Source organism: Candidatus Omnitrophota bacterium (assembly GCA_016929445.1).
Taxonomy (GTDB): Bacteria; Omnitrophota; Gorgyraeia; order JAFGIU01; family JAFGIU01; genus JAFGIU01.
Window position 1 is genome coordinate 1 of the sequence record JAFGIU010000005.1, and the last position, 57,351, is coordinate 57,351.

Annotated in this window: 64 protein-coding genes (1 of these 64 only partly in view); 54 read left to right on the plus strand and 10 right to left on the minus strand. The window is 51.9% G+C overall.

Going from position 1 to position 57,351, the window contains the following annotated elements:
* Positions 1–123: 123 nt before the first annotated feature.
* The 5 genes from JW937_00425 to JW937_00445 form a co-directional block, all read right to left on the minus strand.
* Positions 124–609: a DUF4143 domain-containing protein gene (locus JW937_00425; GenBank protein MBN1585875.1), complete on the minus strand. Its 486-nt coding sequence runs from the start codon at positions 607–609 to the stop codon at positions 124–126.
* Positions 610–828: 219 nt separating this feature from the next.
* Complete coding sequence (locus tag JW937_00430; GenBank protein MBN1585876.1) at positions 829–1,239, minus strand: AAA family ATPase; 411 nt, start codon at positions 1,237–1,239, stop codon at positions 829–831.
* A 210-nt stretch (positions 1,240–1,449) separates the two neighbouring features.
* Positions 1,450–2,367 carry a diguanylate cyclase gene (locus JW937_00435; protein MBN1585877.1) on the minus strand — a complete coding sequence of 306 codons (918 nt, stop codon included), beginning with the start codon at positions 2,365–2,367 and terminating at the stop codon, positions 1,450–1,452.
* A gap of 44 nt (positions 2,368–2,411) precedes the next feature.
* Positions 2,412–2,579, minus strand: a complete 168-nt coding sequence (locus tag JW937_00440; protein ID MBN1585878.1) for a lmo0937 family membrane protein — start codon at positions 2,577–2,579, stop codon at positions 2,412–2,414.
* 71 nt (positions 2,580–2,650) lie between these two features.
* A complete protein-coding gene (locus tag JW937_00445) occupies positions 2,651–3,421 on the minus strand; it encodes a BON domain-containing protein (protein MBN1585879.1) in 771 nt (256 codons plus the stop codon).
* A 244-nt stretch (positions 3,422–3,665) separates the two neighbouring features.
* Between JW937_00445 and JW937_00450 the strand changes: the two genes are divergently transcribed.
* The 18 genes from JW937_00450 (at position 3,666) to JW937_00535 (ending at position 18,348) form a co-directional block, all read left to right on the plus strand.
* Positions 3,666–4,517 carry a sensor histidine kinase gene (locus tag JW937_00450; GenBank protein MBN1585880.1) on the plus strand — a complete coding sequence of 284 codons (852 nt, stop codon included), beginning with the start codon at positions 3,666–3,668 and terminating at the stop codon, positions 4,515–4,517.
* Between the two features lie 3 nt (positions 4,518–4,520).
* Positions 4,521–5,198, plus strand: coding sequence for a response regulator transcription factor (locus JW937_00455; protein ID MBN1585881.1), 678 nt, complete (start codon positions 4,521–4,523; stop codon positions 5,196–5,198).
* A gap of 260 nt (positions 5,199–5,458) precedes the next feature.
* Positions 5,459–5,896, plus strand: coding sequence for a hypothetical protein (locus JW937_00460; GenBank protein ID MBN1585882.1), 438 nt, complete (start codon positions 5,459–5,461; stop codon positions 5,894–5,896).
* A complete protein-coding gene (locus JW937_00465; protein ID MBN1585883.1) occupies positions 5,883–8,174 on the plus strand; it encodes a hypothetical protein in 2,292 nt (763 codons plus the stop codon). Before JW937_00460 ends, JW937_00465 begins: the two co-directional genes overlap by 14 nt.
* Positions 8,171–9,457, plus strand: a complete 1,287-nt coding sequence (locus tag JW937_00470; protein ID MBN1585884.1) for a glycosyltransferase — start codon at positions 8,171–8,173, stop codon at positions 9,455–9,457. Before JW937_00465 ends, JW937_00470 begins: the two co-directional genes overlap by 4 nt.
* Before the next feature lie 90 nt (positions 9,458–9,547).
* Positions 9,548–11,782, plus strand: a complete 2,235-nt coding sequence (locus JW937_00475; GenBank protein MBN1585885.1) for an endonuclease/exonuclease/phosphatase family protein — start codon at positions 9,548–9,550, stop codon at positions 11,780–11,782.
* 218 nt (positions 11,783–12,000) lie between these two features.
* Complete coding sequence (locus tag JW937_00480; GenBank protein MBN1585886.1) at positions 12,001–12,678, plus strand: hypothetical protein; 678 nt, start codon at positions 12,001–12,003, stop codon at positions 12,676–12,678.
* Positions 12,618–13,175, plus strand: a complete 558-nt coding sequence (locus tag JW937_00485) for a hypothetical protein (GenBank protein ID MBN1585887.1) — start codon at positions 12,618–12,620, stop codon at positions 13,173–13,175. Before JW937_00480 ends, JW937_00485 begins: the two co-directional genes overlap by 61 nt.
* A gap of 128 nt (positions 13,176–13,303) precedes the next feature.
* Positions 13,304–13,549, plus strand: coding sequence for a GlsB/YeaQ/YmgE family stress response membrane protein (locus JW937_00490; protein ID MBN1585888.1), 246 nt, complete (start codon positions 13,304–13,306; stop codon positions 13,547–13,549).
* An 89-nt stretch (positions 13,550–13,638) separates the two neighbouring features.
* Positions 13,639–14,214, plus strand: coding sequence for a hypothetical protein (locus JW937_00495; GenBank protein ID MBN1585889.1), 576 nt, complete (start codon positions 13,639–13,641; stop codon positions 14,212–14,214).
* A gap of 76 nt (positions 14,215–14,290) precedes the next feature.
* Positions 14,291–14,503 carry a DUF3185 domain-containing protein gene (locus tag JW937_00500; GenBank protein ID MBN1585890.1) on the plus strand — a complete coding sequence of 71 codons (213 nt, stop codon included), beginning with the start codon at positions 14,291–14,293 and terminating at the stop codon, positions 14,501–14,503.
* 61 nt (positions 14,504–14,564) lie between these two features.
* Positions 14,565–14,798: a hypothetical protein gene (locus tag JW937_00505; GenBank protein MBN1585891.1), complete on the plus strand. Its 234-nt coding sequence runs from the start codon at positions 14,565–14,567 to the stop codon at positions 14,796–14,798.
* A gap of 62 nt (positions 14,799–14,860) precedes the next feature.
* Entirely contained in the window at positions 14,861–15,250 is a 390-nt protein-coding gene (locus JW937_00510) for a hypothetical protein (GenBank protein ID MBN1585892.1), read from the plus strand.
* A gap of 147 nt (positions 15,251–15,397) precedes the next feature.
* A complete protein-coding gene (locus tag JW937_00515; GenBank protein ID MBN1585893.1) occupies positions 15,398–15,730 on the plus strand; it encodes a winged helix-turn-helix transcriptional regulator in 333 nt (110 codons plus the stop codon).
* Between the two features lie 59 nt (positions 15,731–15,789).
* Positions 15,790–16,962: a permease gene (locus tag JW937_00520; protein ID MBN1585894.1), complete on the plus strand. Its 1,173-nt coding sequence runs from the start codon at positions 15,790–15,792 to the stop codon at positions 16,960–16,962.
* Positions 16,963–16,979: 17 nt separating this feature from the next.
* Positions 16,980–17,210: a TM0996/MTH895 family glutaredoxin-like protein gene (locus JW937_00525; protein MBN1585895.1), complete on the plus strand. Its 231-nt coding sequence runs from the start codon at positions 16,980–16,982 to the stop codon at positions 17,208–17,210.
* Complete coding sequence (locus JW937_00530; GenBank protein MBN1585896.1) at positions 17,198–17,665, plus strand: hypothetical protein; 468 nt, start codon at positions 17,198–17,200, stop codon at positions 17,663–17,665. The genes JW937_00525 and JW937_00530 overlap by 13 nt, the downstream gene beginning before the upstream one ends.
* Positions 17,662–18,348 carry a sulfite exporter TauE/SafE family protein gene (locus JW937_00535; protein ID MBN1585897.1) on the plus strand — a complete coding sequence of 229 codons (687 nt, stop codon included), beginning with the start codon at positions 17,662–17,664 and terminating at the stop codon, positions 18,346–18,348. Before JW937_00530 ends, JW937_00535 begins: the two co-directional genes overlap by 4 nt.
* On the opposite strand, the gene arsB is transcribed toward JW937_00535, so the two are convergent.
* The 3 genes from arsB to JW937_00550 are packed head-to-tail and all read right to left on the minus strand — an operon-like array spanning position 18,345 to position 20,378.
* On the minus strand, positions 18,345–19,553 hold the full coding sequence (arsB, locus tag JW937_00540) for an ACR3 family arsenite efflux transporter (GenBank protein ID MBN1585898.1): 1,209 nt from the start codon (positions 19,551–19,553) through the stop codon (positions 18,345–18,347). The genes JW937_00535 and arsB overlap by 4 nt on opposite strands.
* Entirely contained in the window at positions 19,550–19,987 is a 438-nt protein-coding gene (locus JW937_00545) for an arsenate reductase ArsC (GenBank protein ID MBN1585899.1), read from the minus strand. Before JW937_00545 ends, arsB begins: the two co-directional genes overlap by 4 nt.
* A 49-nt stretch (positions 19,988–20,036) precedes the next feature.
* Complete coding sequence (locus JW937_00550; GenBank protein MBN1585900.1) at positions 20,037–20,378, minus strand: winged helix-turn-helix transcriptional regulator; 342 nt, start codon at positions 20,376–20,378, stop codon at positions 20,037–20,039.
* A 673-nt stretch (positions 20,379–21,051) separates the two neighbouring features.
* On the opposite strand from JW937_00550, the gene JW937_00555 reads away from it, so the two are divergent.
* From JW937_00555 to JW937_00655, 21 genes are all read left to right on the plus strand, one after another.
* Positions 21,052–21,414, plus strand: coding sequence for a type II toxin-antitoxin system RelE/ParE family toxin (locus JW937_00555; GenBank protein ID MBN1585901.1), 363 nt, complete (start codon positions 21,052–21,054; stop codon positions 21,412–21,414).
* 38 nt (positions 21,415–21,452) lie between these two features.
* Positions 21,453–21,788 carry a helix-turn-helix transcriptional regulator gene (locus JW937_00560; GenBank protein MBN1585902.1) on the plus strand — a complete coding sequence of 112 codons (336 nt, stop codon included), beginning with the start codon at positions 21,453–21,455 and terminating at the stop codon, positions 21,786–21,788.
* Positions 21,789–21,919: 131 nt separating this feature from the next.
* Positions 21,920–22,483, plus strand: a complete 564-nt coding sequence (locus tag JW937_00565; protein ID MBN1585903.1) for a class I SAM-dependent methyltransferase — start codon at positions 21,920–21,922, stop codon at positions 22,481–22,483.
* A 13-nt stretch (positions 22,484–22,496) separates the two neighbouring features.
* Complete coding sequence (locus JW937_00570) at positions 22,497–22,817, plus strand: DsrE family protein (GenBank protein MBN1585904.1); 321 nt, start codon at positions 22,497–22,499, stop codon at positions 22,815–22,817.
* A gap of 17 nt (positions 22,818–22,834) precedes the next feature.
* Complete coding sequence (locus JW937_00575) at positions 22,835–24,148, plus strand: amino acid permease (GenBank protein ID MBN1585905.1); 1,314 nt, start codon at positions 22,835–22,837, stop codon at positions 24,146–24,148.
* 268 nt (positions 24,149–24,416) lie between these two features.
* Entirely contained in the window at positions 24,417–25,457 is a 1,041-nt protein-coding gene (locus JW937_00580) for a glycosyltransferase family 9 protein (protein MBN1585906.1), read from the plus strand.
* A gap of 273 nt (positions 25,458–25,730) precedes the next feature.
* On the plus strand, positions 25,731–26,150 hold the full coding sequence (mscL, locus tag JW937_00585; protein MBN1585907.1) for a large-conductance mechanosensitive channel protein MscL: 420 nt from the start codon (positions 25,731–25,733) through the stop codon (positions 26,148–26,150).
* Between the two features lie 323 nt (positions 26,151–26,473).
* Positions 26,474–28,711: a catalase/peroxidase HPI gene (gene katG / locus JW937_00590; protein MBN1585908.1), complete on the plus strand. Its 2,238-nt coding sequence runs from the start codon at positions 26,474–26,476 to the stop codon at positions 28,709–28,711.
* Positions 28,712–28,858: 147 nt separating this feature from the next.
* Positions 28,859–30,529: an STAS domain-containing protein gene (locus JW937_00595; protein MBN1585909.1), complete on the plus strand. Its 1,671-nt coding sequence runs from the start codon at positions 28,859–28,861 to the stop codon at positions 30,527–30,529.
* Positions 30,530–30,672: 143 nt separating this feature from the next.
* Entirely contained in the window at positions 30,673–32,046 is a 1,374-nt protein-coding gene (locus tag JW937_00600) for an MFS transporter (GenBank protein MBN1585910.1), read from the plus strand.
* A 70-nt stretch (positions 32,047–32,116) separates the two neighbouring features.
* The gene (locus JW937_00605; GenBank protein MBN1585911.1) at positions 32,117–32,668 is read left to right on the plus strand and encodes a tyrosine-protein phosphatase; all 552 of its coding nucleotides are present in this window, start codon (positions 32,117–32,119) and stop codon (positions 32,666–32,668) included.
* Between the two features lie 70 nt (positions 32,669–32,738).
* Positions 32,739–32,993 carry a hypothetical protein gene (locus JW937_00610; GenBank protein ID MBN1585912.1) on the plus strand — a complete coding sequence of 85 codons (255 nt, stop codon included), beginning with the start codon at positions 32,739–32,741 and terminating at the stop codon, positions 32,991–32,993.
* 60 nt (positions 32,994–33,053) lie between these two features.
* Positions 33,054–33,725 carry a response regulator transcription factor gene (locus JW937_00615; GenBank protein MBN1585913.1) on the plus strand — a complete coding sequence of 224 codons (672 nt, stop codon included), beginning with the start codon at positions 33,054–33,056 and terminating at the stop codon, positions 33,723–33,725.
* 65 nt (positions 33,726–33,790) lie between these two features.
* The gene (locus tag JW937_00620; protein MBN1585914.1) at positions 33,791–35,206 is read left to right on the plus strand and encodes a HAMP domain-containing protein; all 1,416 of its coding nucleotides are present in this window, start codon (positions 33,791–33,793) and stop codon (positions 35,204–35,206) included.
* A gap of 118 nt (positions 35,207–35,324) precedes the next feature.
* The gene (locus JW937_00625) at positions 35,325–35,720 is read left to right on the plus strand and encodes a response regulator (GenBank protein MBN1585915.1); all 396 of its coding nucleotides are present in this window, start codon (positions 35,325–35,327) and stop codon (positions 35,718–35,720) included.
* A gap of 161 nt (positions 35,721–35,881) precedes the next feature.
* On the plus strand, positions 35,882–36,391 hold the full coding sequence (locus JW937_00630) for an Hsp20/alpha crystallin family protein (GenBank protein ID MBN1585916.1): 510 nt from the start codon (positions 35,882–35,884) through the stop codon (positions 36,389–36,391).
* A 37-nt stretch (positions 36,392–36,428) separates the two neighbouring features.
* On the plus strand, positions 36,429–36,881 hold the full coding sequence (locus JW937_00635) for an Hsp20/alpha crystallin family protein (GenBank protein ID MBN1585917.1): 453 nt from the start codon (positions 36,429–36,431) through the stop codon (positions 36,879–36,881).
* Positions 36,882–36,922: 41 nt separating this feature from the next.
* Positions 36,923–37,339 (plus strand): Hsp20/alpha crystallin family protein, encoded by a 417-nt coding sequence (locus JW937_00640; protein MBN1585918.1) that lies wholly within the window; start codon positions 36,923–36,925, stop codon positions 37,337–37,339.
* Positions 37,340–37,387: 48 nt separating this feature from the next.
* Positions 37,388–37,870 carry an Hsp20/alpha crystallin family protein gene (locus tag JW937_00645; GenBank protein MBN1585919.1) on the plus strand — a complete coding sequence of 161 codons (483 nt, stop codon included), beginning with the start codon at positions 37,388–37,390 and terminating at the stop codon, positions 37,868–37,870.
* A 47-nt stretch (positions 37,871–37,917) separates the two neighbouring features.
* Entirely contained in the window at positions 37,918–38,592 is a 675-nt protein-coding gene (locus tag JW937_00650) for an inorganic diphosphatase (protein MBN1585920.1), read from the plus strand.
* A 70-nt stretch (positions 38,593–38,662) separates the two neighbouring features.
* Complete coding sequence (locus JW937_00655) at positions 38,663–39,244, plus strand: MarC family protein (protein MBN1585921.1); 582 nt, start codon at positions 38,663–38,665, stop codon at positions 39,242–39,244.
* Between the two features lie 82 nt (positions 39,245–39,326).
* Here JW937_00655 and JW937_00660 read toward each other — a convergent pair whose 3' ends face one another.
* Positions 39,327–39,791 (minus strand): GyrI-like domain-containing protein, encoded by a 465-nt coding sequence (locus JW937_00660; protein MBN1585922.1) that lies wholly within the window; start codon positions 39,789–39,791, stop codon positions 39,327–39,329.
* A gap of 229 nt (positions 39,792–40,020) precedes the next feature.
* Here JW937_00660 and JW937_00665 point away from each other — a divergent pair, with 229 nt between their 5' ends.
* From JW937_00665 to JW937_00705, 9 genes are all read left to right on the plus strand, one after another.
* Entirely contained in the window at positions 40,021–40,461 is a 441-nt protein-coding gene (locus JW937_00665; GenBank protein ID MBN1585923.1) for a glycine zipper 2TM domain-containing protein, read from the plus strand.
* A gap of 36 nt (positions 40,462–40,497) precedes the next feature.
* On the plus strand, positions 40,498–40,917 hold the full coding sequence (locus tag JW937_00670) for a hypothetical protein (protein MBN1585924.1): 420 nt from the start codon (positions 40,498–40,500) through the stop codon (positions 40,915–40,917).
* 98 nt (positions 40,918–41,015) lie between these two features.
* Positions 41,016–41,582: a sigma-70 family RNA polymerase sigma factor gene (locus JW937_00675; GenBank protein ID MBN1585925.1), complete on the plus strand. Its 567-nt coding sequence runs from the start codon at positions 41,016–41,018 to the stop codon at positions 41,580–41,582.
* 84 nt (positions 41,583–41,666) lie between these two features.
* Positions 41,667–42,146 carry a zf-HC2 domain-containing protein gene (locus JW937_00680; protein MBN1585926.1) on the plus strand — a complete coding sequence of 160 codons (480 nt, stop codon included), beginning with the start codon at positions 41,667–41,669 and terminating at the stop codon, positions 42,144–42,146.
* Positions 42,143–42,541 carry a periplasmic heavy metal sensor gene (locus JW937_00685; protein MBN1585927.1) on the plus strand — a complete coding sequence of 133 codons (399 nt, stop codon included), beginning with the start codon at positions 42,143–42,145 and terminating at the stop codon, positions 42,539–42,541. Before JW937_00680 ends, JW937_00685 begins: the two co-directional genes overlap by 4 nt.
* Before the next feature lie 4 nt (positions 42,542–42,545).
* Positions 42,546–45,704 (plus strand): efflux RND transporter permease subunit, encoded by a 3,159-nt coding sequence (locus tag JW937_00690; GenBank protein MBN1585928.1) that lies wholly within the window; start codon positions 42,546–42,548, stop codon positions 45,702–45,704.
* A complete protein-coding gene (locus JW937_00695) occupies positions 45,697–47,121 on the plus strand; it encodes a TolC family protein (GenBank protein ID MBN1585929.1) in 1,425 nt (474 codons plus the stop codon). The genes JW937_00690 and JW937_00695 overlap by 8 nt, the downstream gene beginning before the upstream one ends.
* An 82-nt stretch (positions 47,122–47,203) precedes the next feature.
* On the plus strand, positions 47,204–48,202 hold the full coding sequence (locus JW937_00700; GenBank protein ID MBN1585930.1) for a malate dehydrogenase: 999 nt from the start codon (positions 47,204–47,206) through the stop codon (positions 48,200–48,202).
* Between the two features lie 18 nt (positions 48,203–48,220).
* Positions 48,221–49,654 carry an MATE family efflux transporter gene (locus tag JW937_00705; GenBank protein MBN1585931.1) on the plus strand — a complete coding sequence of 478 codons (1,434 nt, stop codon included), beginning with the start codon at positions 48,221–48,223 and terminating at the stop codon, positions 49,652–49,654.
* Positions 49,655–49,823: 169 nt separating this feature from the next.
* Here the strand turns inward: JW937_00705 and JW937_00710 are convergent, their stop codons facing one another.
* Entirely contained in the window at positions 49,824–50,576 is a 753-nt protein-coding gene (locus tag JW937_00710) for a MipA/OmpV family protein (protein MBN1585932.1), read from the minus strand.
* A 337-nt stretch (positions 50,577–50,913) separates the two neighbouring features.
* Between JW937_00710 and JW937_00715 the strand changes: the two genes are divergently transcribed.
* The 6 genes from JW937_00715 to JW937_00740 all read left to right on the plus strand — a co-directional run.
* The gene (locus JW937_00715; protein MBN1585933.1) at positions 50,914–51,315 is read left to right on the plus strand and encodes a hypothetical protein; all 402 of its coding nucleotides are present in this window, start codon (positions 50,914–50,916) and stop codon (positions 51,313–51,315) included.
* 119 nt (positions 51,316–51,434) lie between these two features.
* On the plus strand, positions 51,435–51,920 hold the full coding sequence (locus JW937_00720) for a DNA starvation/stationary phase protection protein (protein MBN1585934.1): 486 nt from the start codon (positions 51,435–51,437) through the stop codon (positions 51,918–51,920).
* Positions 51,921–52,028: 108 nt separating this feature from the next.
* Positions 52,029–54,788, plus strand: a complete 2,760-nt coding sequence (locus tag JW937_00725) for a phosphoenolpyruvate carboxylase (GenBank protein MBN1585935.1) — start codon at positions 52,029–52,031, stop codon at positions 54,786–54,788.
* Between the two features lie 4 nt (positions 54,789–54,792).
* Positions 54,793–56,163, plus strand: a complete 1,371-nt coding sequence (gene mgtE, locus JW937_00730; GenBank protein ID MBN1585936.1) for a magnesium transporter — start codon at positions 54,793–54,795, stop codon at positions 56,161–56,163.
* Between the two features lie 12 nt (positions 56,164–56,175).
* On the plus strand, positions 56,176–57,096 hold the full coding sequence (locus tag JW937_00735) for an LD-carboxypeptidase (GenBank protein MBN1585937.1): 921 nt from the start codon (positions 56,176–56,178) through the stop codon (positions 57,094–57,096).
* 1 nt (position 57,097) lies between these two features.
* Positions 57,098–57,351: the 5' end (the start) of a hypothetical protein gene (locus tag JW937_00740; protein ID MBN1585938.1), read on the plus strand. Its footprint extends 775 nt past the window's final position; the window shows 254 of its 1,029 coding nt (coding positions 1–254); the start codon lies at positions 57,098–57,100; its stop codon lies off the right edge, out of view.

The following is a 57,351-nucleotide window of genomic DNA, read 5'->3' on the forward strand; positions in this document are numbered from 1 at the left end:
CCAGATCGAGGTTGTCGCCACGGAGGAGCGGATCCCCAAGGGGCGCTATCCAAAGGTTATGGAGAGAGTGGGAGACAGTCCGCCGCAGTACGTTCCTTGGGAAGAATTACAGTCTGAATAACCTTACAAGTTCGCCTTCATCCAGGACCAATAGGACGAGAGTGGTTGAACTTTGGCTTCGCGGGTTAGCTGCAAGTCGTTCTCAGCCAGGCACAGGATTCGACCCTCCCCTACAGGAAGTTTGGGAAACAGTGCCTTGAAACGATGGATAGGGTCCGCCATCTGGGGCTTGGGTGTTTTCGTCATTTTCACTTCGCAAGGGTGAAGTTTTAGGTTCTTGCCTTCTATGAGCAAGTCGACCTCTAGATTGTTGTAGGAACGCAGGTAATACAACTTAGGCTGGTAACCCTGGAAGAGCAGCGTTTTGAGAGTTTCCTGCACGCAAAAGTTTTCAAACAAGGCCCCAGCCATGGGACCTTGAAGTATGTGCTCCGCAGTGCTTATGCCGGTCAGGTAACAAACCAACCCACAATCCAGAAAATAGACTTTAGGCGCTTTGGTGATGCGCTTGCCGAAATTTTGGTAATAAGGTTGCAGCAGATAGACGATTCAGCTGGCCTCCAACACCGAAAGCCATTTCTTGACGGTGTTGACACTGACTCCCAAATCACTCGCAAAGGATGAGAGGTTCAAAACCTGGGCTGTGCGGGTAGCCAAGAGCTGCATGAATCGCTGGAATTCGCGTAAGTCTCTAATGTTGTAGATAGAGCGGATGTCCCTCTCCAGGTAAGTTTGAACGTAGGCTCCGTACCAGGTTCGTATGTCGAGTCACGGTTTCAGGCTTGGCTCCGGATAGGAGCCGGTCAAGCATGCATGAACAAAGGCTTCGGTGGGTTGTGCCATTTTCTTGCTGATCCGTTGGATAAGCCCTTTTTCCTCCATGTGAAATGGCAACAGTTCTAGTAATGCGATGCGGCCTGCCAGCGAATCTCCCAGATCTTTGATTAGCGGAAACTGCTGAGACCCAGTGAAAATGTACCGGCCGGTTTGGTTGCGTTTTGCGTCGATCTCCATCTTGACGTAGGGAAGCAATTGGGGAACATATTGGATTTCGTCCAGGATGATCCGTTCCCCGGCAGTTTCGAGAAAGAGTCTGGGATCGGAAAGGGCCTGTTCACGTATTACCGGATCGTCGAAGGTCACATAACGGTAGCGATCGGCAAAAAGCTCCTTAAGCAAGGTGGATTTGCCCGCTTACCTGGGTCCGCTCACAGCCACAGCAGGAAATTGCCCCAGCACCCGCTTGAGCAACGGTTCTATTTGACGATGGATATAAGTCATGACAAGGAGAAGCGTTGCATGGGTAGCGAAAGAGGTCAAGTATTGTGTACAGTCTAAATGCAAATAGTACTTCTGTTACAATGATAGAACTACGCCGGCCGCTGAAACTCAGGGGAGAAGGCAGAAACACCGTCCTGCAAAGGGGTCGATTTTGCCGCGTATTTTGTCTGAGTACATCCGGCGGTCCGCCTGTGCCACAAGCTCTGTGAGCGAGAAAGGCGAGGCGGGTCTATAATGCGCTGCGCCCACGCTGACGGACAGCCTGTAAGGAGGGGTCGTTTGAGTGCGCCAAGCGCTTAGCTTTTGATGGATACGGTCAGTCAATTTGCGCGTTGTCCCTGGCCTGGATTCTAAGCCAAGGCCGATGAATTCGTCTCCGCCGAAACGCGCAAGAATGTCCGATTGGCGGAAAGTGTTCTTGAGGATAACCGATAAGTTTAGAATTGCGCTGTCTCCTTCGCCATGGCCTAAGCGGTCGTTGATTTGTTTCAGGCCGTTTAGGTCCATGAATAGAAGGAACAGATTCTGTTTCAGGCGTTTGGCCACGTTAAGTTGATGTTGGGCGAGTTCTAAGAATCCACGCCGGTTGTAAAGCCGGGTCAGGACGTCTGTCAGCGACAGTTCGTAACGTTTTTCCGAAGCCTTTGCCAGTTTGTTTTCAATGTCCCTGCGTTCAGTGATATCTTCCATAGCCAACAGGATCAAGGGCTCTTCCCCCGGGATTCTTCGGGCATTGAGCAGCATTGTTCTCAGGCCCAATGTCTCGAAAACATGCCTGACTTCGAAATCATGAAACTCAGACTGTTGCGGCAGGATCTCCTCCAACAGCTTTCGCAAATGGGGAACGTTCCATTGCCCGTTTCCCAAATCGAAAAGTAGTTCGCCTGAAGTATTCGACGGGGAAACCTTGAAAAGTTTGTAGAAAGATCTGTTTGCCATCACGACATGCAAGCCTTCGTCAAGGACCAAAAGGGGATCTTTAACCGCATCCACAATGCTTTCCGCCAGAGTAATTTGTCGGATCAAACTTAAAGGCGAAGCCGGCGAAAGCGTTCCAGTGATGGGGAAGATCATAGTTTGTTGGCCCTCAAAATAGATCGTCGTCCGCGGATGAAGTCAGTAATCACCATGACAATCGCGATAAGCAAGAGTACATGAATAAATCCACCTAAGGTGTAGTGGCTCATCAGACCAACCGCCCACAGAATCAGCATCGCTAAAGCAATTGTGTATAACATATGATCTCCTTAAAATGCCTGGTGGCACTGCCGGCTGAAGAAATATCCTCAGCCGGCAATATCAAGTAGTATTAGGTGTTAGACAGTGCGTAGTTTACCTTCATGTTGTTGATCACGTCCATTACGCCGGGGATATCAGCCGTTACTTTGGTAGCTAAGTCCTTTCCGGCGCTGTTGTCGACATCGCCGCTCAATGTGACTATGCCGTTACTTGTCGAGACTCCGGTTTTGAGACCGCTCGTTGAATGGTGAATCAAGAGCGCAGTCTTGACCTGTGCAGTGATGGAAGCGTCATCGATTCTATCGCCTAAGCTGGCGTGGTCCGCGGGTTGCTTAATAGTCATCTCATTACGAACAGCTGTGACACCGCGGATGTCTTTAGCATATTGCCCCGCCAATGCTTTTTGCGCGCTATTATCGGCTTCTCCCCTCAAAGTCACGATGCCTTCCTCCACGAAGACCTGGGTCTTAAGCCCGCTTACATTCCTGTTGAAAAGAAGTGAAGTCTTTATTTGCATGCTCATCCATCCATCGGAATATTCAGGAGGGGACTCGACATGTAACGTCAGTTGGTTGTCCACGCTCTTGACTCCCGGAAGGCTTGCTACGGTTTCCTGGGCCAGGGATTTATGCGCGTATTGATTGACAGTGCCCGTCAAGGTGGCAATGCCATTTTGCGAGCTGACCTTTACTGCGTCGTCTTTGAGATACGTTTTGAACACATAGGATTCGCGGGCTGAGGACTCAATGCGACTATCGGTTTCTGAAGCATACACAGCTCCGGTTGTGCCCGAAAGAACAACCACAACTGCTGCAAGCGCCGGCAAGAATTTATTATTCATGGAACACACCCCTGTTTTGTTCGTGGATTGCCGCTGGTTGCCGTGGCCGTCGCAAGGGCTCCCTTGAGTAGCTGCGGTCCTGTGGCGTATCGTGCACCTTGTGACGATTTGGGAATTGCTGTCTTCCGGTGCTGTAGGAGTATACTAGGCTTGCGGTCCGGAGCTTACTATGGGGTAAAACCCTAGCGAGCCATGCTCTAGACACGGAGCCGGTGGGTGGGGTTATGACCCCATAGAATGGTGGATGAGACTTTCGGATAATAGGGTGATCATGAAGATTACAGTGAGCCAGATAACACGAAAGTATGAAGCGACGCTGCGGAAACTGGAAATCGAAATCAAACGGCGCAAGACTGCAGAGGCAAAACTGAAAGCATACGAAGGCCACGAAAAGCAGCTGATGGTAAAGGCGCGGCAGATGGAAGAAGAGGTGCGGCTCCTGTCTCGTCAAGTGTTACTTGCGCATGAGGAGGAACGGAAGGAGATTAGTCGCGAGTTGCATGATGACATTGCCCAGACTCTGGCGGGTATCAATGTTTACTTGGCTAGTTTGGAGATTGAGCTTACGGGCAATACCCGGGATCTCAAGAAGAAAATTGCGGCTACAAGGCGCCTGGTGGTAGATTCAGTGGACATTGTGCACCGGTTTGCCCGCAAATTGCGCCCGAGACTTCTGGATGACCTTGGGCTTGTTGCGGCCCTTGAGGCGTTTACAAAGGACTTCACGAAGCAGACAAGAATACCGGTTCGGCTTAAGTCTGTTTCCGGTCTCGATCAGATGAACGGCGAGAAGCGAACGGCTCTTTACCGGGTCGCTACGTCGGCGCTCACCAATGTCGCTAAGCACGCGCGAGCCAGCCTGGTGAGCGTGAGTATCACCAAATTGCCTGATTCCGTTCGCATGGTTATAAGAGATAACGGCAAAGGGTTTGATGTCAAAAGAGATTTTAACCGGTCTAAGCGCAAACGTTTAGGGTTGATTGGCATGCGAGAGCGGATACAGATTGTCGGCGGTACTTTTGTCGTTGACTCGGGTCCGGGTAAAGGCACCACGCTTCGAGCTGAGATTCCCTTCGTTGACGGTGCCAAAGGGTAAATGTTGAATCGAATTACCGTCTTATTGGCAGATGACCACACCATTGTCCGGCAAGGACTGCGCAAGCTGCTTGAAATCGAGTCCGACATTGAAGTGATCGGGGAGGCGAAAAACGGCCGTGAAGCGGTATCTTTGGCCAAGACTCTCAGTCCCGATGTGGTGTTACTGGATATCGCGATGCCGCTACTAAATGGGCTGGAAGCTCTCCGACAGATTCATAAAGCCGTTCCGGCCAGTAAGGTTCTCATTCTCTCCGCGCATCGTGATGATGCGTATATCGATCAGGTGATGGCCCTGGGAGGATCAGGATATCTAATCAAGCAGACTTCGGCACAGATGTTGTCTATGGCAATCCGGAAAGTCAAAGAGGGCCTGACCTTTGTCAGTCCTGAGGTGGAAAAACGCCTCCGAGCCATGAATCAGACGGTAATTAATAAAAAAGGACGGATTAAAAAGAAACAGTGCCGATTGAGCGAACGCGAGGCAGAAGTTCTTCAATTAGTTGCGGAAGGTAAGGCGAATAAACAAATAGCCGCCGAACTCAGTATCAGCATCAAGACAGTTGAAAAACATCGCCAACATCTTATGGAAAAGTTAAATATTCACGACACCGCGGGGCTTACCCGCTACGCTGTTGAGACGGGAGCCATCGAAAGCGGCGCCCGGCCCCCCATCCGGTAACCGCCGGCTTCGAATGGGGTAAACACCCCATCGCGGCGGTCTGCCCTATTTTCTATGATCAATACATCAGTATAAACATCACAATCAGGAGCGCTTTCGCGCCGGTTGAGCCCAAAAATGGCACAAGGTACTTGGTGGAAACCTTCTGGCTAACGCATGGCTGCGTTTTCTATCTAAAAGAAGTTTGTGACAGGGAGTTAAACTCATGCGAATGCTAGCGGGGGTATGGATTGAACATCCGGCATGATGGAAACGGTGTAATGGCACCCCTTCTTATAGCGGGTCTGTCCCTTGTTCCCGGAGCCGGGCATCTGGCCGCCGGCAGGCGATCTAAAGCCGCGGCGCTTTTTGTTATTGATATCGGCATTGTGTGTTCGTTGGTATTTCTAAAATCGACGGCGGCGTATATCCTGGCGGGCTTTGTTTACTTAATGGCCATGGTTCCCGCTGTTGTCGAAACCTATCAGCTTGCGCAAGGGAAAGCGGCCGGGTTCGGCGAATCAAAACTTTATATTTGCGTTTTGTTGCTTTCGACAGGGTTTGCCGCTCTCCCTCTTTTATGGCGGAGTTTACATTTTTCCAAGCAAGATAAAATTGTATGGTCAATCGCGGTCTCTGTCTTGGCTATTCTCTATTTCTCTTTTCTCGGCGTCTATGGGATGAGGTTACTAAATTATGATAACAATGTTCTTCCGTAGAAACTCAGGGCTCTTATCAAATTCGCTGAAAAGCCTTTTGATCCGGCATGTTGCCCGCGTTGAAGGGTTTCTCGATCCTATATTGGTTCTAGCCAACCTCAGGCGGTTTGCCCAACCCTCCGAACTCATGGCCCCCAAAGAACTCCTTCGAGCAGGCGCTATTATGCAGGCTCGCGGGTTAATCAACAGCCAGGCTATTCAGCATAATATGGATTGGGTTTGGCCGTATTGGGTTGAGCGCCAGTTTGATCCGGGTGATGAATCGTTTATGCCGCGTGCATTTAATCTGACTCACCTGAATCTTACCCATAGAAACTGGACGGCAGTGGGAGTCCCCGATCACACGGAACTGGCGATTGTGGATCCCAGAGGTTTAGTCACTCCCTTTTATGACGGATGGTCTATCGACGCTTGGATGATGAACGGACAGGGAGTCCATCTGATCCCTTCGCGGGTTCATTCCGCGCGTCAAGAATGGCGGTTGCACGAAAATCCTCAAGTAATAACTAGGATTGAAAATAAGGATATGCGGCTTTGTTCCAGCGTTGATGCTTATGAACAATCAGGGATAGTGATGTGCCGGATCAAAGTGACGGCTCTTTCAAAGTCAGGCGGGTGGTTGGCAGTCTCGCTTCGTCCTTGCAATCCGGAAGGCATCAGCTTTGTGAATAAGATCTCTTTGCTGGAAAACAACCTTGGGTGGAAAGTGAACGGACACGCATTTGTTCATTTTGACACGGCAGCCGAAAGAACACAGTTTTCTGATTATTGGAAAGGAGATGTGTTCGGGCAGTTTCCTTCTCTGTTATCGTCGGATGCGGAGGGGGTGGTGTGTGCCGTAGGGATGGCTACGGCCGCGGCGCTTTTTAAGCTTGAGCCGGATATCGTCCGCGAAATTACGGTCTCCATCCCGATCGCAAAGAATGCTGTGGTGAAGCCGTCGGGCGAATCGGGTGTGTCCGTTGCCTTGTGGGATGAAAAGGTGAAGGGGTTATGCAAAGCGGATCTGCCCGATAAACACTTTCAATTTCTTTATGACGCGGCGATCCGGTCCCTCATATTGCATTCACCTCAGCAAGACATTTACCCTGGGCCTTATACGTATAAGCGATTTTGGTTCCGGGACGCGGCCTTTATATTGGACGCCATGCTTTGTGTGGGGCTCAGCGAGCGGGTTGAGAATATACTCGACCGCTATCCCGCGCGGCAAACCTCAGCCGGCTATTATTTGTCGCAAGACGGAGAATGGGATTCCAACGGGGAAGCTTTATGGTCCATACGCCGTTTTTGTGAATCAACAGGAAAGAAACCGGATCCGAAATGGAAACAAACCGTTTATCGGGCTGCAAAGTGGATCCAAAATAAAAGGGAATTCAAGAAGGGGGGAAATTCCTATGGTTTGCTCCCTGTGGGATTCAGCGCCGAGCATCTGGGACCTAACGATTATTATTACTGGGATGATTTCTGGGGGGTCGCAGGGCTTCAGGCAAGCGCTTTCCTTGCGGAGCAATTCGGCGACCGTGCGCTCGCCGTCCGGTTTACGCGCCAGGCAGAGGACTTTCTATCGTGCATAGAAACAAGTCTGAAAACGGTCTCCGGCAGAACAAAAGGGGACGCAATGCCTGCGTCTCCCTATCGGAGGATGGATGCGGGAGCCATTGGATCGCTTGTAGCGGGCTATCCTCTTCAATTGTTCCCCGGGCAAGATCCCAGGCTTCTCAACACCGCCGGGTTTCTGCTCCGAAAATGTTTTGTTCAAGGCGGCTTTTATCAAGAGATCAGCCATTCCGGAATTAATGTCTATTTAACGCTGCATATCGCCCAAGTGTACTTGCGTGCCGGTGACCCGCGATACTTTGATTTAATGAATTCCATTGCCACTTTGGCATCTCCCACGGGCCAGTGGCCGGAAGCAGTTCATCCCAGGACCAAAGGCGGATGCATGGGCGATGGCCAGCACATTTGGGCGGCGGCTGAATGGATCCTGATGATCCGGAATTGTTTTGTGCGCGAAGAGGAAGGGAAGGTTATTTTGTGCTCGGGCATTGCAACTTCGTGGAGAACGGAGGGCGCGGAGGCGACATTTGGGCCCACTTTCACCAGCTTTGGCTCCATTATAGTCTCAATAGGGACAAAGGGCGGGGAAACTGAAATTCGCTGGTCAGGAGACTGGCGCAAGGATAACGATCCTGTGATTGAAATCCGGTTGCCGGGCCTTGATCCGGCTCAAGCAAAAGCGGGGCAAACCTCGTTGGTAATTCCGGGAGGAAAACCATGAATATATTAATGATGACCAATACCTATTTGCCACTCGTGGGAGGCCTGGAACGATCGATTGAATCCTTTGTGAAGGAATATCGTAAACGCGGCCATCGGGCCGTGATCGTGGCTCCGGAATTTGAGAACCGCCCAGAGAATGAACTGGACGTAATTCGAGTGCCTGCGCTTCAAAAGGTTAGCGGATCAAAATATTCGGTAAAGCTTCCTATTGAAGGGCATTTATCCGATGTGTTGAGCGGGTTTAAGCCGGATATCATTCATGCGCATCATCCATTTTTAATGGGGGATACAGCGCTCCGGTTGGCCTATGAACACAAAGTGCCCTTGGTTTTTACGCATCATTCGCTTTATGAGAAAAACGTAGGCCATTCGGAAATGGTCCAAAGATTTGTGACTGAGATTGCCACGGGGTACGCGAATTGCTGCTCGCATGTCATTGCGCCGAGTAAAAGCGTAGCGGAATTGATTAAAGCGCGAGGCGTTGAAACGCCGGTCACGGTGATTTCGACAGGTCTTGATCTAAGTCAATATAAAGGGACGGACGGCAACTTTAGAGAACAAGCAAAGCTACCCAAAGAGGCCTTTGTGATTGGCTATGTAGGAAGGCTTGCGCCGGAGAAAAACCTGCTGTTTCTTAACCGCGCGGTTGCTTCGTTTCTAATTAGTGAAAAGAAATCGGTGTTTTTGGTGGTAGGAAGCGGCCCGTCAAAGGAAGACCTCTTAAACTATTTTAAGGAGAGAAAGTTGGAAGGCCGATTATTCCTTGTGGGTGAGCTTAAAGGGAAGCGTTTGATCGAGGCGTTTCAATCGATAGATGTATTCGCGTTTTCATCGCATAGCGAAACTCAGGGCATGGTATTGAACGAAGCGATGGCGGCCGGTGTTCCCGTGGTGGGTCTTGATGCGCCGGGTGTCCGGGATATTGTCAAAGACAAGATTAACGGACGTCTTGTGCCGGACGAATGCGAGCAGGATTTCGCGGACGCTTTGAGCTGGATTTACCGCCAATCCGCCGCCGGAAGAAGAAAATTGAAGGCGGAAGCAAGAACAACTGCGGAACGTTACTCAATGCCGGTGTGTGTGGACAAGGTTCTCCGGCTTTACGAAAGTCTGAGGTCTCCGGACGGCGTCCCGAAAAAATTTGAAGAAAAGAGCATACTGTCATTCATGCAGCGGGGCGAAGCGGAATGGGATCTTCTTTGTAATGTTACGAGAGCGACGATAGATGCATTTACTCCAAAAGGCACAGAGCTTCCGGAAGAGGCTCTGGTAAATAATTAAAGGGAAGAAATGATCTCTAGAATTGGATCCAGGATTAGAAAATTGAGAAATGTATTCAGCCGGTCATATTGGGCGGTCCGGTTGTTTCGTTTGTCCAAATCAGAAGCCGCTTCCACCTCTTCCGGGTTGATATTGATTCAAATTGACGGCCTTTCCATGAAACAATGGCGGAGGGGGCTTCGCGAAAATAACATGCCCTTTGTTCAAACTCTTATTGAAGAGCAAAAGTATAAGGAGTACGTGCATTATTCCGGATTGCCGTCCAATACGCCCGCGGTCCAGGGTGAAATATTTTATGGCGTTAAAGGATGTGTTCCCGCGTTTAATTTTGTGGATAAGCAGAGTGGCGAAACGTATGTGATGTATGATCCAAAATGCGCTCGGGAAATAGAATCCCGCATAAGTAACGGCGCGGAACCTCTTCTAAAAGGGGGGAGCTCTTATTCAAATATATTTAAAGGTGGCGCCGCAGAATCCCACTATTGTGCGTCCGGAGGCGAATGGAGCCAAATCTTTCAGGTATTCAAACCAAGTACGTGGCTGCTCATAGGCATATTTCATCTCAATATATTCATACGAACGGTTGTGTTGCTGCATATTGAATGTTGCGTCGGAGTTTATGATTTTGTACGGGGAATGATTACTGGGAAGAAAATCATCGAAGAGGTCCAGTTTATATTTATGAGGGCCTTAATATGCGTGTTGCTTAGAGAGCTTGTGGTGATCGGCGCAAAAATTGATATCGCGCGCGGGTTGCCGGTCATTCACTTAAACCTTCTTGGATACGACGAACAAGCCCACAGGCGGGGCCCTTCTTCGAAGTTCGCGCATTGGTCATTGAGGGGAGTTGATGATGCCGTATCCCGCGTGTGGAAAGAGGCCAGGCGGGCGGAACGCCGGGATTATGATATTTGGATTTATTCGGATCACGGACAAGAAGATGCAATCCCGTACACTGTGATGAACGGGCGCCCGGTTGAAGAGGCGATCGCGACGATATTTGGGGAGCTTGCGGAAGTGAGAACCGTGAACAATAAAGGTCATTTCTCTCATGCCAAGCATGTTGAACATACAAGCGCAAAAGTTATCGCTGTTGGGATGGGGCCGCTTGTTCATATTTATCCGGCAAAGGAATTGACCGGCGAAGAAAAAGAACGTGTTATTGTCGAGCTGCTGACGGCGGCCCAAGTCCCTGTAGTATTGATTCCGAAAGAGGCCGGGCAAGTGGAGGCGCGGACTCTCAATGGGAAATCCATGCTTCCCCTGGAGGCGAATGAAATTCTGGGAGACGATCATCCATTTCTGAAGGAAGCCGCCAATGACCTTGTGGCTTTGTGCCATCATCCCAGCGCTGGAGACATTATTATTTCAGGCTGGTGTCAAGGCAAGAAACTGGTCAGTTTTGCTTCGGAGAATGGCTGTCACGCGGGCTATGGGCCGGAAGAGACGAGAGCGTTTGCTCTGCTGCCTCCGGATGCGCCTTTGAGCCTAAAGGGACGGGCCTATTTACGTCCGCTTGATATCCGAGAAGCAGCGTTCCGGCACATGCGGTGTGCCCCGATAGAAGCCGAGGCGCCGGGGTTGTTAAACCGAGAAGTACGCATACTAACTTATAACGTTCACGGGTGCGTGGGACTTGACGGAAAAACGTCGCCGGACCGGATCGCGCGGGTCATTGCGCGACAGGGCGTGGATGTCGCCGCTTTGCAGGAAATCGATGTGGGAAGAAATCGATCTGGAAAGATAGACCAAGCACAAATCATCGCGCGTAAGTTAGGAATGCAGGTATATTTTCAGCCCTCGTATTCATTGGAAGAGGGTAAATATGGAAACGCCATCTTAAGCCGGTACCCCTTAAAGATGATTCGAATGGCCGCGCTTCCCAGGCTCAGAGCTCGAAAGATGTTCGAACCGAGAGGCGCGATATGGGTAGAAATCGATGTGAGCGGTTTCAAACTTAATGTAATCACAAGCCATTTAAGTTTATGGCCTGCCGAACGCTTGCTTCAAGCCGAAGCCTTACTTGGACCTGATTGGTCCGGCAGTGTGTCTTGCAGCGGGCCGTCGGTTTTATGCGGGGATTTTAATGCGAACCCGGGCTCGATGACCTACAAACGCATCGGCGGCAAGCTTCGTGACGCGCAGTTGATTGTTGAATCCCATAAACAAAAGAGCACCTGGTTGGCAAGCCATCCCTTCAGCAGGATTGATCATGTTTTTGTTACACCGGACATAAAAGTGATGAAAATCGTGGTTCCCGCTACGGAGTTGGACCGGATTGCTTCCGATCACCTCCCTCTTGCCGTAGACTTGAAAGTCGAATAGCATCGACCGGAATACCCCCCGCAACGTCCCCAGAATTAAGCCTTTAGGGAATCAAAACAACTTAATGTCAACAGGTTAAGGAAAAGGCCGTCCCTGGGGTAAACACCCCATCGTAGTGGTGTGGCTTTCTTCCTATGATGAATTCATGGGAATGGATTTGAGAGCAGGCAAGCTCCGTGAATAACAGATTGTTGCGGGGTAAACAAGGAGAACGAGTGATGTTGGAACGTAAATTGTTTATGGCCGGAGTGCTGGGCATTTGGTTGTGCGGAGCGGTTGTACCCGTTTCGGTTTTAGCTGCGACACCGGCCGTGCCTGGGGTTCAAAAAGCGGATGGCGAAATTGTCTGGTTGGATCTTCAACTCGGCAGGCTTCGATTGGCCGAGGACCGGACGCGAGGCCCGCAAGCCACAGTGGAGTACAGAATCACCGAACACGAGACCCAGGTGACGGACCGGGCGGATAAGCAGTTTCTTTCCATCGCGGATTTAAGAGCCGGGCAAGAGATCTATCTGGAATCCAGAGTCAGCGGAGCGGAACAGCTCGCGACCAAAATTACCGTTGAGCCCATGTCGGCGCCTTTGTTTCAGCAAGCCGAGGGCACGATCAAGTCGGCAAACGCCAATCAGGGCACATTTGTTCTTCTGGAAAACGCAAGCCCCACATCCATGGCTTTGGAGTCCTCGTTTAGTTTTGATGCCGAAGACATCGTCGCCATGGAAAGCCCCAGTCTACAGCCGGTCCGGTTGGAAATAAGGCCGGGTGATCTTGTGAAGGTGGACTACGTCGTAAACAGTGGCCAAAGAATCGCGCGTTCGATGATGCGCTATTCGGCTTGGCCGGCGCCGACAACGACCACCACCACGACGACAAGCACAACAACGACGAGTCAATAATGATGAAGAAAATGACGAAAATGCTGCAGGTTGTGATCTGTTTTTCCTTAATCGTTCAGTTGTCGGGTTGCGGGACGCTCTTGCATCCGGAGCGCAGAGGTCAGAACAGCGGGAGGCTTGACGCGGGTATTGTTGCTTTGGATGGGATTGGGTTGTTGTTTTTTCTTGTTCCGGGCCTTATCGCGTTTGCCGTGGATTTTACTACCGGGGCGATATATTTGCCGGGGACCGGATCCAGATTATCGGACCAAAAAAATCTAAAAGTAGCAAGGTTTGACCCAAAAAACGCAAGTATCGCAAGTATCGAAGAGATCCTCCGCGAGGAAACAGGGCATAGCGTGAAGCTATTCCAGGAGGACACGAGAGTGACCCGGTTAGAATCTCTCAGTGAAATGAAAATGCAATTTGCGGATGTTTTGCCGATTAAAAGCAACAACCCGCATCGCGCTGAATATGCAATTAATGATAGCGGCGGCACTTGGAAGAAGGCGGAATAGTCCTCTGGGAAAAGCATGGGGAGATTAAGGGGCCGCTGTATAAGGCTGCCGGAGAAGAGAAGTGTGCTGGCGCATGGGGATCGTGCGCTCAGCAAGGTCGAAAATGGAAGAGTCAGAAGGAGTCGAAAATGGAAAACTTAGTATGGTTTCTTTTGATTGGATTGCTCGTCGGTTGGCTGGCGGGAGTCATTATGAAGGGGCACGGGTTCGGGCTATTCGGCAATATTGGGGTCGGTGTGGTCGGTGCTTTGTTGGGCGGGTGGCTGGCCGGCGCAACGGGCCTGGTGTCCTATAGCGCGCTTGGAGGTTTTGTGACGGCGCTTATCGGAGCTGTGGTCTTAGTGGGTGTTATCGGGCTTCTCCAACGGGCGTGATTCACAAGGGGGCGCGCGAAAAATCTGCGGGAATGTGGAAACCGGTTGAAGCTGGTAATGCCCGGGACGTCTAAAACAAGGTGTCTTCGATGAACGACAAAAACAGAGAAAACAGCGTCGTCGGTGTAATAGTCTTAACGGCGATAGGTTTAATGTTGATGGGCTGGTGGGCGGCAACAAATACTTGGGCCGGGACATCCGGAGAAATCGACGCAGGTGTGGATGCCGCGCTTGAGCGTTTCTACGCCGAGGTGGGGGAAGGAAACAAGCTTATTCAGGAAGCAAAAGGTGTGCTTGTCTTTCCCAATGTCTACAAGGTTGGGTTCGGGTTTGGTGGTGAATACGGCGAAGGCGCGCTGAGGATCAACGGCGCGACCGTAGATTACTACAGCACCGCTGCGGGGTCTTTTGGGTTCCAAATCGGAGCGCAAAAAAAGACCGTCATACTTGCGTTTATGCAGGAAGAAGTGTTAAGCCGCCTTCGTACGAGCTCCAACTGGAAGGCAGGAGCAGACGCATCTATCGCCGTGGTGAGCATCGGTGCCGGCGGGTCCTTAGATACAGCAAAGCTTAACGAACCCATTCTTGCTTTTGTCATCGGGCGTCAGGGTCTTATGTATAACCTGACACTTGAAGGCACGAAGTTTACGAAATTGAGCAAATGACCAAACTCGAGGCAGACTACAAAGAAGGCAACAATTAGCTGGCACGATAACAAAAAGAACGATCAGGAGGTGTGGGATGAAACCAATGGTTCTTTTAGGAGCAATACTGATTGCAATCGGTATTATCGCCTTCGTTTATGAGGGCATTACGTACACGAAAAGAGGAAAGCCTGTCGATCTCGGCATTATGGAAGTGTCGACTAAAACAAGCAAACGGATTCCTCTATCACCGATCGTTGGAGTGGTTGCGCTGATCGGCGGAATCGCGTTGTTGACTATAAAAACGTGAAACGCCTGACATTGAACAGGCCGGTGAGTGTCGGCAAGGAAAGAACCGTGGAGAATGAATCATGAAGAAATATCGCAAGCAAGATCCGTCACAGTATGTATGGGCGGACATGCAGTCTGAGGATCCTGTCCTGGATCGAGAAGAACTCGAACTGTTTGAAGCGGCCATGAAACATAACTATGAGTTTCGCGAGCTCGGAGGAAAGGGGTTTGGTGACGTGCCCAGCTTCTTTTCAATACAACCCGAAGCATCGGGAAGCGGGAAGTCTGGTTTGTATGGCAACCGAAGAAATTGAGTTCAGAGGCAGTCTCGGAATGACTCAGCAGAGCGGAAAAATACGGGGGAATAATGACAACGGTGAAAAAGGATCTATTAACAATTCTCAATCAGGCGAATGAGTGGGAGCATGCGGCGAGCATGAAATATTTCTCGCGCGCCGAGATAATCACGGAGACGCTCATTGAAATTGAAGGAACGCACGGATTCAAAGGAGGAAAGGACATAGAGAAAGTAGATCTAAGAAATGAAACAGAGGCAATCGCCTTTTATAGAATGATTCGCAACAAAAGCAGGTTATACGGGGCGCAGTTTCATCGCGTGCTTCAGAGGCTTGAGGAGGAAATCAAAAACGTTGTGCAGGACGAACAGGCGCATGCGCAACAACTATTAGAAGTCATCGGACGGTTGGAAGAGAGAGTGGAAATGGAAAGACGGACCACCCGAAGCCCTCGAGCGTCTAATGCGTGACCCTCTGGGGGAGGGAACCCTGGGGCAAAAGGTTGCGGAAAGCGTTAGACGCCATTAGCTGAGAGTCGAGTTGACAGGTATTAGTGAGAAGTCTTAGTATATAGCGAAATAGCTATATAAAGTAGAGGGCTTCCGTTGAATAATACATTGTCCATACTCAAGGCATTGTCAGATCGCAACAGGCTGCGGATATTTAAGCTTCTGGAAAGGCGGAAAATGTGCGTGTGCGAGCTGGCCTTTGTGTTGGGAATCAAACAGCCCAGCGTTTCCCGCCACCTGAAAAAGATGAAAGACGCGGGGATCGTTGACAGTGAACAAGATGGGTTGTGGACCCAATATTTTCTGAGTAAGAAGCGAAATGTCGTTTCTACATCGTTCGTCCGGGACTTAAGTGCATGTCTTGATGGTGAAGCTCTGATCAGAAAAGATGCCAAGATGGCCCATAGGGCTGATCGCCAGGATCTATATACAGCCGGGTAGATCTTTTTTTGTCTTGTTATATAGCTGACTGGCTATGTGTAAAACAAAGGGACATAGAAATGAAAGAACAGCACAAAGTCCTTCTGATGGTGGCGGCATTTTTGGCGTGTTTCTACCTGCCTGTTGAGCTGTTGCCTTTCCGGAACCCTGTGTTCGAGGCGCTGGCCCTGGTGAGATGGTATGCGCGGGAGCATGTGTTATTGTGCCTGGTCCCGGCCTTTTTTATTGCAGGCGCTATTTCTGTTTTTGTGAGCCAGGCTGCGGTAATGAAATACTTCGGTGCCGGGGCGCACAAGGCATTGGCCTACGGAGTCGCGTCCGTTTCCGGCACTATCTTGGCTGTGTGCTCCTGCACGGTTTTGCCCATTTTTAGCGGTATCTACAAACGGGGCGCAGGGCTTGGGCCGGCCACGGCCTTTCTGTACTCGGGTCCTGCCATCAATGTGTTGGCCATCATTCTGACAGCGCGCGTGTTGGGCTGGCAGTTGGGTGTGGCAAGAGCTGTTGGCGCGGTGTTGTTCAGCGTTGTGGTCGGGCTATTGATGCACTTGATATTTCTTCGGGAAGAGCGCCAAAGAAATCAAACCGGGCCGATTCACATAGCCGAAGAGGACACACAAAGACCTCTTTGGAAAAATGCTGTTTATTTTATGGTGATGGTGTGCATTTTGGTTTTTGCCAATTGGGGAAGGCCTCAGGAGGGGGACATTGGTTTATGGGCGTTGATTTACCAGTGGCGTTGGCTCATCACGGGATTTTTGGCTGCGGGACTGGCGCTGATGTTACAAAGGTGGTTTGTTCGGAGCGAACTGCGGGAGTGGACTGGGGCAAGTTGGGGCTTTGCAAAGCAGATTATGCCGCTTCTGTTGATAGGTGTGGCAGTTGCGGGGTTGTTGCTGGGACGGCCCGGTGAGCAGGGCCTCATCCCCCCGGAATTTGTCGAAAAGCTGGTCGGGGGCAATTCACTGTTCGCTAATTTCTTTGCATCGGTTGTTGGGGCGTTCATGTACTTTGCGACTTTAACGGAAATCCCTATTTTGGAAGGACTTCTGGGCGCCGGCATGGGAAAAGGACCTGCGCTGGCGCTCTTGCTGGCCGGGCCAGCCTTGAGCTTGCCGAATATGCTGGTGATCCGCAGTGTGATCGGCACAAAGAAAACGATTGTGTATGTGTGTCTGGTTGTCGTTATGGCGACCGTAACGGGCATTTGGTTCGGCATGATGGTGAGCTAGAAAAGGAGGGTCGAAAGATGAAAATCGAAGTGCTCGGTATGGGCTGCGCGAAGTGTAAACAGCTTTACAACAATGTTCAGCAGGCGGTTGCTGAGGTAGGCGTGCAGGCCGAGGTCGTCAAGGTCGAAGATATGGATAGGATTACCGGGTATGGTGTGCTGGCGACTCCTGCCCTGGTGGTGGATGGTCAGGTAAAGGTTTCAGGGAAGGTCAGTTCGAGCGACGAGATTAAATCATGGCTGGTATAAGTAACCGGCTGTCAATACGAATGATGGTTTGCAGCGTGGCAATTCTTGCAGTTGTTTGCGCGGCGGCATTGTATCTCCCCAAAATTTCCTTCTCCCAGGATGAACACCCTGCAACCGGTCAGGTTATTGTGTACTACTTCTACGGTCAGGCCCGATGTGCTTCCTGCCTCAAGATCGAGAAGTTCACGAAGAATACTCTGGGCTCGCAGTTTGAACGGGAGCTGGATTCTGGACGGGTGGTCTTTGCTCCAATGAATGTGGATGAACCGCAAAACCGGCATTTTGTAGAGGATTACCAGCTTTACACAAAATCGGTTGTGCTTTCGCTTGTGAAGGGTGGTGAGGAAGTGCGCTATGCCAACTTGGAGAAGGTGTGGCAGCTTTTGCGAAGCGAAGAGCGGTTCGGCGCTTACGTGGCTGAGGAACTGAACAAGATGTTGAAGGAGCTTTCTTGATCGAAATGGCCGGGATGATGGCCACGGCGCTGTGGTTGGGCATCATGACTTCGATTAGTCCGTGCCCGTTGGCTACGAATATTGCTGCGGTGTCCTTTCTGTCGAAGCAGGTGCTCCATGTCCGTCAAGTCGTGTTTGCAGGCTGTGCTTATACAGCCGGACGCATGCTTGCTTACATGCTCTTGGGCGTACTGATTATCACCTCGTTATTGAGTGTTCCCTCCACAGCCCAGTTTCTGCAGAGGTATATGAGCCGGGCATTGGGGCCGGTTTTGTTGTTGGTGGGACTGGTTTTGTTCGGTGTGCTTCGCCTGCGCTTGCCAGGGTTTTCCGTGTCGGTTGAAAAACAACAGATGTTGGCCCGGTCAGGAGGCGTTGGAGCCTTTTCTTTGGGGTTTTTATTTGCGCTCTCATTTTGTCCGATTTCTGCGGCGCTTTTCTTTGGCAGCCTGATTCCGCTTGCATTACAAAGCCAGGTTGGGGTGAGTTTGCCGCTGGTTTACGGTTTAGGGACAGCATTGCCTGTGTTGGTTTTTGCGCTGGCTGTTGCTCTTGGAGTTAGTTCGTTGAGCGGTTGGTTTCAAAAAATCAGCGTGGCAGAGGCGTGGATGAGGAAACTGACCGGACTGATTTTCTTTCTTGTGGGCATCTACTACACGCTTACCTATACAATTCCCCTCTAGGTTTGGCTGGCTTGATGTGTATTTGGAAACCAGTGCTGTGTCCGTGTGCAGAAACGTACCAGCATCAACATCACAGGCACTTCAATCAATACGCCCACCACGGTAGCCAAAGCTGCCCCTGAGGAAAGTCCAAAGAGCATGGTTGATGTGGCGATCGCCACTTCAAAGTGATTTGAGGCACCGATCATGGCGGCGGGGGCGGCGTCCGGATACGGGAGCCTCAAAAGCCGTGCAGCCCAATAACCCAACCCGAAAATGGCTACCGCCTGGATGAACAGGGGAACGGCAATCCACAAAATGGTAAAGGGATTGGCAAGAATGACCTCGCCTTTAAAAGAGAAAAGTAAAACCAAAGTTACCAACAAGGCACAGATGGTCACCGGTGTCAGGAAATGAAGGAATTTATCCTTAAACCAGGCTTCTCCCTTGTGGGCAATGATCCAGGTGCGGGAGAAGTAACCCGCCACCAGGGGCAAAGCCACATAAATGCTGATGGAGAGAAGTAATGCCTGCCAGGGCACGGGCAAGCGCCCTACGCCCAAAAGGAATCCTCCCAATAATCCGTAGAGCAAAAGCATGGTGAGCGAATTAATCGCCACCATCACAAGTGTTAGGCCGTCATTGCCGCGCGCCAGGTATCCCCAAACCAAGACCATTGCCGTGCAAGGCGCAACACCCAACAAGATGCAACCGGCAAGGTAGCTGCGCCACAAGGGGACTTGCAGCATCTTAATACCTTCGTGAAGGACGACGATGCCGGAACCATGTTCCGCTCCTACCGGCAAATCCAAACCGAAGGGCATCTTGACCAAATCCACGGCTTCGGCCCCGATCAAGCCCTTGAAGAGCACCCCCAAAAAGAGCGTGGCAATGGCGTACATCGTAAAAGGCTTAATGGCCCAGTTAATGAACAGAGTGAGGAATACAGGTTTCCCGCTGCGTCCCGCTTTAATGACTTCTCCGAAATCAATCTTGACCATAATCGGGTACATCATAAAAAAGAGGCAGATTGCAATGGGGATCGAGACGACCGGGGCTCCATTGACGTACAGAGCCATTGCATCCAATGTCTTGGCAAATCCGGGCGCCAGCTTTCCAAGCAAGATACCCCCCACAATGCAGAGCGCAACCCACAAGGTGAGGTATTTTTCAAAGGGGTTTGTCATGTGCCGGGTTTCGGTATGAGGGGATGGGGGCAAGGTCATGATTCTAATCCTTCGGGTAGTGATTCAATAAATGCTCTGATTTCATCGCGGACTTTACGGTAACAATCCAACTTCTCTTCATTGGTTGTAGCGTTCTCGGCCAATCTTGGAGGATCATCAAAACCCGTATGCACGATTTTGGCCTTGCCGGGGAACCGGGGGCAGTTTTCATTGGCATGGCCACACACAGTGACGACGTAATCAAAGGGAATATCCATCAAATCTCGAACATTCTTGGATTGATGGCTCGAAATATCTACTCCTGCCTCCTCCATTACCTTGACCGCATTGGGATTCAGGCCGTGTGTTTCGATACCGGCTGAATAGGGTTCGATCAGATTGCCTTTGAGACGTTTGGCCCAGCCCTCGGCCATCTGGCTTCGGCAGGAATTGCCGGTGCAGAGGAAGAGTATCTTAAATTTGGGCTCAGACATTGATCAGGCTCCTTTTAATCTGGGTAAGCGGATAAAATAGGGCAAAAAATCAAACTCGGCTGCCAATCCGGCCAAGTTTCCTCATATCGGCTTTCAACTGGCGAATCTCCGCCAGGCAATCAGAAACACAGTCAACGAGGCGGCTATGGAGCCCGGATGAGGGCTCTGCCAGCCGGTAGAAATTCCAAGTCCCTTCCTCCCGCAGTTCCACCAGCCCGGCTTGCCTGAGATAGGCCATATGTCGCGAGATGCGCGACTGAGGTATCTCCAAAACTTCTATGAGGCGGCACACGCAAAGCTCCCCCTCCCTCAGCAGGTTGAGTATGCGGAGCCGGGTTGGGTCGGCAAAAGCCTTGAACAGTTGGTTTGAGCTGTCGAGTGATGGTTGCATCTACTTCATCCGTTTAGGCGGATTATACTAGATGGCGGCATGAAAATGAAGCAGTTGCTAAACTCGTCTAATACGGGAACGATAGAACTATGAAAAGAGTTTGCGAGCTGGCATTTGGGAGCAGTCCCAGAGTTCACAGGGAAGGCTCAAGAGGCGGGCTCTTGGCGTTTCTGCGGTACGACTATAAGAAAATCCTGGCCAGGACTCGATACCTGTATATTGACCGGAATTTTGACGCGACTCAGGGGGAATTACAGGGAGGGGATTTGGAGTTTGGCTTTTTCGAGCCGATCTTACTTTGCTTCCCGAACCTTGAGTTCTTGGGGCGTTTGCGGTTTTCAAGCGAGGTTGCCTGGTCGCCGGAGCACCCCAAGACCAGGGAGATTCTCGGCAAGTCTCTGGAAAGCATGGGCAGGCGGCTATGCGGAACACGCCCAAAGCCTGGTGAATTGGCATCGCCATGCTCTTTCCCACGAATTACGGCCAGATGGCGAATGGACATACGACCTAAACACAGGCGAGAAGTATGGATTCCCGGTAAAGCCGTTTGTGGGTTCTTAGCGGGTTCCACTTTTTTGTCGGGGTTGGCAATACAACATAAATGTTGTATACTTAAACTATTACCACGGTAATACTAAGCATGCTGAAGGAGTTTTTAACTGGTTCTAGTTAAATGATATACAAAATCATCTTTTTCGTGGATACCAAGGGAGCCTGCCCCGTTGAGGAGTATATGGAAAAGCTTTCCGCCCCTCAGCAGGACAAAGTATTTGCCTATCTCAGACGATTGCAGGAGGTGGGGCCTCAGCTCAAGCGGCCTGCGGGCGATTATCTGGGAGGCAAGATCAAGCTCTACGAGTTGAGGCCAGGCAGACACCGGATTCTGTACTACTTCCACGGAAAGAACATCGTTCTCCTTCACGCCTTCTTGAAGAAGACGGATGAAATCCCGAAGAAGGACATCGAGTTGGCTTTATTCAGAAAAGACATTTGCGAGGTGCAGTTCAAGCACGGGCGCATTGAAACGGGAGATTAAGAGGGATCAATCAGTACCCAGAAGAAAAGAGGTGGGTTATGGCCAAAATAGCGAAATCAAAATTTAAGACCTTAGACCAGGTTATGCAGAAACAGGTCAAAGGCGATCCTGAGCGGGAACTGAATATTCAGGTCGAGCAGGTGAAGATTGCGGTGGCCGAGCAGCTTGTGGAAATCCGGGAAAAGACCGGCTTGACCCAGAAGCAGTTGGCCCAGAAAATGGGCGTTTCCCAGCAGCTTATCAGCCGGATTGAGAGCGGTTCGGACAATCTTACTCTGGAAACCTTGGTGCGCTTCCTCAGTGTGCTGGGCGTGGTAATGAAGGTTGAAGTTGACAAGAAGAAAGGCCGAGAACAGGTTCTTCAATTCGTATAGTTTACGCGAAAGCCAAGACTTTCCCAAAATGCGGGTTCGCAGTTAAAGCTTCTTCTACCGCAGTTGCAGAGAATGGATATTTGCAACTATCTATTGAGCTAAATAAATACGGGTACTTGGAGAATACGTTTATGAAAGGCCGGGAAAGCGGTATGCCTGAGAAGGATATATGGGAAGAGTTTTTCGATCCCGCGAAAATTTTGGCAACGCTAGGAATGGATGAAAAAATCAGGGATGTTGTCGAGTTCGGCTGCGGCTATGGCACCTTTACGATTCCTGCCGCGAGGATGGTTAAGGGGAAGGTGATTGCGATTGATATTGATTCTGCAATGACGTCGCTGACCCGGAAGGAAGCGGGGCAAAGCGGGCTTAGTAATATCGTAACCGCGACCCGCGATGTCGTGGCTGATGGAACGGGCGTTGAGGATGAAAGCATTGATTTCGTGATGTTTTTCAACATTCTCCATATTGAGCAGCCAGACATTTTGCTTCGTGAAGCGCGCCGGATTCTTCGCAGAGGCGGCAAGCTCAGCATTATCCATTGGAATTATGATCCGTTGACACCCAGAGGGCCTTCGATGGAGATTCGGCCAAAGCCGGAAGATTGTGTCAGGTGGGCGGAAGGCGTAGGATTTCATTCGCCGCAACGGTATGATTTAAAACCGTATCATTATGGGATTGTTTTGAGTAAATGAAGGAGGGTTCGCTATGAAAATCGGCGTGATTATTTCGTCAAATGACGCGGAAACAAGCTGGAACGCGCTTCGGTACGCGAATTTTGCGCTTAGCCAGAAGGACGATGTGAAGGTGTTCTTCATGGGCAAGGGCGTTGAGTATCAGAATATCAGCACGGACAAGTTCGATACCATTGGGCAGGCTGAGAAATTAATGCAGGAAGGTGGGGAGATTTGTGCCTGCGGAACGTGCATCAAATCCCGCAATGAGGAAGGCTCTGAAATGTGTCCAATCAGCACGATGAAGGACATGTATGACATTGTCAAAGAAAGTGACAAGGTGGTGACATTTTAAAGGGTGCTGTGCCGGAAATGAACGGCAAAAATCCCCTGCTAAAGAAAGAAATCGGGCTTGGCGGGGCTGTGATGATGGGCCTGGGTTCCATTCTGGGAACGGGAGTTTTTGTTTCCGTTGGAATTGCTGCGGGCATCTCCGGCCCATCCGTTATTCTGGCTGTCCTGCTGGCGGCGGTTGTGGCGATGTGCAATGCGTTTAGCAGCGCTCAGTTGGCGGCTAATCACCCGGTAAGCGGCGGCACATACGAGTACGGATACCACTATTTGCACCCCCTCTTTGGGTTTACTGCGGGATGGATGTTTTTGTGCGCCAAAAGCGCCTCGGCGGCCACGGCATCTCTAGGCTTTTCCGGTTATCTGGTAAACAGTTTGGGGCTCCCGTCCGGGTATTTTGTTCCTGTTGCTCTGTTGGTTTGCGTCCTATTCACAGGGTTAGTGCTTAGCGGTGTTCGCCGGGCGAGCGTGGTTAATAGTGTGATTGTTGGTATGACGTTGCTTTCGCTCGGAGCTTTTGTGGTCTGTGGCTTGCCTTCGGTTTTCTCAACGGATCACAGCCGCTTTATTCCCTTTTTCGCTCCCGGACCGGAACATGGCAAAGGGGCGATGGCCGCGCTTCTTCACGCAACGGCATTGATGTTTGTGGCGTACACGGGGTATGGGCGAATTGCCACTTTGGGGGAAGAAGTTCACGATCCCCGGCGCATCATTCCACGGGCGATTGTTCTTACGTTGATTGTGTCCGCCGTTGTTTATACGGCGGTTAGCGCGGTGGCGGTAGGTGCCGTCGGTTCCGAAGCGCTTAGCCAAGCCGCCCATACCGGGGCAGCTCCCCTGGAAGTGGTGGCCCGTGGATTTTCACCTGCGGGAGTGCATTTAGTGGTGGCCTTGGGAGCTATGACGGCCATGCTGGGGGTTCTGCTCAACTTGATCCTCGGTTTATCACGGGTATTGTTGGCCATGGGACGGAGAGGCGATATGCCTGGGGCAGTGGCGCGTCTTAACGCAACGCAAACGACACCTTATGTGGCGGTCATCGTGGTGGGAATGATTATTATCGGTTTGGCCTCCCTGGGAAGCGTCAAGACGGCATGGACGTTCAGCGCGTTTACAGTGCTCATTTATTACGCCATTACAAATTTCGCCGCCCTGCGTCTGACAAAGGAACAGCGGCTTTATCCACGGATTTTTGCCTGGGGCGGCCTTGGGGCCTGTCTATTTTTGGCCTTTTGGGTAGAGGTTCAAGTCTGGGTTGCGGGGTTTATCCTCATTATGTTGGGGATGTTATGGTGGGTGGTCGCCCAGCAAATAGCTCTCAGGAAATCTGCATAGATCATACGAACGTCAGGACTTCCCCAAAAATGCGGGTTTGCGGTTAAGGCATCTTCCGCCAAGAAAAAGTTGCTAAACTCATCCAATCGGTGGAGCCCCTGAAACAGGGGACATGTGCTTGTTACGTGTCCCCTGTTGATAGTGATCAAGCAAGTTCGAAAAGAGGCCGGTAGAGGCAGCCTTCATCCCCAACCCTCCGCAATAAAATAGGTTGCAGCGGGCTGTTGTTTGTCGTTGTGTTCACGTCTGGAATAGGGCAAGGTGATGAATGGACCTGGAGGAAATGATGGGCTCTCAGGCAGTCCGTAAAATTTTGATTATCGGCCACACCAATCTCGGAGATGTGGTTTGCGACGCGGCGGTGGTTGCGCCTCTGCGGAGTTGTTTTCCACAGGCAGAGATTTCCTTCCTGACCTCCCCGTCCGGGGCGGAGTTGATGAACGGCTATACTGGGCTGGACGAGGTAATTTGCTGGGACAAGCGCAGCGTTGGCCGTAATGTGCTGAAGAGAGTCCATTTTGCTTGCCGGTTGCGTGCAAAGCGCTACAACCTTGCCGTTGTGCTGAAAAAGACGTTGCTGCAACGCTTTCTCTCGATTCCCCAAATTTGGGAGCTTTGGGATGTTCGCACAATGAGATCAAACCGGGCGCGCTCTCATCCGGTTGATAGATATCTCGAACATCTTCGCGGCTACGGTGTCGATGTGCCAAGAGCCGCTTTTGGGTTTTCATGGAGACCGGAGGATGAAATCTTTTGCGACCAATTCCTGGCTGCGGCAGGGATAGGCGCTCGGGATCGTCTGGTAGCCATTTGTCCGATGGCCGCTTGGTCACAAAAGAGTTGGCCTATAGAAAAGTGGAATGAACTGGCCGAGGCTCTTCGAAACGGTCACGGGATAAGGACAATCGCTCTGGGCCGCAGTGGAGACGAACGGTTCAGGGAGCTTGTCCGGCGGCAGATTGACAATCGGATTGTTTCGGCGCTGGACGGGACAAACTTGAAACAAGCGATGGCCTTGATGAAGAGATGCGCTGTTTTTATTGGCCCTGACTCCGGACTGCTTCACCTTGCAAGCTGTTTGGGCATGGAAACAATCGGAGTCTACGGACCGACTCCGAAGGACTATATCTACCCCTATTTTCACCGGGGGAATCTGGTTTCCACCGGCGCGGACCTGCCTTGCATGCCTTGCTATCCGGGTTTCGAGAACTATCCCTGTAAAGACAGGCATCCGTACGGTGTTTGTATGGAAGAACTGGATTTTCAGCGTGTATGGGACTTGGTGAAGCAGAAGCTTATGCTTGGCTGATAGGGTCGGCTGGTCTGTAGTATTCTGCAAGGGGAGATTTCTCAAAACCCTCTGTGGACTAATAGGTTACGGATGGTTTCGATTTGGTTGTGGCGTTGGTTTAGGAAATGCAAGACGGTGTATTTGCCGTATGGTTCCGGATTAAGTATGATGCGCAATGATTGATCAGAGGTTTCCGGGATAACTGTTACTCAGTCCAATGCCTTAGGAGTGGTGGAAACCAGTTGGAGCTGGCTTCTGGTAAGGAGTGTAGGGAGGGGATTAGAGATGAAGATGCTGCAGGAATTCAAAGCGTTTGCAATGCGAGGAAATGTGGTTGATATGGCAGTGGGTATCATCATCGGTGGCGCGTTCGGCAAAATCGTGGCTTCGCTGGTAAATGACGTTATTATGCCGCCGATTGGAAAATTGCTGGGAGGTGTTGATTTTGGAAGTTTGTATATCAATCTGAGCGGTACCCAGTATGCAAGTCTTGAGGCAGCAAAGGAAGTGGGCGCGGCCACCATTAATTACGGGCTTTTCCTGAACACGGTTATTAATTTCGTCATCGTTGCCTTTGCGATATTCATGATGATCAACGTAATGAATGCAGCCAAGAAAAAGGAGGAGGCAGCTCCTGCGGCTCCCCCAGCCCCTCCCCGTCAGGAAGTGCTGCTAGAGGAAATCAGGAATCTTCTAGCCACGAAGAGATGAAGTTTCCACTTGGGCACAATGCTGCTTGGCAGCCTTCCAGGCGCAAGGATGATGTCATTCCCACAAGGTTTTTGGGGTGGACCTCAAACAAGCCAGGAACTCTCCTTACTACCGGCTTAATAATGGGGTTGGGTCACTCCTCCTAAGGTGGGTGGAGCACAAGAAGCTTTGAAATGTTCTGCCGTTAATGATGTCCAAGGGCTTTCTCTTTTCTGTACAACAAGTTAGGATCTTCGCCCTGCATTCTTGTATGTGCTTGCCACCAGGAATGTCTATCGCTACACTAGGGATCCAGCCGAATTAATCTGGAGGGGGTAAAACTCATGAATACACGCAAGTTATCACTGGCCGCAGCGATGGCATGCTTGTTGTCTATGCTGTTATGCACAGTCGTTTTGGCCAGTCCCGTCCCGGACAAGGGACATGCAAAGCCAAACAAATTCTGGTGGCCGGAGCAGCTGGATCTCAGCCCGCTTCGGGCACATTCTCCTGAATCCAATCCGTATGGCGAGGAATTCAATTACGCAGAGGAATTCAAGAGTCTCGACCTTGAGGCCGTGAAGAAGGATATTAACGGCCTACTGACGCAATCTCAGGATTGGTGGCCGGCGGATTACGGTAACTATGGGCCGTTTTTTATCCGGATGGCCTGGCACAGCGCGGGCACTTACAGGCAGGGGGACGGCCGGGGCGGTGCCGGGGGTGGCCAGCAGCGCTTTGATCCTCTCAACAGCTGGCCGGACAACGCGAATCTCGACAAGGCACGGCGCTTGCTTTGGCCTGTCAAACAGAAGTATGGAAGAAAGATTTCCTGGGCTGATTTGCTGGTTCTAACGGGCAATGTGGCCATGGAGAATATGGGCTTCAAGACCCTTGGCTTTGCCGGCGGGCGTGAAGACGACTGGGAGCCGGATCTGGTCTATTGGGGCCCTGAGACTGAAATGTTGGGTGATGAACGCCACATGGAAGGCAGAAAGCTGGATAATCCCATGGGCGCAACCCAGATGGGCCTTATTTATGTGAACCCTGAAGGCCCGAATGGCAACCCCGACCCAGTCGCCGCGGCAAAGGATATTCGTGAGACTTTTGCTCGTATGGGAATGAATGATGAAGAGACGGTTGCGCTGATTGCAGGCGGACATACCTTTGGCAAAACTCACGGCGCGGCTGATCCCAAGGAATATGTGGGCCCTGCACCGGGGGGTTCTCCGATCGAAGAGCAAGGCCTTGGCTGGAAAAGCTCCTTCGGTAAAGGCAATGCGGAAGATACCATCACCAGCGGCTTAGAGGGCGCATGGACATCGGTTCCATTCGTCTTTACGACGATGTTTCTGGAGAATTTGTTCAAATTCGAGTGGAAGCAAACGAAAAGCCCTGCAGGGGCGATACAGTGGATTCCAACCGATGAGTCCGCTGCCGGTATGGTGCCGGATGCGCATATTGAAGGGAAGTTTCACGCCCCCATCATGCTCACCACAGACCTGTCACTCAAGGAGGATCCCGCTTACCGGAAAATAGCAATGCGCTTCCACGAAAATCCTGAAGAATTCAAGGATGCCTTTGCCCGGGCCTGGTTCAAGCTGACGCACCGCGATATGGGGCCGCGCTCCCGCTATATTGGGCCGGATGTTCCGGACTTGGAGCTGATTTGGCAGGATCCTGTGCCTCCTGTGGATCACGACCTGGTCAAGGGTACGGATATCGCGAAACTCAAGAAAGAAATTCTCGATTCGGGGCTTACGGTCCCGGAGCTCGTCAGAACTGCCTGGGCCTCTGCTGCGAGCTTCCGTGTGAGCGATATGCGGGGTGGCGCGAATGGGGCGCGGGTGCGTTTGGAGCCGCAAAAGAGCTGGACGGTCAATAACCCGCAAGAGCTGCAGAAAGTGCTCAAGAGTCTGGAAAAGATCCAAAAGGACTTCAATGACTCACGCAAGGATAACACGAAGGTGTCTTTGGCTGATGTGATTGTTTTGGGCGGCGCTGCTGCCATCGAGAAGGCGGCAAAGGATGCGGGACACACCGTCGAGGTTCCTTTTGCGCCGGGGCGCACGGACGCCTCGCAGGCACAAACGGATGTGAACACCTTTGCATTTCTTGAGCCGGCTGCAGATGGTTTCCGTAATTACTTAGACGACAATTGCGGCAAGTCCCCCACTGACATGCTCGTGGACAAGGCGAGCCAATTGGATCTTACTGTTCCCGAGATGACCGTTCTGGTTGGCGGTTTGCGCGCGCTGGGGGCCAATTCCGGGCAATCCAAACACGGGATCTTCACGGACCAACCTGGGACACTGAGCGCTGACTTCTTCGTGAACTTGCTGGATATATCCACGAAATGGGAGCAGTCTGCGGAGTCTGAGGGCGTCTATGAAGGCTACGACCGCAAGACAGGCGAGCTAAAATGGACAGCGACTTCCGTTGATCTGATCTTCGGTTCGAACTCTGAATTGCGGGCGATTGCCGAGGTGTACGCATTTGACGATTCTAAAGAAAAGTTTGTGAGCGATTTTGTCGATGCTTGGGTTAAGGTGATGAGACTCGACCGCTTTGATCTAAGTTAGAAGCCTGAAGCCAAACTCGTGTGAGACTGGTAGAAGGAGCTTTTGTTATATAATACTGGCGTTGCAGTTGCGGCGAACGGGAGTTCGTGGGTGACTGCAACGCCTTTTTTTGTCACAAAACGTTTCCAAAGGAATTGCGAAAACACCATGTTTAAACCGAAGCTGTTGACTTGCCTTAAAGATTATTCGTTCACGCAGTTTCGCTCGGATCTCATTGCCGGGTTGATTGTCGGCGTTGTGGCTTTGCCGCTTGCTATTGCTTTTGCGATTGCCTCCGGTGTTTCTCCGGACAGGGGGCTTGTGACTGCTGTTGTGGCAGGATTTCTTATTTCAGCCTTGGGGGGCAGCCGGGTCCAGATCGGCGGCCCGACGGGTGCATTTGTCGTGATTGTGTATGCAATTGTCCAGAGATACGGCATAGACGGGCTTGTCCTGGCCACTTTGATGGGGGGAGTTATTCTGATCATCATGGGCCTAGTCGGCTTTGGTGTTGCGCTCAAGTTCATTCCTTACCCTGTTACGGTCGGATTTACATCGGGAATTGCGGTGATTATCGCGTTGGCCCAGGTGAAGGACTTTCTGGGCCTTTCGATGGATCAAGTGCCCGCTGAATTTGTGGATAAGATTGTTGCTTACTCACAACATATCACTAGCTTCAACCATTACGCGGTTGTCCTGAGTTTCACAACGGTTATCATTATATTTCTATGGCAAAGACTATCCAAAGTAGTGCCGGGATCTCTCGTGGCGTTGCTTACCGTTACGGCCGTGGCCTATTTCCTTAAGCTTCCTGTCGAGACCGTCGGAAGCCGTTTCGGCGACATCCCGCATGCCTTGTCATGGCCGGTTTTTCCGGCTATCAATTTGGATATGGTCCAAACGCTGCTTCCTTCGGCCTTTACCATTGCGATTTTGGCCGGGATTGAATCGCTTTTATCTGCAGTTGTCGCGGATGGAATGATCGGAGGAAAGCACCGGTCTAATACTGAGTTGGTTGCACAAGGTATTGCGAACATCGCATCGGCGCTATTTGGAGGCATGCCTGCCACGGGAGCGATCGCAAGAACGGCTACCAATGTCCACAATGGAGGCCGCACTCCGGTAGCAGGAATTGTCCACGCGTTAACGCTTGTGCTGATCATGTACCTGTTTGCGAAATGGGTCGTCTATATTCCTCTCGCTTGTCTTTCGGGGATTCTTGTGTTGGTTGCCTACCGCATGAGCGAATGGAAGTCGTTTGTAATGATCCTAAGATCGCCCCGGAGTGATGTGGTTGTCCTTCTTATTACGTTTCTTTTAACGGTCATTATGGACTTGACGGTTGCCATTGAAGTCGGGGTTGTGTTGTCTGCTTTCTTGTTGATTCACCGGCTTTCGTTGACTCCGAATATCGGAATTATCTCGAGGGACTTCAAGGCAAACGAGGACAACGGGGATGATCTAGAGTTGCACCAGGAGGAGATTCCGAATGGTGTTGAAGTTTATGAAATCATTGGCGCCTTCTTTTTTGGTGTGGCATCGACATTTATTGAAACAATGAATAATATCGAGAAACAGCCGAAGGTGCGGATTCTCAGAATGCGGAATGTATTGAGTGTCGACGCGACGGCTTTGAATGCGCTGCGGCATGTTGTAAGGAATGCAAAGAAACACAATCTGGCTGTTGTGCTTTCCGGGATTCATGCGCAACCGATGATGGCCTTGAGGCAATCAGGGCTTTACGAGGAAATCGGCGAAGAGAATGTGTTGCCCAATATTGACGCGGCATTGGAACGTGCCCGGGAAGTGCTGAAGATAAGTGAACAGGAGGACAAATAGATGGGAAAAGAACAAAACGCGAGAAAGAACGAAAAGAAAAAACCCCAGAAGACAGCCAAGGAGAAAAAACAAGCCAAGCGGGAAAAGAAAAAGAATAAGTAGCAGGTCTCTTGCAGACTAATTCTCTCAAGACAGACAAATCTATCAAGAGGGCCGTTCTGCTTGCGGCCACGCTGGGGTCCTTTCTGACCCCCTTTATGGGGTCCTCCATCAATATTGCTCTGCCCACCATCGGGAGAGAACTCTCCATGGACGCCGTGCTGCTGGGTTGGCTTCCCACCGCGTATCTTTTGGCTGCTGCTGTCTTCCTGGTCCCTATCGGTAAAGTTGCGGATATTTACGGGAGAAAACGCGTATTCACCGTTGGGATATGGATCGATGCGGTTTCTTCGGTTTTATGCGCCCTGGCCGGCGGATCCGCCTGGCTGATCGGTTGTCGCGTGGTGCAGGGGATCGGGAACGCCATGATGTTCGGCACCGGAGTGGCAATGCTCACCTCGGTGTTTCCTTCCGGCCAACGAGGTAAGGCCTTGGGGATTAATGTGGCGGCAGTCTATTTAGGGCTGTCTTTGGGCCCCTTTTTAGGAGGATTACTGACCCAGTATTTGGGCTGGCGGAGCATCTTCTGGGCAAATGCGCTGGTGAGCGCAATGGTTCGCCTGTTTGTTCTGAGCGCTATCAAACAGGAGTGGGCCGAGGCTAAGGGAGAGAGACTGGATATTGTGGGTTCGGTCCTTTACGGAGTGATGCTGATTTTGTTGATGTATGGACTGACCCTGTTGCCGGCAAGAGCAGGTCTCTATCTCGTGGGCCTTGGAATAGCCGGCTTGGGAGCTTTTATTAGGTGGGAAATCCAAACACCTCATCCTGTCCTGGACATGAAGCTGTTCTTGGACAACCGTGTCTTCGCGTTCTCGAATCTGGCTGCGCTGATCAACTACAGTGCCACCTTTGGTGTGGGATTGTTGTTGAGTCTGTATCTGCAATTTGTCAAAGGACTGGATCCTGCGCATGCGGGACTGGTGCTGGTGGCGCAGCCGGTGGTGATGAGTGTGTTTTCGCCGTTTGCGGGGAGGCTTTCGGACCGGGTGGAGTCGAGAATCGTGGCTTCGGTCGGAATGGGCCTGATTGCTATCAGTCTGAGTTTGTTGAGTTTCCTGAACGAGCAAAGTTCGCTGGCTTTTGTGATTGCGTGTCTTCTGTTACTTGGCTTGGGTTTTGCTCTCTTTTCATCACCGAATACAAATGCCGTGATGGGTTCTGTGGAGAGCAAGTTCTATGGAGTAGCCTCTGCCACATTGGGCACCATGCGTCTGACCGGCCAAATGCTGAGCTTAGGGCTGGTGATGTGGCTATTGACTGTCTACGTTGGGAAGGTCCCCATTACACCCGAAGTTCACGCGGCCTTAGTCCTGGGCACAGGAATGGCCTTTAGGGTCTTCGCCGCATTTTGCGCCTGCGGGGTTTGGGCCTCCTGGATTCGTGGAATGACAGGAAATCTTCCGGCCCAGTTGTGAAGGATTGGTGATGGCAAAATAGTAGAGGAGCGCTATGAGAGGTCATTTGACAAGATGTGTTATTGCCTCTGTGATTGTACTTTCCGGATGTGCCTATGCCGGATATCTGAAGGACCCGTTTGTGGATATCCCCGCATTTTCAAAGGTTACGGATAATTTGTACCGGGGAGCCTACCCGAAGCCCGAGGGCTATACTCGGTTAAAGTCCCTGGGTATTAAAACAATCGTCAATCTAAGCGACGATACTCGATACGAGCCCCAAGAAAAGAAAGTGGCCGCAGAATACGGGTTCAACTACGTGCATATTCCTTTGGGCGTCTATACTTGGCCTGAGGATGAAAACGTTCTAAAATTTCTGCAGACAGTTTTGGGGCCGCAATACCAGCCCGTGTTTGTGCACTGCAGCAATGGCCGGGACCGAACCGGTGCCATGATTGCCGTGTATCGCACCATTGTGGAAGGAAAGGGCCCCAAAGAGGGCTATAAAGAAGCATTGGATCACGGATTCTGGCCCTATCGGGGCGAGGTGGTTCTTAAGAAATATATTCACCAACTCAAAGACCGGAAAATTCTCTATGAATATGTGGAGTCCCACCAAAACAGCCGGGGTAGTTCTTTTTAGCGCACTTTTGGTTTGTCCGCAAGCGTATGCGTTATCCCCTCCGCATCATGTCTACAATATTTCCAGACGATTGGTCCAAGTTGTCGGGGCGCCTTTTTACTGGACCTTTTATCAAGGTCCGAAAAATGCGAAAAAGGCCTATGTTGAAGAAGTCTGGGAACTGGAAAAGGAAGAGCAGCGCGGTAAGTGGCGCAACAGGCTCATTAAGGCTCCGCCGCGGATGATCGGGGAAGAAGCCAAAGCCATTGTGGACGGTATTACCGGGAGCGTCGATGCGGCCGGCGAGGCACTAAAAGAATTTATCAGCATCTTTTGCAGCGACTAGCCGGATTATCTGCTGGGCCAGAGAACAATCTTCAAGGTACTGGAAAAGCGGGGGAATGCCGTGCGTATTCTTGTGGTCGAAGACGAAAAGAAACTTGCTAGTTTTGTGGAGAGAGGGCTCAAGGAACAGCACTATGCGGTTGATACGGCTTACACCGGGCCGGATGCGCTCTTTATGGCCGTATCCAATTCCTATGACCTCATCATTTTGGACTGGATGCTTCCCGGCAAAGACGGTATCACAGTCTGTAAGGAATTGCGGGAAAAGAATATCTCCGTTCCGATCCTTTTGCTCACTGCCAAGGGAGATATTGACGACAAGGTGACAGGACTGGATGCAGGAGCGGATGATTATCTAACAAAACCCTTTTCCTTCAAAGAGTTGCTGGCCCGTGTGCGGGTGCTTTTGCGCAGACAAAGCGGTGAAAAGCAAACCGAGCTCCGGGTCGCGGATTTGGTGCTGAACCAAGCCACTCGAAAGGTGCACCGCGCCGGCCGGGAGATCGAGCTGACCAGTACAGAGTATGCGCTCTTGGAATATCTTATGATCCATGCCGGTGAGGTAGTCACGCGCACCATGATCTCGGAGCATGTTTGGAACGACGACTTTGACACCTTTACCAACGTGATCAACGTTTATGTAAGTTATCTTAGAAAGAAAATGGACACGGGGTATTCAAAACAACTCATCCATTCTGTAAGAGGAGTGGGCTATATGATCAAAGGGTCCTAATGCGCTATAAATCGATACGATTTAGAGCCAGCGTTGTATATTCCATCATTCTTCTTAGCGTACTTATGGCCAACAGTGCGGCTTTGTTCGAAATCTCCCGCCGGGCCCTTCTCGCCGATGTGGACGACAAGCTCAGAATTTCCGCGGTGGAGCTATCCAATATCATTAATGCCTATGAGAAAGTAACCTTGTCGGAACGGGCAACAATGCCGGTGACCGTAACAAGAAACCGTATTAGTATCGGCCCACCGGTAGTGAAAAGCGAGGCAAGGAAGATTATCGACAGTCTCTGGAAATCTCAGTCCGAACTCCTTGATTACAAGGATGACTTCATCCGGGTTATGGATGCGCAGGGACAAGTGGTCATGCAATCAGGCCAGTTTCCTGACGAGCTTCAAACACAGTTTGACCAGTATTTTGCGGCCTCTGGCGAGGAGACCGCTTTTAAAACGACTATGACTGGAGAGGCCCACTTACGGATTGTGCGCTATCCCTTTGTCTCATCCTTTAAGGTTCCCTATGTGATTGAGATCGGGACATCTCTGCGCCGTATTGACGGTATGCTGCGCAAATTTGTTGTTGCGAGCGGCATAAGCATTCTCGGTATTCTGTTGCTGACCAGCTTTGTGGGAGGGATTTTTGTATCAAGAATATTGAAACCCGTGCGCCGGATTATTGAATCCGCCAACCGAATTAGTGCCAAGGATTTGCATGTGCGTATTCCGGAGGTGGGGGCTGATGAAGAGATATGTTATCTAATCGAATCCCTGAACAGAATGATTGAGCGCTTAGAAACATCGTTCTCGCATATTAATCAGTTTAGTTCTCATGTAGCCCATGAGCTGAAGACGCCGCTGGCGATAATTCGGGGTGAGATGGAAGTGGCGGCAGAACAGGCTAAATCCCCCGAGGACTTTCAAACTGTTGTTCAAAACTGTTTGGAAGAGATACAAAATATTAACCGGATTATTACGGATATTTTATTGTTGGCTCGGGTGGATTACCGGCCTGATGTGTTGCAGCTCGAAAGGATAAACCTCTGTGAATTCTTAGGCGAAATATTTGAGCATAGTCAGGTGTTGGCTGAAGCAAAGGAGATGCGCGTTGAGCTGGAATGTGCTTCTCAGAATGTTTTTGTTCAGGCGGATAAGGTTCATTTGCGACGGTTGGTATTCAACCTGGTTAACAACGCGATTAAGTATTCCCCACGGACCAGCCGGATCATCCTCCGGTTGGAGAAGGAAGGCAAGGAAGCCGTTGTTTCCGTGCAGGACTTTGGAATGGGAATATCCGAAAAAAATGTGCTCAAGATTTTTGACCAATTCTACCGGGTTCCTCAGGAAAGCGAAGAGATCGAACCCGGAACAGGCTTGGGACTGAGTATTGCTCAAGCCATTGCAAGAGCCCACCGGGGAAGACTTTGCGTAAACAGCCAGCTCGGTGCAGGTTCGACCTTCATACTTCATTTGCCGCTCGCCTAGTCCGGCAGGCGGCCTCCTTTCCCTTCGCAGGTTCCCTGGAAAAATAAGAAAAATTTAACCTTCGTCTAACCCTCCTTTAAGGATCCCTTTGATATGCTTTGCCTAAAAGGAGGGTGAGATGGCCAAAATCCTGGTTGTGGACGATGAAAAGCGAATCCGCGAGACCTGCGCGATCTACTTTGCTGACCGGGGGCATGATGTATTTCAGGCGTCGGATGCGGTTTCGGGATTTAGTGTCGTAGACAAGGAAGGCGTTGACTTAGTGCTTTTGGATTTGAATCTGGGTGAGATCCAGGGGGATACGCTCAATGATGTGATAGCCAGCTTTCACCCTAAGGTGTTGGTGGTTGTAAGCAGCGTATTTCCGGTGGAGGACCAGAAGGAATTCGTATCGGACGCCGACGAATATCACGATAAGGCGGACGGATGGGCTGTGTTGGAGAAAAAGGTGAATCGTCTCCTAAATATTGAGGATCAGAAAGCTGCAGAGCAGCAGAAAGGGGTTGAGAAATGAAGAGGACTGGAATGTGGGTAGGGATAGCGAGTGTCCTCTTGCTGGCCTTTATGTTTGAGGCCGTACGCTTAATCTGGGTCGAAAGCGCGTTTGCTAATTCCACGGCTGTCCCGGTGAACGTGAATACGTCTGTGAATCAGGACTCTGTCACAGGGGATCCAATGGAGAAAGCGGGAGTGCACGAGTGGGATCCCTTCTCCGAGATGCAAAGCATTTGGGAAGAGATGGCTGCCATGCAACGCAGAATGGAGTCGGTACTGGCTAGTCATCAAATGTTTCCGGGCCCCGGCGTAGAGGGTCTTAGTTTCTCGCCGCGGGGCGGATTCTTTGATCCGGATGTAGAGATCCAGGAAACAAAGGGAGCATACACCGTCAAGGTGGATCTGCCTGGTATGGAGAAAGACAAGATAGACGTTCAGGTGACGGACAATGTGCTGCGGATCTCGGGCGAGCGTGACCGCACGGAAGAGAGCCGCAACGAGGATGAAGGCAACTACTTCTATCGAAGCGAGCGCACTTTTGGGTCCTTTAGCCGGCAGATTCCTCTTCCGGAAAATGTGGACACGTTGAAAGCAAAGGCCGAGTACAAGAATGGCGTGTTACTCGTTACTCTTCCCAAGCTTCAGCCGTCGGGTCAGGAAAAGCAAGCTACCAAGGTACCGGTTATCTAGACAGCAGAAAGTAACTTTAAGTGACAAGGAGGACAAAATGAGTTCATTTTCGTGGAGTGTGATTGATGAGATGGAACGGATGAAAGCGGAGCTGGACAGGGTTCTGAATGGCCTGAATTATTCCGGATTCCGGTCCGTATTGCCGGGGTCATCGGCGAGAAGGTACCCGCTGTTGAACGTTGCTGATGACCGGGAGGAATTTGTTGTCGACGCATTGGTGCCCGGAGTCGAGCCGGCGTCTATTTCGATAACCGTGGCTGGAGACCAGCTTCATGTTGGAGGAGAAAGGCTTTCGATTTCCGAGAAAGTAAAATCCGAAGCGATTCACCGGAGCGAACGGCCTGCGGGCAAGTTTAGTCGTTCCATTACGCTTCCGGCTGAAGTCGATCCGGAGAAAGTAACAGCCAACTGCAATAACGGACTGATTAGGATCAGACTGCCTAAGTCCGAGCGGGCAAAACCCAAAGCAATCGACGTTAAAGTGGGCTAAGTCGTGATGCGAGAAGAACGTCAAAGAATGGAGGGAGTGAGATGAGCAAGGATATTACTACCACGAGTTCAGATACATCTTTGTTGCCTCAAAGTGTAGAAAAGAAAGACTTGTCAACTCGAGAGGATTCGAGATATGTGGCACCCCCGGTGGATATCTACGAAAACTCCGATGGGTTGACTATTGTGGCTGACTTGCCGGGAGTGGCTAAGGAATCAGTCAATGTCAGAGTAGACAATGGGATACTCACCTTGGAATGCCCTTGTTCATATGAGATATCCGAAAACACAGTCCACCATGAATTCGATCTGGCAACGTTCTACCGCCAGTTTCAACTTGCGGATGAAGTGGACCAGGAAAGAATCAGTGCCGATCTCAAATATGGAGTGTTGACCATTCAGTTACCCAAAGCGGAGAAAACCAAGCCGAAGAAAATCGAGGTGAAGGTGGTTTCCTGAATTGATCAAGAAGTGGACTAGAGGCACAGAGAGGAGGAGGAAGTGAAAATGAAGAAAGAACTATTGCCAGTTCAATGGTCGTCCTCTTTGGCCAGCCTGCGGGATGAGGTGTCTACCACTTTTAGCCGGTGGGTGAGCAGGTTGCGCCGAGAAAAGGAGATGTCCTTATCCGGTACTTCGAATGCTGATTGGCCGGGGTGGAACGGACCCTCGGTCGATGTGGAGGATGAGGGCAGTGACATAGTTGTCACGGTGGAGCTGCCGGGGATGGACAAAAAAGATTTCAGCGTGGATCTTGACCGGCAAAAACTTGTAATCCGGGGAGAAAAACGAAATAGCCGGAAGGAAAAAGGGAAGGGATACCAGTATACTGAATGCAGTTACGGAGCTTTCCATAGGGCGGTCCCTCTGCCTTGTGAAGTGGCGGAAGACAGGGTGCAGGCCACATACAAGAAGGGCGTGCTCAAAGTGAAACTTCCCAAAATGGCTTCAGCGGCGGGTCGTCAGATCCCGGTGAATGTGGGAAGATAGAGAGGATTAGAGCCCCCGCAATTGCGTGCAATGTGTGGAGTATACTGATGAAAAAGGTCCTTTTGGGACTTGCACTACTTGCGTTCGTTTTGACCGGAGTGTGCCAGGGCGAAGAGACATCTCTTCGCCCTATCGACGGGCACACATGGGCGGGGGAGAGAAGCTTTTTGACGGGGTACTCTTCCGGCAATGAGGACGGAACGGTCAATATGGTTGTGGAGATTCCGGCCGGGACCAACGAGAAATGGGAGGTCAAAGGGGCTGCGGAGAACCCTGAAGGCTATCTCAAGCGGGATTTTGCGGACCAGATCCCCCGGGTTGTCCAATATTTGCCTTATCCATTCAATTACGGGATGGTCCCCAATACAGTGCTTTCCGAAGAGTCGGGCGGGGATGGGGATCCGCTGGATGTTGTGTTTCTCGGGAGCTCTTGCCCTCGAGGTTCCGTGGTTAGTGTCGCACCTATTGGTGTGATTAAGCTTGTGGATCGCGGTGAGACAGATGACAAGCTCATTGCCGTGGCGCCGGACGGTATCTTTGGCGGGATTCATTCGATCCAGGAATTGGATGAAGGTTTCCCGGGGATTACTGCCATTATCGAAACATTCTTTCTGAACTACAAGGGGCAGGGGAAAATGACCTCCGGGGGTTTTGCAGGTCCTGAGGAGGCCCAGAAGCTCTTAAATTCCGCACTTGTCGACGGTGTACTATTCTCGGATTGAGGCCCGGATATCCTCAAACGGAAGTGAAAATCACGCATTGTATGCTGATCAACGGATAGGATAAATCAAAGTGATTGAATCTTTTTGGCTGTGCTTCATTCCCTTGCTGGTGGCCGTGGATGCCCTCGGCGTTCTCCCGATGTACATGAAGATTACCGAGGGTGTGGATAAGGAACGGCTAAAGCGGGTTCTGACCCAATCGATGTGGACGGCTCTTCTGGTCGCGTACGGGTTTCTTTTTGTGGGAGAGGCTTTTCTTAATGCGCTCAGCGTGACGGCAGGGGATTTCATGATTGCAGGTGGTCTTCTTCTTCTGTTGATTTCAATCAGCGATTTGTTGCTCGGCGAAAAGATTCAACGCAAAGTGGATGGAGACACCCTTGGAGTGGTTCCTATTGGAGTTCCGCTGATTGTCGGGCCGGCCGTGCTGACAACGATCCTCCTGGTCAGCCATCAGTATGGACAAGCGATGACCGCACTTTCGATTGCCATCAACATCGCTCTTGCGGGCCTGACTTTCTTCTTTGCGCCGGTGATCGACCGCTTTGTCGGCAAGTCGGGTATGAAGGCAATATCCAAGATTGCCAGTTTGGTGTTGGCCGCTATTGGTGTACGGATGATTCGCCGGGGGGTCGAGGTCTTTCTGTCCTAACCATGAAAACAACACGTTTGGGCTGAATTCCCCCTGGAGCAGCTTCGAGAAGCCGTCTGAGTGATACGGGCCTGGACAGAACTTACTTCAAAGGCATCCACACTTCGGTCCGGAGTGCTTCAGGTGCCGTAATCTCTGGATTGTTTAAATAGACCTCGATGCAGGGGCCTTTGTTCCAGGTCCGGCCGGAATCCGGTAACCACTCTTCGAACAGTTCCTCGTAGGTGTAAAGCAGGTCTTCATAAGGGCCTTCGTGGATTACGACGGCATAGTCCCCGGCCGGTATTTCTTTGATGGTGATGTCTCCCTCACCCTGGACCTCCGGTCCCACGCTCACGCAGGCATCGTAACGAATTTTGTCGGCAGGCACCTTGTCAGGGTCGTCGTAGGCAATGCCCAAATAGGTGGAGTTCTCAGAAAGAAGGCCCTTGGGCCCGGCCCAACTCATCAACTTGTCCCAGGCGGGTTTGCTCTTCGCATAAGGGCCAATGTGGCGAACACTCGCCACTCGAATCGCTTCCTTTCGTACCGCTTGAATCTCAGCCATCAAAGTCTCCTCTGTATGATATCAGGGACGGGTCTCGCCTACCCCTGTGACTCCAACGAGTTCCATGAGAACCGTCCCCAAGATGTGTCCTTAGGCTACCACAGAGGGATGCAATGAGAAAGAAAGTGTGGCAGCAGATCTAATATTTTGAAGCCACTTTAATAAAAGTAAATTTGGTGACACCCGCCTCTGTTTCTCCTCGTCTAAGCAGTGAAAGGAGGAGCAATCCATGATTCGATCTGTTTCCAGAATTTCCGCAGTGCTGATCCTTGTTGTCGCAAGTGTTTCCCTGGCCGGTTGCCAAACCAGTGGGGCGTACGGACGCCGGGCTCCGGAAAGTGCTGTGTTTGGCAGTCTGTTTGGCGCCGGTGTTGGGGCTATTGCCGGCCATCAATCCGATAGCACAGCCGAAGGTGCTTTGTTAGGTGCTGCCATCGGCGGAGCGGGCGGCTATATGATTGGGAACGAACAGGACAAAGATCAGCTCTATGCGGAAACAGCCCAGGCGCGGCGCGACGCCAATATCGTGGTTATCAACGTACAAAACAGCAATGGTTCGATTACGCCGGTAACCGTACAGCGCCGGGGTAATATCTACGTTGGGCCCAGAGGGGAACATTATTTCAATCTGCCTACAGAGGATCAACTGCGGCCTGTCTACGGATTTTGACATGCTGTCATTCAGCCACGGAGGAAAGGAAAAACAATGACTCACACAAAGACTCTCAGAGGTGTTTCAGCAGGACTGGTGATCGGGCTTCTGGTGTTGTTGAGTGCAGGGGATGCATGGGCGGGTTCCTGCAATTGGAGAGGGTGGAATGGATGGAGAGGAAAGAATGCGGATCACAGTCCGCGCCGTGCATACCGCAACCGCATCCAGGTTATCAAAACCGTTGAACCTATCTACCAACTTCAAGACTGCAATGTCGTGCGGAGGCAGAGAAGTGGCCTTAACAGGACAGTGGTCATCAATATACCGAATGATAACGGCAGCTTTACCCCGGTGACTTTGCAGCAGGAGAACGGGGTCTATATAGGGCCCAGAGGCGAGCAGTACCTGAACATGCCTACGCTCGATCAGCTTAAGGCCGTGTATGGCCTGGACAGTCAGATTGCCAGGCGGTAGAGGAGTGCGGAAAGGGGACGGTTCTCACGGAACTCGCTGCAGTGTAAAGGGAAGGCGAGAACCGTCCCTGAAATGCGGGGTCGCGCTATAATGCACAGATGCACGACGCGGCCGTTGTCCAGGAAGTTCTTTCCGGTCACCCTGATGCTTATGCCACCTTGGTGGCCAGGCATCAGGGGCCGTTGCGCCGTTACTGCTATTCTGTATTGGGAAACCAGACGGACGCCGATGATGCTGCCCAAGAGGTGTTCATCAAGGCGTACAAATCCCTCAAGAGATTTCGGGGCCAATCCAAATTTTCCACCTGGCTTTATCGAATCGCCGTGAATCACTGTAAGGACCTTCTCAGACAGAAAGGGCGCCGGCCGGCCTTCTCCTGGGAGCAGCTTGTGGAGAAGGAGGGGGAAAAGGCAGAGGTTTTGGCCCTGGACCCCACGAATCCCCGCGAAGAGATGGAGAGAGCCGAACTGCGGGATCGGATTTTGGGGCAGCTGAGTGAGGATTACCGCCAGGTCTTGACACTTCGGGAGGTGGAAGGCCTTAGCTACGCGGAAATTGCGGAAATCCTGGATTCTTCCCTGGATTCGGTCAAAGCGAAGCTGCGCAGGGCCCGGTCGGAACTCCGGGATAAACTGGGACACTTCCGGACCCCCGGAAACGTCTAAAGTTCAGAAGGGTGTCAGGCACCACAGTCTAATTGAGATGCTTCACAAGTGGTGCCTGACACCCGGTCAACCAGGAAATGAGTTATGTCACCACACATATCCGAAATCGATCTAAACACCTATTTTGACGGCGAATTGCCTGAGCCGAAGGCCGGGGAAATTCGTGCCCATCTTGAAAGCTGCGAGTTCTGCCAAGAGCGCTACGAAGAGCTAAGGGCTCTATCGCAGGCGCTGTTTTCCACGGCGCCCTGGAGTGAAGACAATGCTTTTGTCGAGGGGGTGATGGATCGGGTCCGGCAGGAAAGCGCCCCCGCCACACGGCTGTGGCAGTTCCCGGCGTTGAGAATCCCGGATTGGACCTTGGATTTAGGATGGGCGGCAGCCCCGGTCCTGGCTCTGGGGCTTTTCCTCTTTGTCGTCAACGGGAACGGCGCAGAATTGCCTGCCACGGGCTTGAATCTTTTTTCACAGAATAGCGGCCAAAACACAGCTGTTGATGCATTGCTCGAGGACAATTGGGATGCGGGAGACGTCCTCGAATATACTCTAGGAGAGTGGTCATGAGAAACTTACGCCTGCAACGTTTGGCAATCTTGATTGTTGTATTTTTGTTGGGTTTGAGCCTGGGTTGGGTTGGGGGGAAGAACCAATCCATGAGCCACAAGAAGTGGCATGATCCTCAACAGAGGCTTGAGCATTTCAGCAGGGCGCTTAATTTGAATGAACAGCAGGCAACGCAGCTCCAAACCATCTTGAATTCAAAGCGGGAGCAGTTCCGCGGTCTCCGGGAGCAAATGAAACCGCAGATGGAGGCCTTGCGCGAGAAGACCAACGTGGAGATTCTGAGTATGCTCAATCCGGAACAGCAGGAGAAATATAAAGCGCTGGAGGCTGCCCGGCAGGATCATCAGGCTCGACGCGGGAATAGACATCAGCGCATGGAGTGGGAATCCAAATAGATCTATGTGTGAAAAACTGATCGCGTATTTTGCCGAACGGCATCTGCTGACCAATCTCATATTTCTCACGGTTCTTATCGGGGGCGTCTTTGCGTGGCAACAGACCAGCAAAGAAGAGATGCCCGCCATTACCTTCGACCATGTGCATGTATCCGTGCGTTATCCGGGAGCCCCTGCTGAGGATGTGGAGTATTTTGTCACGCGGCCCCTGGAAGAAGAGCTTCGGAATGTGGATGGGGTTTACCGTCTTACCAGCACTTCCAGCGTGGGGCAGTCCAGCATTGATGTGGAGCTGGAAAGGGGAATCCCCAACATAGAGGAAGTCCTTACCGAAATCCGCAGCACGGTGCTCGATGTAAACCTGCCGGATGATATCATCGATGACCCCAATGTGCGGGTGTTCAAGACTGCGAAAAAGGCGATCTTGGACATCGCGCTCATTCACAAAGACGCCCGGCTGCTGGACCTCGAAACCCGCAAGCAACTCCAGGAGTACGCGCTGGCCCTGGAGACCCAACTTTTGAGCCTGCCTCAGGTCAGTGATATCAACCGCAGAGGCTACCTGCAGGAGGAAATCCAGATACGGGCCTATCCGGAACGCCTGGTCCGCTACGACATTCCCTTTAACACGGTTCTGAGGGAGATTCGGGAAAACCACATCCGGCAGCCCGCAGGGTCCCTGGAGGCCCGGGAGGAACCCAAGGTTACGGTTCTTTCAGAGCTGGATAGTCCGGAGAAGTTTAGGGAATTCATCATCCAGGGCGGATTTGAGGGACAAGTAGTCCGGCTTGGGGAAGTCGCAGAAGTGGAATCCGGATTTGAAAAGAATGACTCCATTATCAAGGTGAATGGTCATGAGGCCGTGATCTTGAATGCGGTCAAAAGCACCTCCTCGGGAATCCTGGAGGCTCTGGATGTGGTCGAAGCGGTGGTTGGGAAGTTCCGCGTGCAGAATCTAAAAGATACGCCCATTGAATTGTTTCTTCTGGACGACGAATCCATTGATGTGCGCAACCGGCTTTCTCTCATCAGCCTGAATGGAGGGATCGGTTTCGTGCTCATTTTGGGAATGCTCTTTGTGTTTCTCAATAAGCGTTCCGGTCTTTGGGTGGCCATGGGTATTCCCTTCAGTCTTTGCGCGACCATGATCGGCGGCCATCTGATGGGCTACACCATTAACGGGACCACGCTGGCTGCCGTCATTATTGTGCTGGGGATTGTGGTGGATGATGCCATTGTGGTGGCGGAAAACATCAACCGGCTGCTGCGCCAAGGTGTTGCCGAGGCTAAAGCCGTTGTGGAAGGAACGTCTTTTGTTCTCTTGCCCATTGTCGCCAGCATTTTGACTACTTGCGTGGCCTTTATCCCTCTTTACTTTTTTGAAGGACGATTTGGGGCTTTTATCGAATTCATCCCTCCTGTGATTTTCTTGATGTTGGGGGCGAGTCTTTTTGAATCGCTCTTTATTCTGCCCGCTCACATGCAGCTTCCCATGCCTCTTTTTCTCCGGCGATTCAGCGGATCAACCCGGAGGGAAGCCCCTGAGTCAAGAGAAAAGGTCCACTGGTTTGAGGGAATCGAAGATCTGTATGCAGCCTTTCTCAAGCGGGTGTTGCCGTACAGATTATTTGTCTTCCTGGGATTTGGGCTGCTTCTTGTTTTGGCGAGTGTGGTACTGACTCAAAAAATGAAGTATGAGATGTTTCCCAATGAGGAAACGCGCGATCTGGTTCTTACGGGGGAGACCCGGTCTCAGATGACCCGGTATGAAACTGCGGAGAAAATTCAGGAAATAGAGGATGTGATTGCCCCATATTTAGGGAAGGAAGTCGTGGGGTTCCGGTCTGGAATTGCCCGGAGCCGGCGTGGAGGTTCAGCCGAAGAAAATAAATTCCGGATAACTATCGAGATCGTGCCCAAGGAGAAGCGTCGAAAGTCAGCCAATCAGCTGATTGCGGAGATCGAGCAGAAGGTTAAGGGGCTTGAGGGATACGGGAAGGTGGAGTTTCGGAAGAGCCGCTGGGGCCAGGAGTCCGGAAGTCCGATCGAGATTTTAGTCCAACAGAATAACGATGCTGTCCGCGCGCAGATCCTGGAAACCTTGGTGGAGGAGATGCAGAAGTACTCTGAATTACGCGATGTGGAAATCGACGAGGGTTTGATGATTCCGGAGTATCGAATTCGCCTGAATCGCGAAAAACTCAAGCGCTTGTCCATCAGTCCCTCCGATGTGGCATCCACCTTCAGGGCGGCTTTGGAAGGGAGTGTGCTCTACGAATTCTCCGATGGAGATGAGGAAGTCCGTGTCCGGCTGACTACGGTGGATGAGGCCAAGACGAGCATTGAGCAAGTCCTCAGGATCCCGGTGGAAAATCGCAGCAACTATCTGGTTCCTCTGGCAGATATCGTGACTGTGGAGCCCGTGATGTCGCCTAGTTCCATCGCGCGGCATGATTTAAAACGAACCTCGCGCATTTATGCCGGATTGAGTCCCGGCAGTCAGTGGACTCCTTTGGATGCGGCCGGAGTTCTTGAGAAGGAAGTCTTTCCGAAGATTCTTTCCAAATACCCAACCACGCTTTTGACCTTTGCCGGAGAGATTCAGGATACCCGGGAATCCCAGAGCGACTTTCGCAATGCGGTGATTCTGGCGCTTCTTCTGATCTACTTTATTTTGGCGATCCTCTTTGGATCCTTGATCAAACCCGTGATCATTATGCTGGTCATTCCTTTCGGCCTTGTGGGGATTATTTTAGCCTTCTATCTGCACGGCAAAATGTTGTTCGGTTTTTATGCGGCCGTGGGTGCTTTGGGATTAGCCGGAGTGGTTATCAACGATTCGATTATCATGATGGTCAAATTGGATAAGGACTTTGATCCCAAACAGTCCCCTGAAACTGTGAACCCTCAGATTGCCGAGATCGCCAAGACGCGTTTACGGGCCGTATTGCTGACCACCATCACCACCGTAGTCGGTATGTTCCCCACGGCCTATGGTTTGGCCGGCTACGATGCCATGCTGGCCGAGATGATGTTGGCCCTGACCTGGGGCATGATTTTTGGGACTCTAATCACCTTGCTGCTCATGCCTTGTGTGTATCGCGTGGGGCATGATTTCGGGCTTACGCAGTCCAAATCCCGGGAGGGGGTTCTGAGTGCTTAAGCGCTGCCAATGGATCCCGATTCTGAGTCTTGGAATTCTCCTTCTATTGGGAACAAGTCAGGGACGTTCTCAAACCCGGGACACAGTCTCCCCACAAAAACTCAGCCTGCAGCAATTCCTGACAAAGGCGACGCAGGAGGACACGGAATTCGAGCGTATCCTCATTGAGGAGCTCGCCCTCAAGTATCAAAAGGCCCTCCGGCTGCCGGCCCGGGATTTGGTGCTCTCCGTCAAAGGGCAGTACGCCTTTTACCTGAATCAAGGAAGGGAAGAGCCCGATGTGTCCATGGGCCTGAGCAAGCTTTTTCCGCATACAGGGACGGAGATCAGCGTGGATTATTCCGCGAGCCCCAGATTCACCAACACGGATAGCAGTTCGTCGGTTGGGCTGACCCTCTCTCAGCCGATTGCCGAAAACGCCTTTGGCAGGTCCACCCGGCTCCTGGATAAGATCGTGGGGCTTGAAGTCGAGGTGGCGCGCCACCAGATCGTGGAAGCCTATGAAGATTACATGGCCACGCTGATTGAGGCCTACCTGGTTTGGGATGAGGCCTATGAGAATGTCGAGATCGGGGAGTCTTCTTACCGCGAAAATCTCAAGCTTTTGGACAATATCAAGGAGCGCCAAGGCAGCAGCATTGCCAAGGAAATCGACGTCAACAAGATCACGCTGCAGGTTATGGCGAAACGGGAAAAACTCTTGGAATTGCAAAACACTTACCGGCGCGCGGAAAATGTGATTTTGACTGCGATGCGCGCCCCGGATGACGCGGAATACGTTCCAAACTTGCCTGATCCCTTTGCGGGCCCGGAGAATGATTTTATCCAGGACTATACGGAGTTCCGGAATCAGAGCCGGACCTACCAGGTGCTGGACTTGCTGGAGCAAAAAAGCGGTCTGGAAGTGGCTCGCGAAGCGGACGATTTGCTGCCCTCCATTAACCTCCTGCTGAGTTATGAACTGCAGGGAGAAGAATTCCAAGTCGTGCGGGAGGACAGCGTGCTATTCGCAGGCTTCAGTGTGGAGTGGCCGTTTCCGGACCAGGTGGACGGCGCAGAGCATGAGCTCAGCAAGATTGAGCGGCGGCGCACAGAACTCGACGTGGAAAATACGCATTTCCGGCTGTACACCCAGATCCGGAATCTGCGCTTGGAGATTGACCGCGAACGGGAACTGGCTGCGATCGCCAACGAAAAGATCGCGCTTTCCCGATCTGTCTTGGAGGATGAATCCGAGAACTACACCTACGGAAAGGTCACCCTCAACGACTATATCCAAGCCGTCAATGGTCTGGACACCAACCGCTTTAATCTTGTGCTGCACCAGGTGCGCTTGCAAGAGCTCATTTTGGAATGGCAGCGCTTGACCGACCGTCTGGTTTCTCCCGAACAGATCCAGGAAAAGCATTCCCAATAGAAGTTTTGACAGACATTGAATCAAGGGGTAGTCTGTCAGATCCGGACCAACCCAATTTGAGATTTCAACAGGAGATTGATCCATGGCCTATCTGACACAAGACAAGCTCGTGATTGCCGGTGCGGCCGGCATGATTGGTTCCAATATGATGCAATCCGTTCTCACCCAGCGACTGACGCCCAATGTCTGCGGGTATGATCCCTTTGCCAAAGGGCTCGAGGGAGCGGCGGAGGAGATGTATCATTGCGGGTTTGAAGGGGCCAATCTCACCTGGACCACAGACATCGCGAAGGCTTTTAAGGGAGCCAAGTACATCATTTCTTCCGGGGGCGCGCCCCGCAAGGAGGGCATGACCCGCGAGGACCTCCTCAAGGGAAACGCCGAGATCGCCGCCCAGCTGGGCAAGGACATTAAGCAGTACTGTCCGGATCTCAAAATCCTCAACATTATCTTTAACCCGGCGGATGTTACGGGCTTGATTGCTTTGGTGCACTCGGGCCTGGAACCCAAGCGGGTTATGACCCTTGCCGGCCTGGACAGCACGCGTTTGCAGACAGCCTTGAGCCAGCACTTTGGTGTTCCCCAGGACGATGTCACGGGTTGCCGCACCTATGGCGGCCATGGCGAAATGATGGCCGTTTTTTCCTCTACCGTGAAGGTTCAGGGCAAGGCCTTGGACGATTTGATCGGGACCGATGCCCTCCCTGAGGAAAAGTGGGCGGAGATCCGCCAGCATGTGATTCAGGGAGGCAAGCGCGTGATCCAGCTCCGGGGCCGGTCCTCCTTCCAGAGTCCCAGCCATCAGGCTGTTGCGATGGTGGCCGCGGCCATGGGCGGAAAAGCCTATCCTTGGCCCTGCGGCGGGTACATCAATTCAGACGGATTCGGGCACACCTTGATGGCTTTGGAGAGCAAAATCACCCAGAACGGGGTGAAATACTCACTGCCCAAGGGCACGGCAGCGGAGATGGCCGCTTTGAAGGAATCTTACAAGCACCTGGCCAAACTGCGTGACGAAGTCATTGAGATGGGGATCTTGCCTCCCACATCCGAGTGGTCCGAGGTCAATCCGAATCTCTAGGATTTAATACAGGCACAGATGAACTCCTCCAAACCGGCCCAGGGCGGGATGCGTGAGGTCATCGGCGTTGCTCTCCCGATGATGGTTTCCCACGCCTGCGATACGGTCATGACTTTCACGGACCGCATGTTTTTGTCCCGCCTGGGTCCGGATCTGATGAACGCCTCGATGGCCGGCGGCCTCAGTGCTTATATGATGATGGCCTTTTTCCTCGGCCTCACAGGCTATGCAACGGCCGTGATCGCGCAGAATCTGGGCGCGGGCCGCAAAGATCGCTGCTCCATTACGCTGAGCCAGGCAGTCCTCATTGCCTGCGTCGCCTATCCCATCCTCTTGCTTTGCAGACCTTTGATGCACAGCCTTTTTGAGGCCACGGGGATCGGAGCTGCGCAGCTTGCGCCGCAAAAGCTCTACTTCAATATCCTGCTTAGCGCCGTGATTCTGAGTCTGTTGCGTCAATGCCTGAGCAGTTTCTTCTCGGGTATCGGCCGGACGCGGATTGTGATGCTGGCTTCCCTGGTGACCCTGCTCGTCAATGTGGGGGTCAATTACCTTCTTATTTTTGGAAAGCTGGGCTTCCCTGCCTTGGGTATTCAGGGAGCGGCTTATGGCACGATTACAGGCACGGTCTGCGGCTTGGCCATTCTCCTGAGCTCTTATTTGAGCGCGGCCAACCGCCGGGAATTTGGAATTGACCGTTCTCTGCGTTTTGACTCCCAGGTGATGCGCACCTTGTTGCGCTTTGGGTACCCGGCCGGGGTGGAGATGTTTCTGAACCTCCTGGCCTTTACCCTGATCGTCTTACTTTTTCATAGTGCGGGGGAGGTCTCGGCCACTGCTGCGACGCTCATGTTCAATTGGGATATGGTTTCCTTTGTGCCGCTCATTGGCGTGGAGATCGGAGTGACGAGCTTGGTGGGCCGTTACATGGGCGCGCGCGATCCGGAAACAGCCCACCGGGCCACCATGTCGGGGCTAAAGGTGGGCTGGATGTACTCCCTGGTAATTCTCCTGTTCTTTGTGTGCTTTCCGGGCCTGCTCGTGGACTTGTTCCACACAAGCGATGCAGGAGGGGTGTTTGCCCGGGCCCGGCCCACGGCAGTGTTCATGGTGCGCACAGCCTCTCTCTATGTCATGGTCGAGGCGGTATTGGTGGTGTTTATCGGAGCCCTGCGCGGAGCCGGGGACACTTTCTGGACCATGTGCTATTCCGTTACTTTGCACTGGATCCTCGCCCCGGTCGTGTTTGTGATGCTCAAAGTGGTGGGGGCCAGCCCCGAAGCCGCCTGGGTGGCCCTGGTCCTCAGCTTCTTGCTGCTGACAATTCCGCTGATTTTGCGCTATCTCGGCGGCTCCTGGAAAACAATCCGGATGCTGCCCGGCGAAACCGAAGCCGTGGCCGCTACTGCTGCTATCATCCCAGACACCTTCCACGAACCCCCCGACCTTTAGGGACAGGTCTCGCTTACCCCTGTGACCATAACGAGTTGGGCGAGAACCGTCCCCCTCCGACCTGCTTTGAACCCACTGTCTTGAGGACAGCATTCGTTATGATTGATCTGGGCAAGGGGACGACCCTTTCGCAATTCGTTGTCTCGTATGGGGATAGCGAGAACCGTCCCTAAAAGGTGTAGGTAAGGAAAGACCCGCCCGTGAACTGGTTTTCTTTTGCGACTACAGGACTGTCTGCCGCATCCCCCACCAGGCGTGAGTAGCTCACAAAGCCCACCACAGACCAGTGATTATCCAGGCGGTGCAGCACCCGCAGTGAAGCGCCGACATCTTTAATGCCCGATTCCACATCGTAGAAGGCCAGAGAAGAACGCACAGCTTGCAGGTGATCCACGCCAAAATAACTTTCCATGTAGTTTTCACTGGCAAAAGTGGCATTTAAGGAAGGCATCAAGAAGGTTGAGTGATCGGGGAGCGCGAACTTAGATCCCAAGCTTCCGCCGAGGGTGAAGCCTCCATGCCCATCGGCGATGTCTTGGGCAAAGTCCAATCCAAATGTCAGGGGATCCAGCTTGTATTCTGCAAAGAGCCCCAGTTCTACGGTCTCGCCCACATCTCCCATTCCCTGTAAGAGAGCATCGTCTTCTTCGTCCCGGCCAAAGTCGAAACCCAAGGCAGTCCCTACAGTAAGTTCTTCATTTTTGTAGAGATCCAAGCCGATTCCCCGCCAGGGATTCAAGAAAAAGCGGTCCTTATACTTGAGATCGATGTAAGGTAGCGGCCAGCCTTCATAACTGTCGCTGCCCTCGTATTCAGGGCGAATTATTCCGCCCAAGCCCAGCGTGACCTTCCAGTTCGAATCCGGGGAGGTTTCGTAAGCAAGCGCCGGTGCGTTAGAAGCCAAAAAAAGTACAGTGATCAAGCAGAGTATCTTTTTCACAGTGGATGCCCTCCAAAGCAATAAAGGAGAATAGCAGATTTGTTTTCAGCCGTCTACTTTGTAAGTTAATTAGAATTAGGCGATTAGGTGCCGGCGCCCCCCTACCCAGGACATCTTAGGGCGGCCGCATTTCGACCAGCCTCTTTTAGATGCAATAGCCGAATCTCTGCCGTTTATTGTAGACTGACTCCTGTTGCTTGCGAGGGGCATCGAAACCAAGGAGCGTTCAATGTCTCGCTGTTCATCAAGAGTTATCCGGATCCAAACCGTGAGACCTTAGCTCAATCAATGGATGTGCCGTGAGTTACCGAGGATAGAGATGAAAATTGACGATATTTCAGTTCAAGTGGGCGAAAGTTCCGTGCCGCTGAGGTCTTTGGTGCGCCAATTGGTGAAAGAGTGTGCCGGAGAGATTCTGGATGAGCAGCGTGCATCCGAGATGATTGAAGGTCTCGGAAACAAATGGCAGGGCGGCACGTTAATACTTAAGCCTGAAAATGTTGAACAGCAAGCAAAAGAAGTGCCTATTGAAACCTTCTTTCACAAAATCGTGATGGTCCGGAACAATCTCCGGGTGCTTGAGCAAAAGATCAATTCGAATGACAAGCTTGCCGATGCTGAAAAGGTCGAGCTTCAGCAGTACATCACGCGCAGTTACGGTTCCTTGACCACGTTCAATGTGCTCTTCAAGAGCAAGGCGGATCACTTTAAGAGCTCCTAGGAAAGCGAGAAGGCGGGAGGATCCTGAGAAGGGCAAGATGGGCCCTCTTGACTCACTGGGTCTTCTCGTGTCGAATAGTAAATCGTTTGGTTCACAAACCGGAAACGAGGAGGTTTGATATGGCAGTACAGGCAGGGATCCCCATGGATATTGGGATTGAAGAAAAGGGCAGGCAGGAGATTGCCCAAGGTTTATCGCGTTTACTGGCAGACAGTTATACGCTTTACATCAAGACCCACAACTTCCACTGGAATGTGACGGGTCCGATGTTCCAGGCCTTGCATTCCATGTTTGAGGTTCAGTATACAGAGTTGGCCACCGCAGTCGATGAGATTGCCGAGCGCATTCGGGCCCTGGGTGTGATTGCGCCGGGCTCCTATGCGGAATTCTCCAAGCTTGCGAGCGTCAAAGAAAGTTCCGGTGATTTGAGTGCCGCGGAGATGCTGCGCTCTTTGGTGGAAAGTCAGGAAGCGGTGATCCGGACCGCTAGGTCTGTGTTCCCTGCGGCCGAAAAAGCGAATGATCAATCCACCGCAGATCTGCTGACACGGCGTTTGGAGATCCATGAAAAAACCGCATGGATGCTGCGGAGCATGTTGGAATAAAGCCGGCCAAGATCGGAAAGGGAATACCTTTCAGCAGCCCACCTCAGCCTGTAAACTGGGGTGGGTTTGCTTTGAAATAGGAGCGATAACCTGAAAATGAATCCGGAAATGCCGTCCACTTCCCCCAAAGACCTTCCCTTTGATATAGAGCAACTTCGGGCTCAGTCAGCGCAGCTTGTGTCATTTCTCAAAGATATTCTCCGGGAAAGCAGTTTTCCGCGGATTGCAAATGCGTTGCCGGACCTCTGTGGGGGAGTCGTACGTGAGGAGCCCGCATTGCGTCCGGTGACTCCGGCCGACTCCAAAGAGGAAGAAGCCGTCATTCAAGCGCACTCTATTTACTTCCATCTTTTGAGTATTGCGGAAGAGTTTGAGGCAGGCGCGCAACGGCGCATCAAAGAAAGAGAAGCCATTAGCGCTGTTCCGGGGGACGATCCCTCCAGGATCTGGACATTTCAGTCCGTAGTAAATGCCGCTGTGCGGCAAGGGGTGAAGGCAGAGCAGATCGAGGAGCTTTTGTCCGGCTTCGAAATTCAACCGGTGTTGACGGCGCATCCAACCGAAGCCAAACGGGTGACTATTCTGGAGGCTCATCGCTTTATTTATGATTCGATCTACGAATTAGCCTACCGGGAACTCCGGAGCTGGGAACGGGAAATCTTAGTCCAGCGCATCCGAGCCCAAATCGAAATTCTCTGGCAGACCGGCGATATCTATCTGGAGAAACCCCGGGTTGTCGATGAGATCGAGAACGGGCTTTTCTATTTCCGGGAAACACTTTATCCGGTAGTGCCGACAGTGCTTTCGCGTCTTTCCAAAGCCTTGCGCGGCGCTTTCCCCGGAGAGCGCTTTGGGGTGCCTTCAGTGCTGCAGTTTAGTAGTTGGCGCGGAGGGGACCGGGATGGGAATCCCTTTGTGACCGCGCAGGTGACCCGCCATGCCCTTATCCGGCATGCTGTGACAGTATTGGACCTTTATGCCGGAGAGCTCCAGGCTCTCATCAAGCGCTTCTCCCAATCCGATTTGGAATGCCTAGTATCAGACGAACTCAAGGCCTCTTTGGATAGCGACTCGGCGTTGGTGGATGACTTCAGGGTTTTGGCAGAAAGAAATCTCCATGAGCCTTACCGGATTAAGTTAGGAACCATTCTGGCGAAGATACGCGCCAGAAGAAAGGCGGTTGAAGAGATTCCGAGGTTGGAGGATTGGCCGGCTCATGCCTATCAAAATGTGAATGAGTTGATAGAGGATGTCTCGATTATTCGAAGGAGTCTCCGGGAGAATGGCGGCAAGCAAGCCGATAACATGTGGATCAGGCCTTTTGAAATGCGGGTGCGCACATTCGGGCTTCATTTAGCGCGCCTGGATCTTCGTGAGAATAGCGAGGTATTGGAGCGGGCTATTGAGGAAATCTCCCAAGCGACCGGCCAAGGCTCTTATCTCAATAAATCAGAAAAGGAGAAGCGGCAGTGGCTTGTGGAGCAGATCGAGTCCAAACGGCCACTGCTTGCCGAATGGCACCGTTATTCCGCAGGTACCCAGGAATTAATTGATACATTCCGCCTGGTTCCCTGGGCCTGGAATCATCTGGACCGCGAGTCTCTGGGTTCATTCGTTGTGTCTATGACCCGGGATATTTCGGATCTTTTGATGGTCTATCTCTTAGTTAAGGAAGTGGGAGGATTTGAGGAAGCCTATTGTCCGTTGTCAATCGTCCCGCTATTCGAGACCATTTCAGACTTGCAGAACTCCGCGCAAATGTTGGACGTGTTGTTCCAAATCCCGATTATCCAAAGGACGTTGGCGCACGCCAAGATGTCCCAACAGGTAATGGTGGGCTACTCAGATTCCAACAAGGACGGCGGTATACTTACCTCTCAATGGGAGATCTACAAAGCCCAAGAGTCCATGATGCAGGTGGCCGATAAGCACAAAGTCCGGCTTAAGTTTTTCCATGGTCGCGGGGGGTCGGTTTCGCGAGGCGGCGGTCCGACACACCGCACCATTTTGGGCCTCCCGCCCGGCACGTTGCGCGGAAGGATCAAAATTACGGAGCAAGGAGAGGTCATTTCCTCCAAGTACTCCAATTCGGAAACTGCGCTTTATCAGTTGAAACTCCTGGTGGGGAGTGTTTTGGCTGCAAGTCTTGGCAATGAGATGGGGCCTCCGCAGGTTCCTGAAGAATACCTGGCCGAAATGGAGAACTTGTCCAAGTCTTCCTATGAGGCCTACCATCGTTTTGTTCATCTGCCGGGATTTATGGATTATTTTCGCCAGACCTCCCCCATCGATGTGCTGGGTTTGCTCAATATCGGTTCGCGTCCGACCAAACGCCGGGACACTTTGGAGATCAAAGATCTGCGGGCCATTCCCTGGGTCTTTTCCTGGAATCAAAACCGCCATCTTATTTCGGCATGGTATGGAGCGGGGACGGCCTTTAAGGAGGCTGCCTCCGATCCAAGACGGCTGGAGTGCTTTCGCCGGATGTACAAGGAGTGGGGATTTTTCAACAACCTTGTGCTCTCTTTGAAGAAGAGCATCCTTGTGGCGGATATGGATATCGCCAAGGAGTATTCTCTGTTGTGCGATAATGCGGAGTTGGCCGGGCGAATTTATTCCGAAGTCGCCATGGAGCATGAAGCTTTGCGAACGGCTCTTTTGGCGATTGCCGGAGTGCAAAGTCTGGAAGATGAAATCCCCAATACTTCAATTATGAGGGAGATTCGTTCGCCCGGTTTAAAGGAGATTCACCGCACGCAGATTCGCTTGCTCAAGAAAGTATTGACTGGTTCGGGTACTGAGCTGGACCGCACTCACTTGCTGCTCAGTATCAACTGCATTGCCGCAGGATTAGGGATCACGGGATAAGCTGATGGAACAAATCGAGCTCGAAGAGTGTCTGAAGAATTCCGCCGGCCTGGAGGATTGGCAGGCGATTGCCGATTCCCTTCCTTCCCTGCACCCGGCGGCTGCTGCCGCATTTCTCCAAACCCACTGCAAAGACAATATCCCGAAGGTCTGTTCGCTCATAAGGCGCACCTTTGCTGCGGATCTTCTCGAAGCACTTCCGGACGATATCGCTGCGCAGGTTCTGCACCACCTTCTGGAACAGGACCCTCAGTTTGCCACAAGGGTCGTGCGGGCAATGCGCACGGACGAGACAGCGGATATTCTGCAAGACATATCCAATGAGGATCGCAACGCGATTCTGTCCTCTCTGACACAGCGGGATGCGGAAGCTGCGGCGAAGCTGTTGTCTTACCCGGAAGATACAGCCGGCGGGCTCATGCAAACGGAGCTCATTTCCATTCCCGTAGATTCTGTGGCAGCAGAGGTGGTTGGGGAGTTGAGATCCAAGGTCCGCAGATACTCGGAATATCCTGCGACCTATCTTTATGTGGTAGACACTGAGAATCGTCTTGTGGGAACAGTGACTCCCCGGGCACTGCTCCTATGCGACGCTGATACACCGCTCTCGGAAATTATGAATGGTGACCCGACTTCCATTCCGGTGGATCTGCCGGCAGAAGAGGTTGTGAATGCCTTCAGGGACTACCACTATTTGGCTTTGCCGGTGGTGGATGACAAGGAGCGTTTGCTGGGGGTCGTGACCCACCGCGCTGCCATGGAAGAGGCGGAGGAGCAGGCGGATGAGGAACTCCTGGAAATGGTCGGTATTGTCGGCGGTGAAGAGTTCCGCGACAATCCTCTGTGGAGCCGGTCCTGGCGGCGGCTGTCGTGGCTGGGCATCAATGTGCTTCTCAATATGATTGCCGCGAGTGTGATCGCGGTGTACGCGGGCGTGATCGAAGCAGTGGTGGCCATTGCCGTGTTCTTACCAATTATTTCCGATATGAGCGGATGTGCGGGCAATCAGGCGATTGCCGTGAGCATTCGTGAGCTTTCCACGGGCCGCACCAGGCCAAAAGATTATTTGAGAGTCTTATGGAAGGAGATGTCGGTTGGTTTTATTAACGGGCCAGCCTTGGGTGTTTTGATTGGAGTCGTGGCGTGGTTATGGTACGGCAATGCGTGGCTGGGGGTGATCGTAGGTCTTGCCCTTGCTCTCAACACCTTTGTTGCGTTGGCCTTGGGAAGTTTGATTCCCTTGGGCCTCCGGGCTGTGGGCAAGGATCCTGCCTTGGCTTCCGGGCCTATCCTAACCACCATCACCGATCTCTGCGGATTCTGGATTCTTCTGGCTCTTGCAGCCTGGGCGATCCGGAATTTAGGGTTGTCTTGAGATGAAACTCTTATGATTAAACCCGCACCCATCAGACCCGGAGACACCATCGGAATTGTGGCAGCCGCCAGTGCCTTTGATAAAGACAACTTCATTCGCGGCGTGGAGAAGCTGCGTTCTCTGGGATTCCGGGTGAAGTATGAGCGGGCCATCTTTAACCCGTGTTGGTCCAAACCCGGGCACAACCGGCAGCGTGCCGCGCAAATCAATCGCATGTATCTCGACCCCAAGGTCAAGGCTATCTTGTGCGCCAAGGCCGGGTATGGTTCGATTCAAATTCTGCCTTTCCTCAATAAAAGAGTGATTCGCCGCAATCCCAAGATTTTTGTGGGCTACAGCGATATCACCAATCTCTTGCTCTTTCTTCAGAAGATTTCCGATACGGTTGTATTTCACGGTCCTGTGGTGGCCAACGAAATCTACGAGGGGATGAACTCAGTCACACTCTCCTACTTGGAACGCGCACTTACTCATACGGAACCTTTAGGACCGATCCTGGCTCCGCACCTGGTGGCCCTGAGCCCGGGCAGGGCCACAGGCCGGCTGGCGGGAGGCAATCTTTCTTTGATCACGGCCATGATCGGGACTCCTTACAGCTTGTCCACCGAGGACTCCATTCTTTTTCTGGAAGAGGTGGATGAGACTTTGGAGCAAACCCGGAGATTCCTGTTTAAACTGAGGCAAGCCGGGAAGTTCCGGCGAATCAGGGGAGTCCTGTTCGGGCAAATGGTGGAATGCTTTGAAGAGTTCGATGAGTTTCGGGCTCTGGTTGCGGAAGTGTTTGCGGGGTACGATATCCCCATCCTGTTCGGTTTTCCCTCAGGGCACAAGAGTGAGCGCGAGGCGCCGCATGTGACTCTTCCTTTGGGAGTCCAGGCAACAATAGACGCGGACAAGCTGCTGTTTCAAATCGACGAATCCGGGGTGGCCTGAATTGAAAACATACGATTTTGCCTTGAACTGGGGAGGCACGATAAAAGAGAAATTTGTCGATCATCTCCAGGCGGTCTGCAAGCAGAAGAATCTCTCTATGTTATGGATTACCGAAGAGAATGTGCGGCAGGTAATCCGGGATTTGGAAGAAAAAAATATGAGGATCAAAGTGTGTTTGGACGGCCAGGCCACGTATCACAAGAAGGGAGATCCTTACGCAAGGGTTTGTTACGCAGCGAAGGATGCGGGGGGAAT

Coding starts and splice junctions, on each gene's coding strand:
- JW937_00595 (MBN1585909.1), top strand. CDS start 28,859: ATGTTTAAACCGAAGCTGTTGACTTGCCTTAAAGATTATTCGTTCACG.
- mscL (MBN1585907.1), top strand. CDS start 25,731: ATGCTGCAGGAATTCAAAGCGTTTGCAATGCGAGGAAATGTGGTTGAT.
- JW937_00530 (MBN1585896.1), top strand. CDS start 17,198: ATGGCTGGTATAAGTAACCGGCTGTCAATACGAATGATGGTTTGCAGC.
- JW937_00650 (MBN1585920.1), top strand. CDS start 37,918: ATGAAAAAGGTCCTTTTGGGACTTGCACTACTTGCGTTCGTTTTGACC.
- JW937_00705 (MBN1585931.1), top strand. CDS start 48,221: ATGAACTCCTCCAAACCGGCCCAGGGCGGGATGCGTGAGGTCATCGGC.
- JW937_00690 (MBN1585928.1), top strand. CDS start 42,546: ATGTGTGAAAAACTGATCGCGTATTTTGCCGAACGGCATCTGCTGACC.
- JW937_00675 (MBN1585925.1), top strand. CDS start 41,016: ATGCACGACGCGGCCGTTGTCCAGGAAGTTCTTTCCGGTCACCCTGAT.
- JW937_00640 (MBN1585918.1), top strand. CDS start 36,923: ATGAGCAAGGATATTACTACCACGAGTTCAGATACATCTTTGTTGCCT.
- JW937_00645 (MBN1585919.1), top strand. CDS start 37,388: ATGAAGAAAGAACTATTGCCAGTTCAATGGTCGTCCTCTTTGGCCAGC.
- JW937_00465 (MBN1585883.1), top strand. CDS start 5,883: ATGTTCTTCCGTAGAAACTCAGGGCTCTTATCAAATTCGCTGAAAAGC.
- JW937_00715 (MBN1585933.1), top strand. CDS start 50,914: ATGAAAATTGACGATATTTCAGTTCAAGTGGGCGAAAGTTCCGTGCCG.
- JW937_00680 (MBN1585926.1), top strand. CDS start 41,667: ATGTCACCACACATATCCGAAATCGATCTAAACACCTATTTTGACGGC.
- JW937_00660 (MBN1585922.1), bottom strand. CDS start 39,791: ATGGCTGAGATTCAAGCGGTACGAAAGGAAGCGATTCGAGTGGCGAGT.
- JW937_00580 (MBN1585906.1), top strand. CDS start 24,417: ATGGACCTGGAGGAAATGATGGGCTCTCAGGCAGTCCGTAAAATTTTG.
- katG (MBN1585908.1), top strand. CDS start 26,474: ATGAATACACGCAAGTTATCACTGGCCGCAGCGATGGCATGCTTGTTG.
- JW937_00725 (MBN1585935.1), top strand. CDS start 52,029: ATGCCGTCCACTTCCCCCAAAGACCTTCCCTTTGATATAGAGCAACTT.
- JW937_00460 (MBN1585882.1), top strand. CDS start 5,459: ATGGCACCCCTTCTTATAGCGGGTCTGTCCCTTGTTCCCGGAGCCGGG.
- JW937_00575 (MBN1585905.1), top strand. CDS start 22,835: ATGAACGGCAAAAATCCCCTGCTAAAGAAAGAAATCGGGCTTGGCGGG.
- JW937_00505 (MBN1585891.1), top strand. CDS start 14,565: ATGAAGAAATATCGCAAGCAAGATCCGTCACAGTATGTATGGGCGGAC.
- JW937_00495 (MBN1585889.1), top strand. CDS start 13,639: ATGAACGACAAAAACAGAGAAAACAGCGTCGTCGGTGTAATAGTCTTA.
- JW937_00500 (MBN1585890.1), top strand. CDS start 14,291: ATGAAACCAATGGTTCTTTTAGGAGCAATACTGATTGCAATCGGTATT.
- JW937_00525 (MBN1585895.1), top strand. CDS start 16,980: ATGAAAATCGAAGTGCTCGGTATGGGCTGCGCGAAGTGTAAACAGCTT.
- JW937_00565 (MBN1585903.1), top strand. CDS start 21,920: ATGAAAGGCCGGGAAAGCGGTATGCCTGAGAAGGATATATGGGAAGAG.
- JW937_00545 (MBN1585899.1), bottom strand. CDS start 19,987: ATGTCTGAGCCCAAATTTAAGATACTCTTCCTCTGCACCGGCAATTCC.
- JW937_00480 (MBN1585886.1), top strand. CDS start 12,001: ATGTTGGAACGTAAATTGTTTATGGCCGGAGTGCTGGGCATTTGGTTG.
- JW937_00620 (MBN1585914.1), top strand. CDS start 33,791: ATGGCCAACAGTGCGGCTTTGTTCGAAATCTCCCGCCGGGCCCTTCTC.
- JW937_00555 (MBN1585901.1), top strand. CDS start 21,052: ATGATATACAAAATCATCTTTTTCGTGGATACCAAGGGAGCCTGCCCC.
- mgtE (MBN1585936.1), top strand. CDS start 54,793: ATGGAACAAATCGAGCTCGAAGAGTGTCTGAAGAATTCCGCCGGCCTG.
- JW937_00550 (MBN1585900.1), bottom strand. CDS start 20,378: ATGCAACCATCACTCGACAGCTCAAACCAACTGTTCAAGGCTTTTGCC.
- JW937_00635 (MBN1585917.1), top strand. CDS start 36,429: ATGAGTTCATTTTCGTGGAGTGTGATTGATGAGATGGAACGGATGAAA.
- JW937_00720 (MBN1585934.1), top strand. CDS start 51,435: ATGGCAGTACAGGCAGGGATCCCCATGGATATTGGGATTGAAGAAAAG.
- JW937_00685 (MBN1585927.1), top strand. CDS start 42,143: ATGAGAAACTTACGCCTGCAACGTTTGGCAATCTTGATTGTTGTATTT.
- JW937_00560 (MBN1585902.1), top strand. CDS start 21,453: ATGGCCAAAATAGCGAAATCAAAATTTAAGACCTTAGACCAGGTTATG.
- JW937_00630 (MBN1585916.1), top strand. CDS start 35,882: ATGGAGAAAGCGGGAGTGCACGAGTGGGATCCCTTCTCCGAGATGCAA.
- JW937_00490 (MBN1585888.1), top strand. CDS start 13,304: ATGGAAAACTTAGTATGGTTTCTTTTGATTGGATTGCTCGTCGGTTGG.
- JW937_00625 (MBN1585915.1), top strand. CDS start 35,325: ATGGCCAAAATCCTGGTTGTGGACGATGAAAAGCGAATCCGCGAGACC.
- JW937_00665 (MBN1585923.1), top strand. CDS start 40,021: ATGATTCGATCTGTTTCCAGAATTTCCGCAGTGCTGATCCTTGTTGTC.
- JW937_00445 (MBN1585879.1), bottom strand. CDS start 3,421: ATGAATAATAAATTCTTGCCGGCGCTTGCAGCAGTTGTGGTTGTTCTT.
- JW937_00520 (MBN1585894.1), top strand. CDS start 15,790: ATGAAAGAACAGCACAAAGTCCTTCTGATGGTGGCGGCATTTTTGGCG.
- JW937_00450 (MBN1585880.1), top strand. CDS start 3,666: ATGAGACTTTCGGATAATAGGGTGATCATGAAGATTACAGTGAGCCAG.
- JW937_00700 (MBN1585930.1), top strand. CDS start 47,204: ATGGCCTATCTGACACAAGACAAGCTCGTGATTGCCGGTGCGGCCGGC.
- arsB (MBN1585898.1), bottom strand. CDS start 19,553: ATGACCTTGCCCCCATCCCCTCATACCGAAACCCGGCACATGACAAAC.
- JW937_00570 (MBN1585904.1), top strand. CDS start 22,497: ATGAAAATCGGCGTGATTATTTCGTCAAATGACGCGGAAACAAGCTGG.
- JW937_00735 (MBN1585937.1), top strand. CDS start 56,176: ATGATTAAACCCGCACCCATCAGACCCGGAGACACCATCGGAATTGTG.
- JW937_00440 (MBN1585878.1), bottom strand. CDS start 2,579: ATGTTATACACAATTGCTTTAGCGATGCTGATTCTGTGGGCGGTTGGT.
- JW937_00670 (MBN1585924.1), top strand. CDS start 40,498: ATGACTCACACAAAGACTCTCAGAGGTGTTTCAGCAGGACTGGTGATC.
- JW937_00470 (MBN1585884.1), top strand. CDS start 8,171: ATGAATATATTAATGATGACCAATACCTATTTGCCACTCGTGGGAGGC.